54 protein-coding genes, 1 tRNA gene and 1 pseudogene (1 of these 56 only partly in view) are annotated in these 56433 nt (G+C 62.4%); 26 read left to right on the forward strand and 30 right to left on the reverse strand.

From position 1 onward, the window contains the following. Positions 1-607: 607 nt before the first annotated feature. The gene (locus LB568_RS19995) at positions 608-1162 is read right to left on the reverse strand and encodes a transglutaminase-like cysteine peptidase (protein ID WP_224731161.1); all 555 of its coding nucleotides are present in this window, start codon (positions 1160-1162) and stop codon (positions 608-610) included. A 148-nt stretch (positions 1163-1310) separates the two neighbouring features. Here LB568_RS19995 and LB568_RS20000 point away from each other — a divergent pair, with 148 nt between their 5' ends. From LB568_RS20000 to LB568_RS20020, 4 genes are all read left to right on the forward strand, one after another. After that, positions 1311-1886, forward strand: coding sequence for a hypothetical protein (locus LB568_RS20000; RefSeq protein WP_224731086.1), 576 nt, complete (start codon positions 1311-1313; stop codon positions 1884-1886). 245 nt (positions 1887-2131) lie between these two features. Further along, entirely contained in the window at positions 2132-2464 is a 333-nt protein-coding gene (locus LB568_RS33700) for an ArsR/SmtB family transcription factor (RefSeq protein WP_412033921.1), read from the forward strand. Between the two features lie 338 nt (positions 2465-2802). Next, positions 2803-4584, forward strand: a complete 1782-nt coding sequence (locus tag LB568_RS20015) for an adenylate/guanylate cyclase domain-containing protein (protein ID WP_224731087.1) — start codon at positions 2803-2805, stop codon at positions 4582-4584. Between the two features lie 117 nt (positions 4585-4701). Continuing rightward, positions 4702-8937, forward strand: coding sequence for a cytochrome P450 (locus LB568_RS20020; protein WP_224731088.1), 4236 nt, complete (start codon positions 4702-4704; stop codon positions 8935-8937). Positions 8938-8965: 28 nt separating this feature from the next. Here the strand turns inward: LB568_RS20020 and LB568_RS20025 are convergent, their stop codons facing one another. From LB568_RS20025 to LB568_RS20070, 10 genes and pseudogenes are all read right to left on the reverse strand, one after another. After that, positions 8966-9652 carry a Crp/Fnr family transcriptional regulator gene (locus LB568_RS20025; protein WP_013893329.1) on the reverse strand — a complete coding sequence of 229 codons (687 nt, stop codon included), beginning with the start codon at positions 9650-9652 and terminating at the stop codon, positions 8966-8968. Positions 9653-9951: 299 nt separating this feature from the next. Continuing rightward, on the reverse strand, positions 9952-10368 hold the full coding sequence (locus LB568_RS20030) for a hypothetical protein (RefSeq protein WP_181176849.1): 417 nt from the start codon (positions 10366-10368) through the stop codon (positions 9952-9954). A gap of 111 nt (positions 10369-10479) precedes the next feature. Then, entirely contained in the window at positions 10480-11019 is a 540-nt protein-coding gene (locus LB568_RS20035) for an NADH-quinone oxidoreductase subunit B family protein (RefSeq protein WP_140576644.1), read from the reverse strand. A gap of 12 nt (positions 11020-11031) precedes the next feature. Next, positions 11032-12549, reverse strand: coding sequence for an NADH-quinone oxidoreductase subunit C (locus tag LB568_RS20040; protein WP_140576642.1), 1518 nt, complete (start codon positions 12547-12549; stop codon positions 11032-11034). 19 nt (positions 12550-12568) lie between these two features. Further along, positions 12569-14020: a hydrogenase 4 subunit F gene (locus LB568_RS20045; protein WP_140576640.1), complete on the reverse strand. Its 1452-nt coding sequence runs from the start codon at positions 14018-14020 to the stop codon at positions 12569-12571. Next, entirely contained in the window at positions 14017-14679 is a 663-nt protein-coding gene (locus LB568_RS20050) for a hydrogenase-4 component E (protein ID WP_140576639.1), read from the reverse strand. The genes LB568_RS20045 and LB568_RS20050 overlap by 4 nt, the downstream gene beginning before the upstream one ends. Beyond that, positions 14679-15635 carry a respiratory chain complex I subunit 1 family protein gene (locus LB568_RS20055; RefSeq protein ID WP_140576637.1) on the reverse strand — a complete coding sequence of 319 codons (957 nt, stop codon included), beginning with the start codon at positions 15633-15635 and terminating at the stop codon, positions 14679-14681. The genes LB568_RS20050 and LB568_RS20055 overlap by 1 nt, the downstream gene beginning before the upstream one ends. Next, positions 15626-17647, reverse strand: a complete 2022-nt coding sequence (gene hyfB, locus LB568_RS20060) for a hydrogenase 4 subunit B (RefSeq protein ID WP_412033920.1) — start codon at positions 17645-17647, stop codon at positions 15626-15628. The genes LB568_RS20055 and hyfB overlap by 10 nt, the downstream gene beginning before the upstream one ends. After that, positions 17644-17958 (reverse strand): helix-turn-helix domain-containing protein, encoded by a 315-nt coding sequence (locus LB568_RS20065; RefSeq protein WP_013893336.1) that lies wholly within the window; start codon positions 17956-17958, stop codon positions 17644-17646. Before LB568_RS20065 ends, hyfB begins: the two co-directional genes overlap by 4 nt. A 224-nt stretch (positions 17959-18182) precedes the next feature. Then, a pseudogene (locus tag LB568_RS20070) lies at positions 18183-18929 on the reverse strand (YoaK family protein); the annotation flags it as partial. Between the two features lie 126 nt (positions 18930-19055). On the opposite strand from LB568_RS20070, the gene LB568_RS20075 reads away from it, so the two are divergent. Then, positions 19056-19268, forward strand: a complete 213-nt coding sequence (locus tag LB568_RS20075; RefSeq protein WP_224731089.1) for a hypothetical protein — start codon at positions 19056-19058, stop codon at positions 19266-19268. Continuing rightward, complete coding sequence (locus LB568_RS20080) at positions 19265-19477, forward strand: alkylphosphonate utilization protein (protein ID WP_013893339.1); 213 nt, start codon at positions 19265-19267, stop codon at positions 19475-19477. The genes LB568_RS20075 and LB568_RS20080 overlap by 4 nt, the downstream gene beginning before the upstream one ends. Positions 19478-19561: 84 nt before the next feature. On the opposite strand, the gene LB568_RS20085 is transcribed toward LB568_RS20080, so the two are convergent. Continuing rightward, positions 19562-20236 carry a GntR family transcriptional regulator gene (locus tag LB568_RS20085; protein WP_032922970.1) on the reverse strand — a complete coding sequence of 225 codons (675 nt, stop codon included), beginning with the start codon at positions 20234-20236 and terminating at the stop codon, positions 19562-19564. Between the two features lie 288 nt (positions 20237-20524). Between LB568_RS20085 and LB568_RS20090 the strand changes: the two genes are divergently transcribed. From LB568_RS20090 to atzF, 8 genes are read left to right on the forward strand one after another with little or no spacing between them, the layout of a single operon-like run. Then, complete coding sequence (locus LB568_RS20090) at positions 20525-21652, forward strand: BMP family ABC transporter substrate-binding protein (RefSeq protein WP_013893341.1); 1128 nt, start codon at positions 20525-20527, stop codon at positions 21650-21652. A gap of 19 nt (positions 21653-21671) precedes the next feature. After that, the gene (locus tag LB568_RS20095) at positions 21672-22790 is read left to right on the forward strand and encodes an ABC transporter permease (RefSeq protein WP_224731090.1); all 1119 of its coding nucleotides are present in this window, start codon (positions 21672-21674) and stop codon (positions 22788-22790) included. Further along, on the forward strand, positions 22790-23716 hold the full coding sequence (locus tag LB568_RS20100) for an ABC transporter permease (RefSeq protein WP_013893343.1): 927 nt from the start codon (positions 22790-22792) through the stop codon (positions 23714-23716). The genes LB568_RS20095 and LB568_RS20100 overlap by 1 nt, the downstream gene beginning before the upstream one ends. Before the next feature lie 16 nt (positions 23717-23732). Next, entirely contained in the window at positions 23733-24428 is a 696-nt protein-coding gene (locus tag LB568_RS20105) for a cysteine hydrolase family protein (protein ID WP_023765231.1), read from the forward strand. Between the two features lie 10 nt (positions 24429-24438). After that, positions 24439-25965, forward strand: coding sequence for an ABC transporter ATP-binding protein (locus LB568_RS20110; RefSeq protein WP_224731091.1), 1527 nt, complete (start codon positions 24439-24441; stop codon positions 25963-25965). Further along, the gene (locus LB568_RS20115) at positions 25965-26633 is read left to right on the forward strand and encodes a cysteine hydrolase family protein (protein WP_224731092.1); all 669 of its coding nucleotides are present in this window, start codon (positions 25965-25967) and stop codon (positions 26631-26633) included. The genes LB568_RS20110 and LB568_RS20115 overlap by 1 nt, the downstream gene beginning before the upstream one ends. Beyond that, positions 26626-26976: a cupin domain-containing protein gene (locus LB568_RS20120; protein WP_013893347.1), complete on the forward strand. Its 351-nt coding sequence runs from the start codon at positions 26626-26628 to the stop codon at positions 26974-26976. Before LB568_RS20115 ends, LB568_RS20120 begins: the two co-directional genes overlap by 8 nt. After that, on the forward strand, positions 26973-28796 hold the full coding sequence (atzF, locus tag LB568_RS20125) for an allophanate hydrolase (RefSeq protein ID WP_224731093.1): 1824 nt from the start codon (positions 26973-26975) through the stop codon (positions 28794-28796). The genes LB568_RS20120 and atzF overlap by 4 nt, the downstream gene beginning before the upstream one ends. A 167-nt stretch (positions 28797-28963) precedes the next feature. Here atzF and LB568_RS20130 read toward each other — a convergent pair. After that, a tRNA-Met gene (locus LB568_RS20130) sits at positions 28964-29040 on the reverse strand. 240 nt (positions 29041-29280) lie between these two features. On the opposite strand from LB568_RS20130, the gene LB568_RS20135 reads away from it, so the two are divergent. Continuing rightward, entirely contained in the window at positions 29281-30240 is a 960-nt protein-coding gene (locus tag LB568_RS20135) for a Gfo/Idh/MocA family protein (protein WP_224731094.1), read from the forward strand. A 16-nt stretch (positions 30241-30256) separates the two neighbouring features. Here LB568_RS20135 and mnmA read toward each other — a convergent pair whose 3' ends face one another. Beyond that, positions 30257-31447, reverse strand: coding sequence for a tRNA 2-thiouridine(34) synthase MnmA (mnmA, locus tag LB568_RS20140; protein ID WP_224731095.1), 1191 nt, complete (start codon positions 31445-31447; stop codon positions 30257-30259). A gap of 298 nt (positions 31448-31745) precedes the next feature. Between mnmA and LB568_RS20145 the strand changes: the two genes are divergently transcribed. Continuing rightward, complete coding sequence (locus tag LB568_RS20145; protein ID WP_006203587.1) at positions 31746-32021, forward strand: DUF1153 domain-containing protein; 276 nt, start codon at positions 31746-31748, stop codon at positions 32019-32021. Between the two features lie 69 nt (positions 32022-32090). Here the strand turns inward: LB568_RS20145 and LB568_RS20150 are convergent, their stop codons facing one another. Then, the gene (locus LB568_RS20150; protein WP_013893379.1) at positions 32091-33017 is read right to left on the reverse strand and encodes an NADP-dependent oxidoreductase; all 927 of its coding nucleotides are present in this window, start codon (positions 33015-33017) and stop codon (positions 32091-32093) included. Between the two features lie 89 nt (positions 33018-33106). Here LB568_RS20150 and LB568_RS20155 point away from each other — a divergent pair, with 89 nt between their 5' ends. Then, positions 33107-33505: a winged helix-turn-helix transcriptional regulator gene (locus tag LB568_RS20155; protein WP_013893380.1), complete on the forward strand. Its 399-nt coding sequence runs from the start codon at positions 33107-33109 to the stop codon at positions 33503-33505. A gap of 73 nt (positions 33506-33578) precedes the next feature. On the opposite strand, the gene LB568_RS20160 is transcribed toward LB568_RS20155, so the two are convergent. Then, positions 33579-33956 carry a flagellar export protein FliJ gene (locus LB568_RS20160; protein WP_224731096.1) on the reverse strand — a complete coding sequence of 126 codons (378 nt, stop codon included), beginning with the start codon at positions 33954-33956 and terminating at the stop codon, positions 33579-33581. A 451-nt stretch (positions 33957-34407) separates the two neighbouring features. Here LB568_RS20160 and ctrA point away from each other — a divergent pair, with 451 nt between their 5' ends. Continuing rightward, positions 34408-35103, forward strand: a complete 696-nt coding sequence (gene ctrA, locus LB568_RS20165; RefSeq protein ID WP_006203583.1) for a response regulator transcription factor CtrA — start codon at positions 34408-34410, stop codon at positions 35101-35103. 172 nt (positions 35104-35275) lie between these two features. Here the strand turns inward: ctrA and LB568_RS20170 are convergent, their stop codons facing one another. Together LB568_RS20170 and chpT are read right to left on the reverse strand one after the other, a co-directional pair. Next, positions 35276-35644, reverse strand: a complete 369-nt coding sequence (locus LB568_RS20170) for a response regulator (protein ID WP_013893382.1) — start codon at positions 35642-35644, stop codon at positions 35276-35278. A 246-nt stretch (positions 35645-35890) separates the two neighbouring features. Next, positions 35891-36520 (reverse strand): histidine phosphotransferase ChpT, encoded by a 630-nt coding sequence (gene chpT, locus LB568_RS20175; protein ID WP_013893383.1) that lies wholly within the window; start codon positions 36518-36520, stop codon positions 35891-35893. Between the two features lie 439 nt (positions 36521-36959). Here chpT and LB568_RS20180 point away from each other — a divergent pair, with 439 nt between their 5' ends. Together LB568_RS20180 and LB568_RS20185 are read left to right on the forward strand one after the other, a co-directional pair. Beyond that, positions 36960-37496 carry a DUF1134 domain-containing protein gene (locus LB568_RS20180; RefSeq protein WP_083833235.1) on the forward strand — a complete coding sequence of 179 codons (537 nt, stop codon included), beginning with the start codon at positions 36960-36962 and terminating at the stop codon, positions 37494-37496. Positions 37497-37655: 159 nt separating this feature from the next. Beyond that, entirely contained in the window at positions 37656-38822 is a 1167-nt protein-coding gene (locus tag LB568_RS20185; RefSeq protein WP_224731097.1) for a hypothetical protein, read from the forward strand. Between the two features lie 52 nt (positions 38823-38874). On the opposite strand, the gene LB568_RS20190 is transcribed toward LB568_RS20185, so the two are convergent. The 5 genes from LB568_RS20190 to LB568_RS20210 all read right to left on the reverse strand — a co-directional run bounded on the left by LB568_RS20190 (position 38875) and on the right by LB568_RS20210 (position 42538). Further along, positions 38875-39672, reverse strand: a complete 798-nt coding sequence (locus LB568_RS20190) for a TrmH family RNA methyltransferase (RefSeq protein ID WP_224731098.1) — start codon at positions 39670-39672, stop codon at positions 38875-38877. 103 nt (positions 39673-39775) lie between these two features. Next, positions 39776-40120 (reverse strand): ArsR/SmtB family transcription factor, encoded by a 345-nt coding sequence (locus LB568_RS20195; RefSeq protein WP_013893387.1) that lies wholly within the window; start codon positions 40118-40120, stop codon positions 39776-39778. Between the two features lie 155 nt (positions 40121-40275). Further along, positions 40276-41055: a HugZ family protein gene (locus LB568_RS20200; RefSeq protein WP_224731099.1), complete on the reverse strand. Its 780-nt coding sequence runs from the start codon at positions 41053-41055 to the stop codon at positions 40276-40278. Positions 41056-41181: 126 nt separating this feature from the next. Continuing rightward, positions 41182-41943 (reverse strand): 3-hydroxyacyl-CoA dehydrogenase, encoded by a 762-nt coding sequence (locus LB568_RS20205; RefSeq protein ID WP_013893389.1) that lies wholly within the window; start codon positions 41941-41943, stop codon positions 41182-41184. A gap of 58 nt (positions 41944-42001) precedes the next feature. Next, positions 42002-42538 carry a GNAT family N-acetyltransferase gene (locus tag LB568_RS20210; RefSeq protein WP_041164080.1) on the reverse strand — a complete coding sequence of 179 codons (537 nt, stop codon included), beginning with the start codon at positions 42536-42538 and terminating at the stop codon, positions 42002-42004. A gap of 267 nt (positions 42539-42805) precedes the next feature. Here LB568_RS20210 and LB568_RS20215 point away from each other — a divergent pair, with 267 nt between their 5' ends. Then, the gene (locus LB568_RS20215; protein WP_224731100.1) at positions 42806-43795 is read left to right on the forward strand and encodes a glutathione S-transferase family protein; all 990 of its coding nucleotides are present in this window, start codon (positions 42806-42808) and stop codon (positions 43793-43795) included. 15 nt (positions 43796-43810) lie between these two features. Here LB568_RS20215 and LB568_RS20220 read toward each other — a convergent pair whose 3' ends face one another. Next, positions 43811-44293: an ABZJ_00895 family protein gene (locus tag LB568_RS20220; RefSeq protein ID WP_224731101.1), complete on the reverse strand. Its 483-nt coding sequence runs from the start codon at positions 44291-44293 to the stop codon at positions 43811-43813. 75 nt (positions 44294-44368) lie between these two features. Next, complete coding sequence (locus tag LB568_RS20225) at positions 44369-44863, reverse strand: NUDIX domain-containing protein (protein ID WP_224731102.1); 495 nt, start codon at positions 44861-44863, stop codon at positions 44369-44371. 53 nt (positions 44864-44916) lie between these two features. Between LB568_RS20225 and LB568_RS20230 the strand changes: the two genes are divergently transcribed. Then, positions 44917-45846, forward strand: coding sequence for a metallophosphoesterase family protein (locus LB568_RS20230; protein ID WP_224731103.1), 930 nt, complete (start codon positions 44917-44919; stop codon positions 45844-45846). Here LB568_RS20230 and LB568_RS20235 read toward each other — a convergent pair. The 4 genes from LB568_RS20235 to leuA all read right to left on the reverse strand — a co-directional run bounded on the left by LB568_RS20235 (position 45830) and on the right by leuA (position 51273). Then, positions 45830-46444 carry a hypothetical protein gene (locus tag LB568_RS20235; RefSeq protein WP_013893396.1) on the reverse strand — a complete coding sequence of 205 codons (615 nt, stop codon included), beginning with the start codon at positions 46442-46444 and terminating at the stop codon, positions 45830-45832. The two genes, LB568_RS20230 and LB568_RS20235, sit on opposite strands and share 17 nt — an antisense overlap. A gap of 118 nt (positions 46445-46562) precedes the next feature. Beyond that, the gene (locus LB568_RS20240) at positions 46563-47366 is read right to left on the reverse strand and encodes an alpha/beta fold hydrolase (protein ID WP_140574778.1); all 804 of its coding nucleotides are present in this window, start codon (positions 47364-47366) and stop codon (positions 46563-46565) included. Between the two features lie 198 nt (positions 47367-47564). Next, positions 47565-49334, reverse strand: coding sequence for a tetratricopeptide repeat protein (locus LB568_RS20245; protein ID WP_224731104.1), 1770 nt, complete (start codon positions 49332-49334; stop codon positions 47565-47567). A 262-nt stretch (positions 49335-49596) separates the two neighbouring features. After that, complete coding sequence (gene leuA / locus LB568_RS20250; protein ID WP_041164083.1) at positions 49597-51273, reverse strand: 2-isopropylmalate synthase; 1677 nt, start codon at positions 51271-51273, stop codon at positions 49597-49599. A 525-nt stretch (positions 51274-51798) separates the two neighbouring features. Between leuA and LB568_RS20255 the strand changes: the two genes are divergently transcribed. The 3 genes from LB568_RS20255 to LB568_RS20265 are packed head-to-tail and all read left to right on the forward strand — an operon-like array spanning position 51799 to position 54089. Beyond that, on the forward strand, positions 51799-52965 hold the full coding sequence (locus tag LB568_RS20255; protein WP_224731105.1) for an ATP-grasp domain-containing protein: 1167 nt from the start codon (positions 51799-51801) through the stop codon (positions 52963-52965). A gap of 3 nt (positions 52966-52968) precedes the next feature. Further along, complete coding sequence (locus LB568_RS20260; protein WP_224731106.1) at positions 52969-53745, forward strand: esterase family protein; 777 nt, start codon at positions 52969-52971, stop codon at positions 53743-53745. A 29-nt stretch (positions 53746-53774) separates the two neighbouring features. Further along, positions 53775-54089 carry a nuclear transport factor 2 family protein gene (locus LB568_RS20265; RefSeq protein ID WP_224731107.1) on the forward strand — a complete coding sequence of 105 codons (315 nt, stop codon included), beginning with the start codon at positions 53775-53777 and terminating at the stop codon, positions 54087-54089. A 10-nt stretch (positions 54090-54099) separates the two neighbouring features. Here the strand turns inward: LB568_RS20265 and LB568_RS20270 are convergent, their stop codons facing one another. Continuing rightward, positions 54100-55629 carry an MFS transporter gene (locus LB568_RS20270; RefSeq protein ID WP_224731108.1) on the reverse strand — a complete coding sequence of 510 codons (1530 nt, stop codon included), beginning with the start codon at positions 55627-55629 and terminating at the stop codon, positions 54100-54102. Between the two features lie 146 nt (positions 55630-55775). Here LB568_RS20270 and LB568_RS20275 point away from each other — a divergent pair, with 146 nt between their 5' ends. Beyond that, positions 55776-56433: the 5' portion of a LysR family transcriptional regulator gene (locus LB568_RS20275; RefSeq protein ID WP_224731109.1), read on the forward strand. Its footprint extends 230 nt past the window's final position; only the first 658 of its 888 coding nucleotides appear in the window; it begins with the start codon at positions 55776-55778; its stop codon lies off the right edge, out of view.

A 56433-nucleotide genomic window follows, 5' to 3' on the forward strand; every position in this document is an offset into this window, starting at 1 on the left:
CCGAACTGGACAGATGCGGCGACCAGTACGCCGAGCAGTTTCTTGAAATGAGGTTTGGTCATTTCTGCCTCCGTTGATGACAGCTCAAACTCCACCAAATTTATAGAAAAAAGGTGCATTCATCCGAAAGGACAGACATGCCGCATCAGCTAGTCCAAAAGGCGGGCCTTGGTACGAAGACCGCGGCAAAAGGCCGGCGCGCCGGTGCGGGCTTTTGTCGGGAAGAACTTCGCCACCACAATCGTTTTGCAAGGTGGATGGGCAACGGGGCTAGAAAAAATGTCTCACAATGACGCGAACCTGTGTGCTCGGGCGCAAGCACGAGGCATCACGATCTATCAGCGTTCAAAGACTGTATGGATCGCGGCGGGAAGCCATCGGGGGCAAGATTTTGAAGTGAAGGGACGTTCTCCAGCAATTGCGCTCGCATTCTGGGTAGAAGCCGCCCGATACAGAGGCTCGGGCATATAGGCCAGTCTGTGCCTTGGAGGCGCATTGCGCTGGAAAGGGGTGTCCGGTCGACACGCTTCAAGCCATTTTTGCGCAGGCCGCTATCCCAAACAGCCGCGCATTCTCGCCGGTATGCCTCGGGGGTTTGCACCGGAGCTCAAGAACCGATCCGCACCCACTTCCCGTTGGCCGATTGCGACTGTCTGGCAAAATAACGGTACGAAGTGTGTGACCAATCGCGGATGACACTGCCACGGTTATCCAGGATCAAGTCGCCCTTGTCGGTTCGAACCGTGAGCACCGTGTGACCCTCGCCGCCAAGCGAAGCGACCGTCAGAAGCAAAGCGGAAGCCGGCCATCCACGCTTCAAAAGCTCGCTTTTTTTCAGGATCGCAATATCCTCGCAATCACCCTGTTTGGTCGGTAGACGCCAATCGTCGGCACTGCCTGCCGTGACGAGATCGCTGCGCTCCTCGATCCGGCGATTGACGGAGGTGTTCACCGCTTCGAGTTCGGCTCTGCGTGCTGGTGTCAGCGTCACCAGCTTGACCCGCCCGCTGGTGCTGCAGAGTCGTGGCTGGTTGGCGCAGAACACACGAGCGGCCGGCGGAGGGAACGCATACCCCTTTGTGACCATCATCGCATGGGAGCCGGCTGTCGCGCTGCAACCAGTTGCCACCATGGCTACGGCAACAAGCGTAGCAAAACGCATCACGTACCATCTCCTTTTGGCTGTCAAGCTGCCAACAAGCCTCGCAGAAAATGGTAAATCAATCCTTAAAAAGGTATTCTCGGCAAACATACATAACAATATGTTACCGGATTGTAGAAATTAATTGATAGCGTCTTGGTTTGGGACCATGCGCACCTTTGCGTTGGAGGAAGAAATGCTGCGATCCATGACTTTGATGAGAAAGGTTTATTCGACCTTGCTCGTCTCATCTGCTGTTCTGGCTGCGAGTATGACGAGTTCTACGGCAGCACAGGATAGTATACGGCCGCGGATGACGGCAGCCCAATGCCAACCTCTTACCGACGCGAACTATGCGATGTGTTGTATCGCGATCAATCGCGGAAGCATCCTTTCGTCAGATCAACTCGATCAATGCCCACCCATCACCACCTCGCTCATAGCAACCACGCTTTCACGCATCGGCGACAGCAACGGGCCTGGCAATGGAGGTGGTTCCAGTGGCGGGGGTACGGGCGGCAAGGGCGGAGACGACGGCGGCAAGGGCGGCGATGACGGCGGCAAGGGCGGCGACAACGGCGGCAAGGGCGGAGACAACGGTGGCAAGAGCGGCGACAACGGCGGCAAGAGCGGCGACGACGGTGGCAAAAGCGGCGACAACGGCGGCAAGAGTGGTGACGACGGCGGCAAGAGTGGCGACAACGGCGGCAAGGGTGGCGATTCCGGGCGCGGCTCCGGCCATTAGCAGAGGCTTCGGCAACTCGGTGTCGGATGTTGCTGGAGCGCATGTGATATCCGGCTTCGCGCCTGACTGATCCGCTCCAAATTCAGGAAGGCGCGTCGCGCTCCAGCGAGTCCAAGCGACGCGCCTTGACACCGAGCGTTGCCGCTTGGCCGGACAATGGGTCAAGGCTAATGCAACACAATCGCAAAGAATTTTCTGTCAGGCGACTGCAGCCTATCAACACCCTGCAGGCAAACTCTCCGAACCTGGACAGCTTGTCTGACCATGCGGCGCCAGCGGCCGAACTTCTGGCGGTTTTGGGCAATGAGAGAAGACTTGTGATTCTGGGCCATCTGACGGAAGGCGAGATTTCGGTTGGCGAATTGGCTGTGCTGGTCGGACTTAGCAAAAGCGCTCTTTCTCAACATCTGAGCAAGCTGCGCAAACACCAACTGGTTTCCACCAGGCGTCACCGACAGACCGTCTACTATTCCTGTAGTTTTGGGATCAGTCGGAAAATCACCCAGATAATCGATTTAGCCGTGAACCTGGCTGCAGTTTCGCGGGCCGAGAAGCCTCGCAGGCCCCCCGCCACATAAATCCAGACGTCCGGATCCATGACATCCTGCAGATCCTGGCAGCTCGCGCAGGCAGCAGGTTCCGCTTCGTCTCCAGTCATCAAACGCCGCGTGGCCTTCCCGGCATGGCGTCTGGCGCGTCATTGCCGGCTGTCAAGCGTGGAAACGATGCTTAAGCCCACGATCTATTAGTTGATCGTGGTAGAGCTTTTGCAGCGGCACTGTTAGAGTTCCTGACAGGACGGGGCGATATCGGCGCGGGCGCACTGCCAGGACGATTCTCACAGCAACGCGACGAAGGTTCAGGAGCGGGTGGTCGCCTGTGCTGCAGCAGGACCAGAAGGAATCGGGACTCAAACATGGCTGAACGGAATTACACCCGTCAGCTGGCGACGATCGTCTCCATCGATGCCGTTGGATTTTCACGGTTGATGGGTCTTGACGATGAATCGGCTGTCGCTGCCTTCGAGGAACGACGCGACATCATCGCCGAGAGCTGCAGCACCTTCGGCGGCCGCACCTTCGGCGATGCTGGCGACAGCGTCATGGCCGAATTCGGCAATCCGATCGAAGCGCTGCGCGCGGCGTTCGATTTTCAGGATCGAATTGTCACGCTCAATTCATCGCTGGACGAACCCATGCGCATGCCGTTTCGCGCCGGCATCAACACGGGCGATGTCATCGTCCGTGAAGGCCGGCTTTACGGCGACGACGTCAACATCGCAGCCAGAATCCAGGAATTCGCGCCCCACGATGGTCTCGCCGTGTCGGAAACCACCTGGCACCACGTGAAGGACAAGACAGCGGCTGAATTCACCGACCTCGGCGAACTCATGCTGAAGAATATCGCGCTGCCGGTGCGCGTTTTGATTGCGAGGCGCGGCGGCAACCTTTCACCGCCACCAGCGCTGATGGCGACAATCCCATCCGTCAATGGTCGGCAGAACGTGTCGCTCAAAGGTCCACCCGCGATCGCCGTGCTGCCGTTCCAAAGCGATGGAGGCGAGCGCGACGTCGGCTATATGGCCGACGGCATAGCCGAAGACATCATTTACGGGCTTTCCAACAGAAGATGGCTCTCGGTGATTGCCAAGAACTCGAGCTTCCAGTTTCGCGACGACACCTTGGGAACGCGCGTTATCGGCAATGCCCTTGGTGCACGCTACATCGTCAGCGGCACGCTGATGCGTAACGATGAGCGGATTCGGCTGACAACCTCGCTTGCCGACGTGTCAAACGGCCGATTGGTATGGTCGCAACGCTTCGATCGCGCGCTGGCCGACATCTTCAATCTGCGCGACGAGATCGGCGCGGAGATCGTCTCGATCCTCGACAAGGAGGTCGACAGGGCCGAACAGGCGCGGACCTTCCAGGTGCCGTGGGAAAGTCTGGAAACGTGGCAATTGGTGCGGCGTGGACGCTGGCATATGAATAGGCGCACACGCGGCGACACGGAAATCGCGCTGGAGTTTTTCGAAAAGGCTTACCGGGAAGATCCGAATTCGAGTGCGGTGCTGAACGAACTGGCTTGGTGGTATTTCTGGCGAGCCTGGCTGCGGTTCGGCGACAGTGACGATCTGGACAAGGTCAAGCAATATTCACGCAAAGCCTTGCTCATGGACAGCCTGGATGCCCGCCCGCACGCTCATCTCGGCGTCATGGACATCATGAGAGGGCGGCCCGCATCGGCGGTCGATCATCTCGAGGAAGCGCTTCACATCAATCCAAGCTTCGCTTTTGCGCACTCGGCTATGGGCAGCGCGCGCCTGCTGCTGGGCGATGCGGCCGGTGCAATACCGTTCTTCGTCGAGACGGAGCGGTTGAGCCCGTTTGACCTCTACCGGTTCCACAATCTGGGGGAATTGGCGGCAGCTTACAGTTTCCTAGAGGATTGGCCATCGGCGATCTCCACCGCGGACCGCTCGCTCGATCTGTCACCCGGCTATTTCTATTCCCGGTTTCTGAAGATCGGCGCCCTGGCGAGGAGCGGGCGCAAGCAAGAGGCCATGCGGGAGCTGGCTATACTTATGACGCGACATCCGGATTTTTCGGAGCAAAGGGTGCGCTGGATACCGTTCGTGGACAAAGCGGCAAACGAATTTCTCATCGCCAATTTCAAATCCGCAGCGAGCGATGATTAATTGAGGTGCCGAATGCCGACAACTGTGAAAGTATTCACATACGCGAGAAGGCTGCAAACCTAGCCATGGGTTAGCCGGCATCGCAATGACGTGGACAGCCGGGGGGCTTGAACGCGCATGATCCGTTTTAAGTATTTCGACGCCGTCCGGGCCGGACAAGAAAACCAGCGCCCACTAGCCGAAATGCCGCCATTCGATCTGGAGCGACTCCGCTCCAAGGGCATCGTGTCGCGCATCATCAGCGTTCTCTTCAATGATCCGCGCTGGATGCTGGCGCTGCTACGCAGGTTCTGGCCCAATCTCGCCATCGGCAACTTCCTGCTCGTAACCAGGAATGCGGACGTCCGTGAGATATTGGAGCGCGGCGACGAATTCGAGACGCCTTACGGGCCGGAAATGGCCGAACTGGCACGCGGATCGAACTTCATTCTCGGCATGCAGGACGGCGCCGATTACCGGCGCATGAAATCGTCGGTGCTGGGCGCTTTCCCACCGGGAGAAGTCGAGGCCCTGGTCAGGCCGATCGCCGCGAGGCATTCACAAGAAATAATGATGCGCGCAAGCCCCGGCTTCGACGCAATAGCGGATCTGATAAAGATCGTTCCGGTGCGCATCTGCCGCGATTACTTCGGTCTCGAGATCGATGATGAATCCGAGTTTGCCGATTGGGCCATTGCGTTGAGTGCGCTGTTTTTTTCGGACCCGACGGCAAGCCCCACCACGCGCCAGCTCGCGGTGGTGGCCGGCGACCGGCTGGTCAGGGTGATCGACCGCTCCATCGATGCGATCCGCGAGAGGAAGGGGGCCAAGGATCGGCTGCCCCTGGCAAGGCTGGTCGATCTGCTGGATCAGGATCGCCTTTCGCTTCCCGACATTCATTCGATCATGCTTGGCATGATCGCCGGCTTTGTCCCGACCAATGTGCTCGCCGGCGGCAACTGCCTCGACGTGATCCTGTCCCGCGCCGATGCGCGGCAGGCTATCGATGCAGCCTTGGCCAAGAACGACACAGGCAGCCTGGACAGAGCCATTTTGGAAGCCATGCGCTTCAAGCCTATCTGGATTGGTCCCTGGCGTTACACCGCGCGCGATGCAACCATCGCCATGGGCACGCGCCGGGAGCGTCTGGTGAAGGCCGGAACGGTGGTCATGCCGGCAACGCTGTCGGCGATGTTCGATCCCGAGGCCGTGCAAAGCCCCAATCACTTTGACACGTCGCGCCCGCATCGCGATTACCTAGTCTTCGGTTACGGCATTCATCAATGCATCGGCGCCGAAATCGCCAGGATCCAGATTGGCGAAAGCCTTCGCGCCCTGTTTCAGAAGAACAATGTCCGCCGCGTGAGCGGCAAAGCTGGCAGGATGACGCATGTCGGCGCCTATCCAGACAGCCTGAAGGTCGATTTCGAGCGACCCGCTCTTTGCCGCACGGTCACCCATTCGATGGCGACGGTGGTGTGCCCGATCACCCGGCCTGCCTCGCTGGACGCCATCCGCGAAGAGGTCGCAGGGTTCGGCAACCCTGCCAGCGACGAGGTCCGTGCCGCGCTCAATGCCACCGGCATCATCCATTTCGCCAGCCTGGCTGTTGTTCCAACCGGCGAGGCGGGCAATTCCCCCGCCGATGGGAAAGGAGCGCTTGTCCTGGAGGTATCTGGCGACGGCAGCGCCGAAGATGTCATCAATGCTGTTGCGCATGCCATGGGGGACAGGCTGCGGCCAATCCTGAAGGACGTCTGCGACCTGCCTGACGGCCTCGCCTTGGACGCATTCCTGCGCAAGCACAATGTCGAGATTTCACCATCTTTCGGCAGCAACGCCGGACTGGTTTTTTCCGGTACACCGGGCCATTCGGTGCAGCGCATCCTGGCAGAAGCCGAACTTGCCGATGCAGTTCGCCAGCTGGTCGAACAGCCGTGCGCCACCAAGGGCGGAGCGGCGGCCGCGCTTGACGAAGCCCGCCGGCATGTTCGGTCCCTGGAAAAATTCGACTGGGCATTCGAGCCTGCCGAAAGCTTGCTCGAACGGCCCCCCGGAAAATGGTGGCAAGCCATAACAACCACGCTGCTGGCGCCGGCCGTGCTGGCCGCTGTCGCCCTGCTGGTGCTCGCCTTCTGGTGGATGACCTATGTGCTGGTGTTCGGCGATCCGCCCGGTCTCACATTAGGCACCATTGCCATAGCCGGCACTGCGCTTCTATTGGCCGTGCTCGGAATCCTGGCACTGGCAGCGGTGATCCTCGGCCTGTGCTTTCTCGCCCTACGGCGCCTCGAAGACATCGATGTCCCGCACAGCACGCCGGTCGACCTCGGCGATCTCGACAAGATTCTGGGCCGCGAAGACCAGCCCGGGCAAGCCCAGAACCATCTGACGGCGATCTCGACGATGAAGGTCGGCATATTGCGGAGGCTGGCGCTCAGATTGTCGTTCTACCTGATCTCGATCTCGGCGCAGAAGGTCTTCAGGCCGGGGTTCCTTGCCACCATCAACACCATCCATTTTGCCCGATGGGTGCTGTTGCCCGGCACCAACAGGCTGATGTTCTTCTCCAATTATGGCGGCAGCTGGGAAAGCTATCTCGAGGATTTCATCGCCAAGGCCGCCGCCGGCCTGACGGGCGTATGGAGCAACACCGAGGGTTATCCTCGCACACGCTGGCTTTTCCTCGATGGCGCCCGCGACGGCGATCGTTTCAAGCGCTGGGCGCGCCGCCAGCAGGTACCCACCCTGTTCTGGTATTCGGCCTATCCTGCTCTCAACACGTTGCGCATTCGCGCCAATTCCAGGATCAGGCACGGCATCGCCACCGCGACGGGCAGTGAGGCGCGCGACTGGCTGAGCCTGTTCGGCTCCCTGCCGCGCCCGCAGGCCAGGAAGGCGGACGCCGGACCAGCGGCGCCCGACCCGCTGCCGGTCGAACAATTGGAGACCGGTGAGATCCAGTCCTTGTTCTTCGGTCCGTTCGGATCGTTGGGGCATGCCCATATGCTGGCGATCGCCATACCGGAAAACCTTTCCAGGGGCAGGCGCAGGGCCTGGCTGGAATTCATTGTCGAGCAGACCAGCTTCGGCGACGGCGTGCCGGCGGGGCGGGCGATGACCGTTGCGTTCGGTCCCGATGGCCTTCGTCGTCTCGGGCTGGACGGCAGCGTCGATGACAATCCGCTCGACACATTCCCCGTCGCCTTTCGCCATGGCATGGGCAATCCCGAGCGCAGCCGCATCCTCGACGATCTCGGCGAAAGCGTGCCTCAGAAGTGGCAATGGGGTTCGCCGCAAAAGCCGGTTGACGCGGTGGTCGTCTGCTATGCGGAAAGTCCGGAGCGATTGAAGGTCGAGGTCGGCACCGCAAAGGCAAAGCTGACGGCAGCGGGGATGGACCTCGTCTCGGAGCTGCCGCTCGCGACCAAGCGCGACGGCAAGCGCGCCGTCGAGCACTTTGGCTTCGTCGACGGCGTCTCACAGCCGATCGTCAGGGGAACCGCCCGCGCCAACGTTGGCGCGGCACCCATGCACCTTGTCGCGCCCGGCGAGTTTCTGTTCGGCTATCGCGACGAGCACGGTTTCTATCCGTCATCGCCCTCTGTCGAGGCGTCGCTCGACCGGACCGGTATCCTCTCGGCGGTGCGCCGCAACCGGCAGATACCAGGCCTGCCGCCGCCGCGCCGCGACTTCGGCCGCAACGGCACCTTCCTCGTCATGCGCCAGTTCGAGCAGCACGTCGACACTTTCAACGCGTACTGCAAGGCGGCGGCGGTACAAGCGGCCAGCGAGACCGACGACCCGGCCATTACCCCGCGTTGGGTTGCCGCAAAGATGCTTGGCCGCTGGCCCGATGGCAGCTCGCTGGTGCGCAATCCCGACGGCCGGCCGGGGCGCGGTGCCGATAATGACTTTGCTTTCGGCACCGAGGATCCCCAAGGGCACCGCTGCCCGCTGGGTGCTCACGTCCGGCGGTCGAATCCCCGCGATTCGCTGGGTGAGGACCGTGAAACGCAAATCAGGATCGGCAAGCGCCATCGGATCATCCGGGTCGGTCGCAGCTACGAAAAACAGGGCAAGAAGGGGGGCAAGGTCGAAAAAGGACTGCTCTTCATGTGCCTCAACGCGGATATCGAGCGGCAGTACGAATTCATCCAGCAGACCTGGGTATCATCGACCTCATTCCAGGGGCTTGTGGCCGAAAAGGATCCGACGATCGGCTCGCGCGACGGCAACGGCAGGTTCACCATACCATCCTGGGAAAAGGTCACAGTGCTGAAAGGTATCCCGCAATTCGTGACCACCCGTGGAGGCGGCTATTTCTTCATGCCGAGCAGGTCGGCATTGCGGTTTCTGATTTCGCGGCTCTGATCTCCCGGCACTTCAATTGTGGGCGCCGTCAGTAGTCGTCTTGCGACTCGGCAATACGACGAAGCGCGCCAGCGTCCGATATGCGCAGGCCGCCGCGCCTGATGGCGATGACCCGCCGGTTGCGCCAATCGTTGAGTGTCTTGTTGATCGACTCTCTGGTGACGCCAAGGAATTCACCCAGTTCGGATTGTGAGATCGATATCCAGCCCGCGCCGTCGGCCATGACACCTTCCAGAAAGACCAGCCGTTTTGCCAGCCTCGCCTCAATACCGAAAAAAGCCTGGTCACCGAGCTCGCCGCTGACCCAGCGCAGCCTTGCACACAACAGTTCGATCATGGCACGCGCCAGGGATGGGTTTTTCTCAATTCGATCAAACAGATGTGTCCGGCTGAGCGAAACCAGCTCGCATGCTGTGAGGCATATCGCCGTGGCCGTGCGCGGGCGCCCATCGAGCGCGCCGATCTCTCCGACCAAGCTGCGCGACAGCTCGATATTGGCGACCAGCTTCTGGCCATCCGGCGAATAGATCGAGATCTCCACCGTGCCGCTCATCACACCGAAGATTCGGTCGGCAGCGTCTTCCTGGAGGAACAGATGCTGGCCGGCGGCATAGCGTTCGAGCTTGCAGCCGCTGAAAAGGAGGTCGAACTGGCTCGGGTCGATGCGCGCCAGGTGCGGCAGATCCTGTCTGGCGTTCGCACTGGCGGCTGGCATGAAGGCTTCCCGGTGTTGTCTTGACCGGACTGATTGTATGACAACCGGGTGATCGATCAAAGCAAATGTCATTTGGTGCTTGCCCCTTCTACCAGCAGAAAGGGGACCGGAAAGCCCGATCCCCTCTCGCCCCAGCGCCCTTCCCGAATCGCGGCCGAACAGCTCAACCAGTGGCTGTACGAGAAACCCAGCCCGCGAATGATCTCTTTCTCGACTCTTTGACTGACACGAAGGATGCGGCAGTCACGATCTCCAAAGCGCATGTTTTGCCGCTCGACAGATTGATCTCCCGACCAGCACTATTTGTAGAGGGCCGTCTGCACGCACGGCTGGAGGTACACCGATAAACGTGCAGACGGCAGTGCGCCCGGCATATCCGTGCCGACCGCCTTGTTCAAACCGCCGAGATCGTCGCGTGCGATCCGCATGACGATCTCGGCACGACCGTGGGCCAATGCCTTGCATTGGGCAAAGCTCCAATTTGGTGTCGACGGCAGCGTCGAAGATGGTCGTGACAAGGACGTAGGTATCCGTCGTTGCCATCGGCGGAGGTAAAAGCCGCGGCGAGAAACGAGCCGCATGCAAATGAGATCCGCATCTGTTCGCCCCAGGTTGGAAACAAATTCTAAATTGGCGGAAGGCCGATCGAAGGTGGCCAGTTCCGCTGGGTCACACTTCTGTCTGGAAATCTCCTGGCGGTCTGTGAAGGTGGTCACAGAAGCTCGAAAACGCTCGATCGAAACCGTTGCCGTGTTTCGAGATCCATCGTGGATCGGCGGGATCGAAGTTGAAATCGCCGGGCGGCCAACGGCACTGCTGGCGCGGTGTCAGCTTCGGACGGCACCAGTCTTCGAATTCACCCCCTCAAGCAAAGTGAGCAGGCCTTTCAAAATTTCAATTGGCGGTGGCGGACAACCTGGAATGTGCAGATCGACAGGCAAGGCCTCCGACACTCCGCGCATCACGGCATAGCTGCCGGCAAAACAGCCGCCATTGCCTGCGCAATCTCCAAGTGCGACCACCCATTTTGGGTTGGGTGTTGCGTCGTAGGTCCGCTTCAATGCCTCTCGCATGTTTTTTGTGACCGGTCCGGTAACGAGCAGTACATCGGCATGGCGCGGCGAGGCGACGAACCGGATTCCAAAACGCTCGATGTCATAGAAGGCGTTGTTCAGCGCGTGCATCTCGAGTTCGCAGCCGTTGCAGGAACCGGCATCGACCGCCCGGATCGACAGGCTTCGCCCCAATCGTTTGCGAGCGGCCCCATCGAGCGCGCGTGCGAGTTCGTCGACCGCCGTGCCGCTTGCCAACGGCGGACGCTCGGTCAGAGGGCGGCGTATCAGGCTTTCAAAAAGAAGCTTGCGCATGACAGCGTGCCTTCAGAGATCATGGCCCGAATAAGAGCAGTTGAACGATTTGTTGCACAGCGGAAAGTCGGCAACGATGTTTCCTTCGATGGCGGCTTCAAGCAGCGGCCATTGAAACCAAGAGGGATCGCGCAGGTGACAACGCTCGATCAGGCCGCTTTTGCCGATGCGCAGCCAGGCCAGAATGTCGCCCCTAAAACCTTCGACCAGCGCCATGCCTTCATGCGGCCCGCATGTCCGTGAGACGTCGACGCGGATCGGTCCATCCGGCAGTTGTCGCAGGATCTGCTCGATCAGGGACAAGCTCTGTTCGACCTCGCGGATGCGAATCCAGACACGGGCGTTCACGTCGCCTTCCTGGAGGAGAGGGACATCGAAGTTGAGCGTGTCATAGGGAGGGTAGGCGAGACTTCGCCGCGCATCGAAATCCCGACCGGAGGCCCGGCCGACATACCCTCCGGCCCGATATTGTCGAGCAAGTTCCACCTTCAGCCGGCCGGTTGCGACTGTCCGATCCTGCAGCGACGCGGTGTTGTCGTAGAGATCGACCAGTGCGGGAAACCGCTGCCGGATTTCTGCGATCAGGGACCAAAGCGCTGTTGTCCCGTCATCGCTCAGGTTGGCTGCCACGCCTCCCGGCACGATGCGGTCGCGCATCAGACGATGGCCGAAGGCAGCATCGCTTGCCCGCAATATGCGCTCACGAAGCACCCCACAGTGGGCATGCATGAGCGCGAAGGCGGCATCATTGCAGATAGCGCCGATGTCGCCCAGATGGTTGGCCAGACGCTCGAGCTCCGCCATGAGCGCTCGCAGCCAGATCGCGCGTGGGGGAACCTCAACGCCCAGCGCCGCTTCGACCGCGCGCGCGAAAGCGAGGGAGTATGCCACGGTACTGTCGCCAGAGGTTCTGCCCGCCAGTTTGGCTGCGTGATCGATATCGGACCCCGCCATCAAGCCTTCTATGCCCTTGTGTGCGTATCCGAAGCGCTCCTCCAGCCGGACGACGGTTTCGCCACTCGCTGTAAATCGAAAATGCCCCGGCTCGATGATGCCGGCATGCACAGGCCCGACCGGTATCTGATGCAGGCTCTCTCCCTCGGCCGACAGGAAAGGGTAGGGGGAGGCTGTCGCAGCCGGCGTCCGGGCGCGGGTACTCAACGGATGGCTGACACCCCAATAGCCATGATCGAGCCACCGTCTCGTATCAGGCGCGCCTTGCGGCAGGAGCCCGAACAGGTCAGCGGCCGCGCGTTCGAGCCGCAACGCGGGCGGATGCAGCCGGCCGACGGATGGGTAGCGGCCATTCGGGCACTCCAGGCTGACAACGCCGATATCCCCGGCATTTTCGTCATGAAGTGCCATGTGGACGGCGCCTGGCTCACCCCATAGGCCGAGCAGGCTCCAGTGGCCCTCGGCCAATTGCTCGATGGCAAAGCCCCATTCTTTCGGAGTCACCACGGCGCGCGACCATGGGAAATGATTTTCGACACGTTGGCCAGCAAGGATGAGATCGATCAGCGCGGGCATGCTCTTTCTCTCCTCTGCTTCACCCCAGGATGCTTGCGACATGCTGGAACCAGGTGACCAGCGGTGGCGGCAGGTAGATGCCGGCGGCAAACACCAACGTCAAATGGGAATACATCGGAATGTAGGACGCCTCGGCGGGTGCTGTGCTGCCGCGCGGTTCGCCGAAAGCGACGCCGGTTAGTCGAAGCAGCAGGGCTCCGAAAGCGAGCAGGATCCCGAACACCAACGGCATCGCCAACAGGGGGTGTCTTGCAAATGTCGAACTCACGACCAGGAATTCGCTCATGAAGATGCCGAGCGGAGGGAGGCCGGCAATGGCAACGACGCCGATGACGAGCGCCCAGCCAAGCGCCGGATGTGTCTCCGTCAGCCCCCGGATCTCGGCGATGTTCTGTGTCCCCTTGACTTGGGCAATGTGGCCGACCGTGAAAAAGATCGCCGACTTGGTCAGGCTATGCATAACCATATGCAGCAGTCCGGCAAAATTGGCGAGCGGGCCACCCATGCCGAAGGCGAACACGATGATGCCCATGTGCTCGATCGAGGAGTACGCGAACAGGCGTTTTATGTCGCGGCGGCGATAGAGCATGAAGGCCGCGAAAACAAGCGACGTCAGCCCCATCGTGATCATCAGCGGCCCAGGCGCGATCGCTTCAGGGCTTGCCGCCAGCAACAGCTTGAAGCGCAGCACGGCATAGAGGGCGACGTTTAACAGCAAGCCCGACAGCACCGCGGAGATAGGCGTAGGACCCTCGGCATGCGCGTCTGGCAGCCAGGCATGCAAGGGCGCAAGGCCGACCTTCGTCCCGTAGCCGAGCAGCAGGAAGACGAAGGCGACATTGAGCAGAGCCGGATCGAAGCGCGCGGCGTGAGCGATGAGCACCGTCCAGACCATCGCATTCGTGCCCTCGCCAACAACCGGCTGTGCGGCCATGTAGACGAGGATGGTGCCAAACAGCGCGAGCGCGATGCCGACGCTGCCCAGAATGAAATATTTCCAGGCGGCCTCCAGCGCTTCGTGCGTGCGGTAGATGCCGACCATGAGCACGGTGGTCAGCGTGGCAAGCTCCACCGCTACCCACATCAAGCCGATGTTGTTCGACACGAACGCCAGGTTCATGCCGAACATCATGATCTGGTACATCGCGTGGTAGAATCGCAGATTGGCCGCGGTCAGTCGCCCGGTATCCAACTCATGCGCAATATAGGAGGCGCTGAAGACGCTAGTCGTGAAACCGACGAATGTGTTGAGCACGATGAAAACGACATTGAGATCGTCGACGAGCAGGTATTGACCTGGCTGCAGCCGATCCGTGACCAACAGCGACATTGCAGCGAGCAAGGTCAGCAAGCTCGCGGCGACATTGAGGCCTGCCGATATCCGGTAGTTCGGCAGCACCGCCAGAAGCGCGGCCGAGATGACCGGTATCAGCAAAATGGCGGCGACCGCATCGAGGGAAAACGCGGTCAACGGTGTTCTCCCCTGTAATCGTCGAGGGCACCGACATCCACCGAGTCGAACCTCTCGCGGATGCGGAACAGAAAGACCCCGATGACGATGAAGGCGATAAGGATCGAGAAGGCGACGCTGATCTCGACGACCAGCGGCATGCCCTTTGCCCCCGTGGCGGCAAGGACCAGGCCGTTCTCGAGCGACATGAATCCGACAACCTGGCTGACGGCATTCCGGCGGGTGACCATCACCAGCAGTCCCAGCAAAATGATGGACAGCGCGAAGGCCAGATCCTCACGGGCGAGGGGGTCGGCTTCGGGTGTTACCCGCAGCATCAGGACCATGGACAGGGCCACCAGACCTATTCCGGCAAGCATGGTCGGACCGATCCCGACGGCCGTCTCGATATCGCGATGGATGCCGAGCCGCTGAATGATGCGATGAAGCCCGACGGGAATGACGATCGCCTTGAAGATAAGCGCGATTGCCGCCGTGACGTAGAGATGATGGGCGTCCTGGATGTAGGCCTGCCAAGCCACGGACATTGCGAGCACGATTGCATGAAGCGCAAAAACGTTGATCAGCGCAAAGAGACGGTCCTGGTAGAGCATCATGAAACTGACCAGCACCAGGCCGCCGGCGAGCAGGTGAGCGATATCGAAGGTGAGACCGTTCATCACAGGCTCCGGGAGACAAACCGGAGGAGCGTGGCGAGCAAGGCAAGCATCAGCGCCGCGCCCAGGAAATCCGGGACACGGAAGACGCGCATCTTGGCGATGGCCGTCTCGAACACGGCGAGCAGCACGCCGCAGACGGCAAGTTTGCCGATATAGGCGACGACACCCGCGGCAAGGGATTGCAGTCCTGCCCCGGCGCTCGCCGCTCCCCAAGGCAGGAAGACGCAGGAAATCAACGACACATAGAGCAGGAGCTTGAGGAACGCGGCAAACTCGATCATCGCCAGATGGCGACCGGAATATTCCAAGACCATCGCTTCGTGGACCATGGTGAGTTCCAGATGGGTCGCTGGATTGTCCACCGGAATGCGCGCGTTTTCGGCGACCGCCACCATCACGAGAGCAATGAGCGACATGCCGAGCGATACCCGCAGCCCAACCTGCGGCGAGGCCATGAAGGCGGCGACCGTGGACAACTGCGTCGCTCCGGCAACGAGCGCCAGGCTGAATACGATCAGCAGCATGGCGGGCTCGGCCAGCGAAGCGATCATGACCTCGCGGCTCGAACCTATGCCGCCAAAGCTCGTGCCGACGTCCATCCCCGCCAGCGCCAGGAAGAACCGAGCGCTTCCAAGCAGCGCGACGATGGCTATCAGATCGGCGGTCCAACTGAAGGTGAGGCCGGTAGCGAATGTCGGGATAAGCGCGGCGGCGACCCAAGTGGCGGCAAAGATCAAATAGGGTGTCACGCGAAACAGCCAGGATGCGCTGTCCGCCAGAACGACTTCCTTGCGCATCAGCCGCAGCAGATCGCGGTAGGGTTGGACCAGGGAAGGACCCTGGCGGCGCAAGAGTCGTGCCTTCACCTTGCGCACGAAGCCAGTCAGGAGCGGCGCCAGCAGAAGCACCAGCGCCATCTGCGCACCTTGAACGGCCAACTCAAGGATCATGGCCATAGTGCAAGCACCAGGAGCAGGACAATGAGAAAGAGGAAAACGAGGGTCAGATAGCGCCGGATCGTCAGGAACTGCAGATGGTTGAGGCGGTCGGTCGCAAAATCGACGGCCCTGGCGATCGGCTGATAGAGCGTCTCCCAGATCACATCATGCATTTCGACATGCAAACGCGCCGGCCCAGTTTCGCCAGGCGCAACCATTTCGACCGTTTCCCTTGCACGGAATACGAACGTGCCGAACACGCGACGGATAGGCTGCGCGAAGCTGACGGCCGTGTACTGCGAGCTGGGGATGACGTCCGGGAAGCCACAACCCCAGGCTGGACCTCGACGCAGTGCATGCGACGCGAAACGGTGGATTACATATACCGCCGCGGATGCGGAAAAGACGATGAACAGGAACACCAGCAGGCCGTTGTAGGAACTGCGGCTCGCTGCAATCGGCACGATCGACAGCCAAGGTTGCGCCATCTGCACAGGCATCCGGCTGCCGATCAGCGGTAGTGTCACCGAGGATAGGCCGTCTATGACAAGACCCGGCAGAATGCCGGCAAACAGACAAAGTGCGGCGAGAATGAACATTGCCGCCAGCGAGTAGCGGTCGACCTCGTGCGCCAGTTCCACCGCGGCCGAGCGTGGCCGGCCGAGGAATGTGATCCCGAATGCCTTTACGAAGCAGGCTGAGGCCAGTGCCGCTGACAGCGCCAGCAGACCGCCAACGGCGGGCACCATGACCTTCAAGCCCCATTGCGGCAGATCGGGGCTTTGCAATATCGCCTGAAAGGCCAGCCATTCCGAGACGAACCCGTTGAAGGGTGGAAGGGCCGAGATCGCCACGCAGCCGACCAGAAAGACAAAACTTGTGAGGGGCATGCGAGAGATGAGGCCGCCCAGCTTCTCCATGTCCCGCTCGCCAGTTGCCGTCAGCACCGCGCCCGCACCGAAAAACAGCAGGCTCTTAAAAAAGGAATGGTTGAGGGCGTGGAACAGCGCGGCGGTGAGCGCCAGCGCGGCAGCCGATGGCATGGCGTTCGCTTTGAAGGCCAGCGCGAGGCCAAGGCTCACGAAGATGACGCCGACGTTTTCGATGGTGCTATAGGCAAGAAGCCGCTTCAGGTCCTTTTCCATCAGCGCGTAGAGGATGCCGAGAACCGCCGTCAGGCCGCCGAAGAAAAGGACGACGACGCCCGACCACCAGGGTGGCTCACCGAGAAGATCGAAAATAACGCGAATGAAGCCATAGACGGCGACTTTGGTCATGACGCCGCTCATGAGAGCCGAGACGTGGCTTGGCGCGGCCGGGTGAGCGAGCGGCAGCCAAACGTGGAGCGGAACAAGTCCAGCCTTGGAGCCGGCGCCCAACAGCATGAGAGCCAGGACGAAAGCAGTGACCAGCGGGGTGGATGAGGCGGCACGCATCGCCTCGAACGTGTAGTTTCCGTCCGGGCCAGCCAACAGGCCGAACGCAAGCAGCAGCGCGAGCGTGCCGAAGCTCGCCATCACGAGATAGATGTAGCCCGCCCGCGCATTGTCCTGGTCGCGATGATGCGCCATGACGAGCGCCCAGGAAGCGAGCGACATGAATTCCCAGGAAAGCAGGAAAGTGAAGGCATCGTCCGCGAGCACGACAAGATTCATTCCGGCGAGGAAGGCCGGGAAGAACGGCAGCACCCGATGGGGCGCAGACTCATGCCTGCCGTAGCCGAGGCCGTAAAGACTGGCCATGGCACCGCCGAAGTTGACGATGACGAGGAAGAAAGTCGAGAGCGCATCCAGACGGAAATGCGCGCCGATCCATGGCAATCCAAGCGGCAAAACGGCGGTCGACGGGGTGACGGGATCATCGGCGATGCGGCTCGCGAGAACCAGGAGCACGGCCGCCGATATGCCCAGCGTCAAGCTGTAGATCAGGCGTGTTGCCGGTCCCGCCCTGCGGCTTTCCGAAACCGCAAGCACCGCGGTCCCCAGGAGCGCGGCAACGCTCCACAGAAGGACCGCGGCCCCCGGAATCACGCCACGCTCCTCACAGGGAATTTGGCATCCGCATCTGCCCGGCCAAGAACCTTGGCAGGATCAAAGTCTGCCTTCAGCCGCACGCCGCGCCCGCCGATCTGGCTTGAGGCGCCATCGGCGATCAATTCGACGCCGGCGAGGTCAAGTGCTCCGATCAACTTCATGAGGGAATCGACGTTGCCCCGGATAATCGACTCGCTGGCCTCCATGCGTTGAATTGTCGGCACGGAAAGACCAGACAATTCGGCCAGCCTGCGCTGGTCGATACCAAGGAGCGCCCTCGCGGCACGCAACTGTGGAGCAGTTATCACCGTCGCACCCCCTTTGTCAGCTTTGAGGTATTATCTCTGGGCGTTGGAGCATATATTAAAATGGGGAGCATTCAAATAATGATGCGTGACGCATCTGCGAGGCGAGCTGCAATGGTGGAGGTATCGCTCCCCTCACGAGGGGCGGCACAAAGCTTGGCGACGAGGCATCCCTTGGCCTAGTCTTGTCGTGGTCCTGAGGCAGCACTGCCGAGCTACTGCAGGAGCCGTCTCACGCGAACGGAGACATCCTCCAGGACTGGCATGGTGGCCAGAACGAGGAGAATGGCTGCGAGAAACAGCGTTGCGGCAAAGCCGACGTGCTTGAAACCCACTGCGCCGATGACGCCGCCTATAAAGAACAATGCTACAAGCGACGCGAGCAGTCTCAGCTTCCTTCGATCCGCCTTGACGAACAGTCCGTCGGAGTCATTTCCCGAGATGTTCCAATAAAGCAGCTTGCCGATTTCGATGCCCATGTCGGTCACCAGGCCGGTGACATGCGTCGTCCGGATTCTGGCTTCCGACAGCTTGGTGATGATGGCGTTCTGCAACCCCATGATGAAGCAGAGCAGCATCACGGTCATCGGCACGAACAGCGCTTCGTGACGTGCAAGATGGCTGCCGAGCAGACCGAAACAGATCAGCAGGATCGCTTCCAGGACAAGCGGGAACGCGTATTCGCTCTGCAGGCCCTGCCGCCTTCCCCAGTTGACCAAGACGGCCGAACAGGCGGCCCCGGCAACAAACGACAAGAAAGCTCCCAATCCCGAAAGCACCAGTTCGACATTGCCGAGTGCCAGATGATCAGCCATCGAGGAAACGATGCCTGACATGTGGGACGTATACTGCTGAACTGCCAGAAAGCCACCGGCATTGGCGGCTCCTGCAATGAACGTCAGAAAGCGAGCGAGGTGCCGGTCGGTTCTTTCGCTTCGCTCCTTTCCAGTCAACCGGCGCAGATACACGATCATGACCGAACCTTGCCTCCCATGCGGAATCGAGGCGTCAGTGTCTGAGTATGAGAAATGATAATCTGGATGGTATCATTGATGTTCAAAACATCAATACAAACCGAAAAATATTGACCCGCCCTTGGCATGGCAAACTGGCGCGATTATCATGCCGGCATGATTCAACGCTACAAACTTTACCGGGAGCCGGCCGGCACCTGGACCGTCGACGATGCCCTTACCGGGCGGCCTGCCGAGATGGGCAGCCGTACCATTGTTGGAATGAACCAGCACGATGCCGAGGAACTCGCCGATCTCCTCAACGGGCTGAATGCACAACGGCAGGAAGCGAAATCATGAAAGTCAAAGACAGCAATGGCACCCCTTTGAGTGACGGAGATTCCGTCACGCTCATCAAGGATCTCAAAGTCAAGGGCACGTCCGTCACTCTGAAACGCGGAACATTGATCAAGAACATCCACCTCACGGGCAACGAAGATGAGGTTGAATGTCGAGCCGAAAAGGTCAAAAATCTGGTTCTGCGAACGGAATTTCTAAAGAAGGCGTAGGAGAGCGACAGCTTCGATGGGATGTTGCCTGGAGTGCAATCCAGAGCACCGAAACCGCAATCAGGCACCCTTCTCGGAAAAACATCACTGGTGTTGTGGCGCGGCTCTTGTTTGGTCGCCAACGGCAAACACGGCGCTCGCTTCGCTGACGATGGACACGTGATCCCTGGCAGCCTGGCCTGCGGCATTGCCATCGCCGCGCATGATCGCGGTGACGATGGCGTCGTGCTCCTGCCAGGACTTGGCGAGGCGCCCCGGCAGCATGAACTGGGCACGGCGGAACGGCGCCAGCCGGCTCCGCGTCATCACCGTCATTTCGCAGATATGGGCGTTGTGGGCGCCGCGATAGAGCCGGCTGTGGAACTCGGTGTTGAAATACTCGTAGTCCTCCTCGGCGCCTAGCCGTACCATCCGCGCCGAAGCCTGGTGCTCGACCTCGAGCGCCCGGCGCTCGCTGCTGGTCATGCGCTCGGCCGAGAAGCGCGCGCAGATCGCTTCCAGTTCGGCCATGCTCTCGAACATCGAGGCCAGATGCTCCTGCGTCACCACGGCGACGATGGCGCCGCGGTTGGGGCGCCTTTCGACCAGGCCCATGGCGCTGAGCTGCCCGAGCGCCTCCCGAACCGGAGTGCGTGACACGTCGAAGCGGGCGGCGAGCGAGGTTTCATCGAGCTTTTCGCCCGGGCGCAGGAAGCCGGTGACGATCCGGTCGCCGATCGCCCTCACCATCTGATCCACGGTCGTGCCCGACCTGATCAAGCTGCGCTTCCCCGACAAATCTCCTCCGTACCGTCTTCTCGTGGCGTCGGTCGAAGCGGCGTCTTCGACTCAATATACCTCTCTATGCCTTTATTTTAATCTGCCTGTCAAATTGGCTGTTTTCAAGGCAAAAAGTGCATACAATTGCCTGCTACATGAGCAGTAGCTTTTGGAGCTGCAGTTGATTTTGTTCAATAAATTTCGCCAACAAACTGGCACAGCGATTGCATGCACTTTCTTGATGGCATGTTAACCGGCCCGGAAGGGTCCTACAGGGGAGCATTCAATATGACCGCGAGATTCACGCTTAACCGCCGCGAACTGCTCAAGACCTCCGCCGCCGGAGCCGCGCTCGGCCTGGCCTCGGCATCCTTTCCGATCAGCAGGGCCTTTGCCGCCGCCGCCACCGTCGGCTTCATCTATGTGGGGCCGAAGGACGACTACGGCTACAACCAGGCGCATGCCGAGGGTGCGGCGGCGCTGAAGGGCATCGAAGGCATCACCGTCGTCGAGGAGGAGAACGTCCCCGAGACGGTCGACGTCCAGAAGACGATGGAATCGATGATCAATCTCGACGGCGCCTCGCTGATTTTCCCGACCTCCTTCGGCTATTTCGACCCCCACATGCTGGCCATGTGCACGAAATTCCCTGACGTGCAGTTCCGCCACTGCGGCGGCATGTGGAACAAGGACAAGCATCCGATGAACGCCGGTTCCTATTTCGGCTATATCGGCATGGGCCAGTATCTCAACGGCGTCGTCGCCGGCCACACCTCAAAGTCGAAGAAGCTTGGCTTCGTCGCCGCCAAGCCGATCCCGCAGGTGCTTCTCAACATCAACTCCTTCCTGCTCGGCGCGCGCTCGGTCGACCCGACGATCACCTGCCAGGTGATCTTCACCGGCGAGTGGTCGCTGGCGGTCAAGGAGGCTGAAGCCACCAACGCCCTGGTCGACCAGGGCATTGACGTCATCACCTGCCATGTCGACAGCCCCAAGGTCGTGGTCGAGACGGCCGCCGGCCGCGGCGCCTTCGTCTGCGGCTACCACGCCAACCAGAGCCCGCTGGCGCCCGAGAAATACCTCACCGGCGCCGAATGGAACTGGGCCAAGGTCTACAAGATGTTCGTCGACGACCTCATCGCCGGTAAGCCGCTGCCCAATTTCACCCGAGGCGGACTGGCCGACGGGTTCGTCAAGATGAGCCCGCTCGGTCCCGCCGTCTCCGAGCCGGCGCGCAAGCAGTTCGACGCCACGCTGGCCGAAATGATGAAGGGCGGCTTCTCCGTCATCAAGGGCCCGCTGAAGAGCAACAAGGGCGTCGTCGTGGCAACCGAAGGCCAGGCCTTCGCCGAGACCGCCATCGAGCTCGAAAGTATGGACTATCTCGTCGATGGCGTCGTCGGCTCGACCGCCTGAACCGCACGGAGACGGCAACATGACAGACACGGTGGCAGGCGCGCCGGCGACGTTCGGGGCCAGGGGTTATCCGGCGGCGCTCGAATGGATCGCCAGGCGGGCGGAAGCCTTCGTCATTCCGCTCGCGGCACTGGTCGTCGGCATGGTGCTGTTCAGCCTGTTCATCCTGGCTGTCGGCAAGTCGCCGGTCCAACTCTATGAAACGATGTGGCGCGGCGGCTTCGGCTCGTGGTTCTCTGTCCAGAACTCCCTGTCGCGCGCCGCACCGCTATTGCTGGCGGCGCTCTGCGTGGCGCTGCCGGCCCGGCTCGGGCTGGTCGTCATCGGCGGCGAGGGCGCCATCGTGCTCGGCGGCGTCGCCCCCGCGGCAGCTGGCACCATGCTCAGCGGCGCTCCCTCCCTCATTGTCATTCTCGTCATGGGCGTGGCGGGCATGGCCGCCGGCGGCATCTGGATAGGTGCCGTCGGCGCGCTCCGCCATTACCGCGCCGTCAACGAGACCATTTCCAGCCTGCTGATGGCCTATATCGCGATTGCCCTGATGAACCAGCTGGTTGAAGGGCCGCTGCGCGATCCAGCCTCGCTCAACAAGCCCTCGACCCAGCCGCTGGCGGACATCTACCGCATCGGCAACATGCCCGGCATGGAGGTGCATTGGGGCCTTGCCGTCGGCGTCGTCGCCTGCGTGCTGTCCTGGGTGCTGATCGAAAAGACCCGCTGGGGCTTTGCCGCACGCATCGCCGGCGGCAATGTGCGGGCGGCCCAGGTGCAGGGGCTTGCCGTCGGCTCGCTGATCGTCGGCTTCACCGGGCTGGCCGGCGCCTTCGCAGGTCTCGCCGGCATGCTGGAGGTCGCGGCTGTGCAGGGCAGCGCCAACGCCTCGCTCGCCGCCGGCTATGGCTATACCGGCATTCTCGTCGCCTTCCTTGCCCGCCATAATCCGCTGGCCATCATACCGGTCGCTTTCCTGCTCGGCGGCATCGATGCGTCCGGCGGACTGATCCAGCGCCGCATGGAGCTTCCCGACGCCACCGTTCTGGTGCTCCAGGGCATGCTGTTCATCGTCATCCTGTTCAGCGAGACCCTCTACGGCCGCTTCAAGGCCTTCAACCCCGATCTCTGGCAAAGGAGCAGCTGATGGACGACTCCGGGATCGGCCTCTGGGGCGTTCCGCTCGCCATACTCGGCGGCGCCATCCGCGTTTCTACCCCCTTCATCTTCGTCTCGCTCGGCGAAGCCATCACCGAACGCTCCGGCCGCATCAACCTTGGTCTCGAAGGCACGCTGGTGTTCGGCGCCATGAGCGCCTACGCGGTAGCGGTGAAGACAGGCTCGCCCTGGCTCGGCCTCGTCGCCGCCGCCTTCGCCGGCCTCTGCTTCGGCCTGTTCCACGGCTGGATCTGCAAATTCCCGAAGGTCAACGACATCGCCATCGGCATCGCCCTGATGCTGTTCGGTTCGGGTCTGGCCTTCTTCTTCGGCAAGCCCTTCATCCAGCCTTCGGCGCCCGACCTGCCGGCCATTCCCTTGGGCGCCTGGTCCGACATTCCGCAGGTGCAGGCGGCGCTTGACGTCAACGTGCTGTTCCTGACCGGCGCCGCACTGGCGGTGTTCCTGTGGTGGGCCTTCCGCAACACCCGCGCCGGCCTGATCCTGCGCGTCGTCGGCGACAGTTCCGACGCCGCGCGCGCCATGGGCCTCAATCCGAATACGGTGCGGCTCGCCGCCACCGGCGTCGGCGGCGCGCTGGCAGGGATCGGCGGCGCCTATCTGTCGCTCTACTATCCCGGCAGCTGGACCGAAGGCATCTCCTCGGGGCAAGGGCTGATGGCGGTGGCGCTGGTCATCTTCGCGCGCTGGAACCCGCTCGGCTGCTTTGCCGCAGCGCTTCTGTTCGGTGGCGCCGGCGCGCTCGGGCCGGCGCTGCAGTCGGTCGGCGTCACGCAAGGCTACTATCTCTTCTACGCCGCCCCGTACATCCTCACCCTCGTCATCATGATCGCCACCTCGTCGCCGAGCCGGTCGCTCGCCGGCGCGCCGGGCGAACTGTCGATCACCAAATGAGACCGGAGGTTTTGCCATGAACGCCAGAACCGGGCAGCGCTACATCGAGGCCGATCCCTATCCATGGCCCTACAATGGCGATCTCAGGCCCGACAACACGGCGCTGATCATCATCGACATGCAGACCGATTTCTGCGGGCCGGGCGGCTATGTCGACCATATGGGCTACGACCTGTCGCTGGTCCGCGCCCCGATCGAGCCGATCAAGTCGGTGCTGTCGGCGATGCGCGAGAAGGGCTACACCATCATCCACACTCGCGAGGGCCACCGGCCCGACCTCGCCGACCTGCCGGCCAACAAGCGCTGGCGCTCGCGCCGCATCAATGCCGGCATCGGCGATCCCGGTCCCTGCGGGCGCATCCTGGTGCGCGGCGAGCCGGGCTGGGACATCATCCCCGACCTCTATCCGGCCGAGGGCGAACCAATCATCGACAAGCCGGGCAAGGGCTCGTTCTGCGCCACCGACCTGGAGCTCATCCTCAACCAGCGCGGGATCGACAACATCGTACTCACCGGCATCACCACCGATGTCTGCGTCCACACCACCATGCGCGAGGCCAACGACCGCGGCTTCGAATGCGTCATGCTGGAGGATTGCTGCGGCGCCACCGACTACGGCAATCATCTGGCGGCCATCAAGATGATCAAGATGCAGGGCGGCGTCTTCGGCGCGGTGTCGAGCGCAGCCTCGCTCGTCGCCCAGCTACCGTGAGGAAATTGCCATGAGCGGAACCAGGAAGGCGGTCGGGGTCGAGACCATCGGAATGACCATGCGCTTCGGCGCCTTCACCGCACTCGACAATGTTTCGGTCAAGGTTCCCGCCGGCTCCTTCCACGCGCTGCTCGGCGAGAACGGCGCCGGCAAGTCGACGCTGGTCAAATGCATGATGGGTTTCTACCATCCGACATCAGGCGACATACTAGTCGATGGTCGCGAGGTAGCGATCGCCAGCCCCAGGGATGCCTCCGCGCTCGGCCTCGGCATGGTCTATCAACATTTTACGCTGGTGCCGTCGCTGACCGGCGCCGAGAACCTGGTCATTTCGCGCGAAAAGGTGCCGGGGGTCATCGACTGGCGCAAGGAGCGCGCCGGCCTTGCCCGGTTCATGGAGCGGATGCCGTTCAAACTGCCGCTCGACGTGAAGGTGGCCGAGCTTGCCGCCGGCGAGAAGCAGAAGCTGGAGATCGTCAAGCAGCTCTATCTTGGCCGCTCCTTCCTGGTGCTGGACGAGCCGACTTCCGTACTCACGCCCGCCGAGGCGCAGGAAGTGCTGGGTCTGGTGCGCGCCATGACCAAAGCGGGCGACCTCACCGTGCTGATGATCTCGCACAAGTTCCATGAGGTGACGGCCTTCGCCGACGACGTCAGCGTGCTGCGCAAGGGCAGGCTGACCGGCACCGGCCGCGTCGCCGACCTCGACCACAGGCAGATGGCGGCGATGATGATCGGCGACCAGCCGATCGCCGCTCTCGACAGCCGTGCTGAGACGAAGCCGAACGCCGAGATCGTGCTGAAAGTCAGGGCATTGAAGGCGCCGGACCGCACCGGGCTGAAGTCGATCCGCATCGAGGATCTCGGCGTGCGCTCGGGCGAGATCGTCGGCATCGCCGGCATTTCCGGCAACGGCCAGAAGGAATTCCTCGAAGTGCTGGCCGGGCAGCGCCCGCGCGATGCCGGCGAAGTCATGGTGCGCGGCACCGCCTATGCGGCGACGCGCGCCGAGGCGCGCGCGCTCAATGTCCGCCTCATCCCGGAGGAGCCGCTGAAGAACGCCTGCGCGCCGAAGATGACCGTGGCCGAGAACATCTCCTTCCGCACCTTCGATATCGACGGCGACGGCAAGCCGGTGAGCTGGATCAGTGCCGGTGCCATCAGGACATTCAGCGCCCGCCTGGTCGAGCAGTTCAAGGTCAAGACCGCATCGCTGTCCTCGCCGATCGCCTCGCTGTCGGGCGGCAATGTGCAGCGCGCCGTGCTCGCCCGTGAGCTCACCGGCGAGGTCGATCTGCTAATCGTCTCCAACCCGTGCTTCGGTCTCGACTTCTCGGCCGTGGCTGAGATCCGCGCCCGCATCATGAAGGCGCGCAATGCCGGTGCCGCCGTGCTTTTGATGTCGGAGGATCTCGACGAACTGCTCGAACTCTCCGATCGCATCCTCGTCATGTCCGACGGCGCGCTGGTCTACGAAACATCAATCGCGCAGGCGAGCGTGCAGACGATCGGCGAGCACATGGCGGGACATCATTGATGGCTGAAATCGCAGCGCGGCCATTTCCATTTGCCTTCAAGCCGCGCACCATGGCGCTGGTCGTCATCGACATGCAGCGCGATTTTGCCGAGCCCGGTGGCTTCGGCGCCAGCCTCGGCAACGACGTCAGCCGGGTCGTGGCGATCGTTCCGACGGTGAAGCGGCTGATCGAGGGCTTTCGCGCCGCCGGCCTGCCGGTGATCCACACCATGGAGTGCCACAGGCCCGACCTTTCAGACCTGCCGCCGGCCAAGCGCAACCGCGGCAATCCGACGATCCGCATCGGCGATGCCGGCCCGATGGGCCGCGTGCTGATCGCCGGCGAGCCGGGTACGGCGATCCTCGACGCGCTTGCGCCGCTGCCCGGCGAGATCGTGATCGAGAAGCCCGGCAAGGGCGCGTTCTATGCGACCAGCTTCGGTGACGACCTCAAGCGGCTCGGCGCCCAGCACCTCGTCTTTGCCGGTGTGACGACCGAAGTCTGCGTGCAGACGACGATGCGCGAAGCCAACGACCGCGGCTATGAGTGTCTGCTCGCCGAGGACGCGACGGAAAGCTACTTTCCCGAATTCAAGGCGGCGGCACTGGCCATGATCCGGGCGCAGGGCGCCATCGTCGGCTGGACGGCAACGACCGACCAGGTGCTCGAGGGAATTGCCAATGCCTAATCTTGCCTTTGCCGGCCTGCTCGACGGCGGCTGGCGCGATCTCGCGTTCGAACATTTCCGCGACGGCATCAGCGTGCACTGGCTGCTGAAGGGCGGGCCGGTCGAGCCGTCGGTCGCGATCCTGAAATACCGGTCCGGCGCCAGCGTGCCGCGACACCGGCATGTCGGGCTGGAAACCATCGTCGTGCTGGAAGGCACCCAGAGCGACGAGAACGGCGACTACCCCGCCGGCAGCGTCATCCTGAACCCGGTCGGCACCGAGCATTCGGTGTGGACGAAGGACGGTTGCGTGGTGCTGATCCAGTGGGACCTGCCGGTGATCATTCTGGGGGAGACGAAATGAGCGATATCCACTTCGACATAGCGAGCCTGCACGCAGCCTATCGGGGAGGCCTCGCCGTCGGCGATGTGATCGCGACGATCTTCACCCGCAGCGAAGCGGCCGATGACCCCGGCATCTTCATCCATCTCGCCGCCAAGGCGGATCTCCTCGCCCAGGCTGCGGCACTCGGTCCGTTCGACCCGGCGACAAAGCCGCTCTGGGGCATTCCCTTCGCCGTCAAGGATAACATCGACGTCGCCGGCATGCCCACGACGGCCGCCTGCGCCGAATACACCTATTGGCCCGAGAAAGACGCCACCGTCGTGGCGCGGCTGAAAGCGGCCGGTGCGCTGGTCGTCGGCAAGACCAATCTCGACCAGTTCGCCACCGGCCTCGTCGGCGTGCGCACGCCCTGGCCGATCCCGCGCAACGCCATCGACGAGGCGCTTGTGCCAGGCGGCTCCTCCTCGGGGTCGGCGGTGGCGACGGCGCGCGGCATCGTCGCCTTCGCGCTTGGCACCGACACCGCCGGCTCCGGCCGCATTCCGGCCGGCCTCAACAACATCGTCGGGCTGAAGCCGACCGTCGGCGCGCTGTCGGCCGCCGGCGTCGTGCCGGCCTGCCGCACGCTCGACTGCGTCTCGGTGTTCGCGCTGACCGTCGATGATGCGTATAGGGTGTTCTCCGTTGCCGCCGCGCGCGACGCTGCCGATCCTTATTCGCGTGACATCGCCGTCCAGCCGCTCGCCAGGCGCCAGCCGGTGCTGACCGTCGGCGTGCCTGTAAAAGCGGACCTCGAATTCTTCGGCGATACGGCCATGCAGGCTGGATTCGAAGCTTCGCTTGCCATGCTGTCGCGGCTTGGCTGCCGGCTGGTAGAAATCCCCTTCGGCGATTTCTACGCCACCGCCAACCTGCTCTATGAGGGCGCCTGGGTGGCCGAGCGCTATGCGGCGATCCGCGATTTCATAGAGGCCAACGAAGCCGCCTTGCATCCGGTGACGCGCAAGATCATCGGCGGCGCCAGGAACCTGTCGGCGGCAGACGCCTTCCGCGGTCTCTACGCGTTGCAGGCCTACAAGGCGAAGCTCGCCCCGGTCATCGCCTCGGTCGACCTGTTCTGCGTGCCGACCGCCCCAACTCACTATACCACTGCTACCGTGCTCGCCGATCCCGTCGAGACCAACAGCCGCCTCGGCACCTATACCAATTTCGTCAACCTGCTCGATATGTGCGGCATCGCCGTGCCGACCGGCAAGCTCGGCGACGGCCTGCCGATGAGCGTCACCTTGCTGGCGCCGGCCGGCTGCGATGCGCTGACGGCGATGCTCGCCCGCGACCTGCATGCGGCGAGCGCCCTTCCGCTCGGCGCCACAGACTGGCCACAGCCCGGCCTGCAGCCAGCCGCCCAGCCGCCTGGCGACGGCCTGATCGACCTAGTGGTGGTCGGCGCGCATCTGTCGGGCATGCCGCTCAACGGCCAGCTCAACCAGCTTGGCGCGCAGTTCGGGCGCGCGACCAGGACCGCCGCCGCCTACAAGCTCTATGCTCTGGCCGGCCAGTTGGTGCCGAAGCCCGGGCTGATCCGCGTTGCCGATGGCGGCATGCGGATCGACGTCGAGGTCTGGCGACTTGATGCGGCTGCATTCGGCCGCTTCGTCGCCGCCATCCCGCCGCCGCTCGGCATCGGCACGATCGAGCTCGATGATGGAACGTTGGCGAAGGGATTCCTCGCCGAAACAGCAGGCCTGTCGGCGGCCACCGACATCTCGGCCTATGGCGGCTGGCGCCGCTTTATCGCACGCGGCAAAGACATGGCCGATCAAAGTGAAAAGCGGTAGGACTGGCCGCTGGCGTCCCGATCTGACCGTCGTGCAGACTTGCTTTGCCGGACTTGCCTATTGGCACGCCGGTGGAGGTGTCCTCTCGACCACCAGTCCCACAACGCTTCCCTATCTCATGAAGCCCTGTGGTCAGATTGCGCGGGCGTTGAGGGTTTAAGGAGTTTTGGTAGCGGGAGAGGGACTTGAACCCCCGACCCCAGGATTATGATTCCCGTGCTCTAACCAACTGAGCTACCCCGCCAGGGCGGCGAAAGGCCCGAAAACCGCCTTAAATCGAAAGGCATTTCGAGGCGTTCGCCAAGGTCGCGCGGATATAAGGTTGGGAGGGCGAGCCTGTCAAGCTTCGAAGCATTCCATATCGCCGCATATTCTCATTGCCGAAAAAAGCTTTGCCGCGTCGACATTTGGTTGCAGCCGCCGGGGTTGAGTTCGAAGGGGCACGTCGCTATGTCTCGGCCACGAGTTTTTAGAGTTGAAACAGATGAAGCCGCGCATTGCAGTCCTCGGTTGCGGATACTGGGGCAGCAACCACATCCGCACCCTCAAGGCGCTCGGCGCGCTGCACGCGGTCTCGGACGCCAACCGTGCCCGTGCCGAAGGTTTTGCCAGCGAACAGGATTGCCTGGCGATCGAGCCCGACCAGCTGTTCGTCCGCGATGACATCGACGCCATCGTCATGGCCTTGCCGCCGCAGTTCCATGCCGATCTTTCCGTGCGCGCCGTCGAGAGCGGCAAGGACGTGCTGGTGGAAAAGCCGATCGCGCTGACGGTCGCGGATGCCGAGCGCTCGGTGCAGGCGGCCAAGGACAATGGCCGCGTCTTCATGGTCGGACATGTGCTGCGTTTCCACCCCGCCTTCGAGACGCTGAAGGGGCTGATCGACAAAGGCGAACTCGGCGAGGTCCGCTATATCCACTCGCATCGGCTCGGCCTCGGCAAGTTCCACACCGAGAACGATGCGTTGTGGGACCTGGCGCCGCACGATCTGTCGATGATCCTGGCCATCACCGGCACCGAGCCGATCGAGGTGCGCGGCGAGGGGGCGGCCCTGCTCGACAATCTCAGCGACTTCGCGCATCTGCACATGCGCTTTCCCAACGGCCTGCGCAGCCACCTCTTCGCGTCACGGCTCAATCCCTATCGCGAGCGGCGGCTGACGGTGGTCGGCACCAAGGCGATGGCGGTGTTCGACGATGTCGAGCCCTGGGAGCGCAAGCTTGCCGTCTACCGTCACGCGGTGTGGCAGGACAGCGGCCAATGGGCGTTCACCACCAACGAGCCGTCCTATGTCGCGGTCGCGCAAGGCATGCCGCTGACGCGCGAGCTGGAGCATTTCATCCAGTGCATCGAGACGCGGGCCGAGCCACGCACCAGCGGCGAGGAAGCGATCAGGGTGCTGCGCATCCTGACTGCGGGCACGGTCACCCACACCAAGTCTTGAAAAGAAGCGTTTTGACCTACTCGGCCGGAATCTGCGCCGGCCTTGCGGCAAGCCGGCTGAGCATCGCCTCGGCCTCGGCGCCGCGCTCGGAGCGCTCGATGAAGCCGCCGCCGAAGACGCGGGCCTCGTTGCCGTCGTCGGAATAAAGCACGCAGGCCTGTCCGGGCGCGATGCCGGACTCGCCATCGGCCAGTTCGACCGAAGTCACGCCGGCCTCGTGACGCAGCACCGCCGGGCGCGGCGGCCTGGTCGAGCGGACCTTGGCGAACAGCTCGATGCCGCCTGCGGGAATATCGGTGAGCTGACCGTCGCCAAGCCAGTTCATATTGCGCAGGTAGATCTTGTGCGTCTCCAGCGCCTCGCGGGGACCGACCACGACGCGGGCCCGTTCGGCGTCGAGATGGACGACATAGAGCGGCTCGCCGGACGCGATGCCGATGCCGCGGCGCTGGCCGATGGTGTAGCGCAGGATGCCTTCATGGCGGCCGAGCACGCGGCCGTCGATGTGCACGATGTCGCCCGGATTGGCGGCTGAAGGCTTCAGCTTGGCGATGATGTCGGAATACTTTCCCTGCGGCACGAAGCAGATGTCCTGGCTGTCCTGCTTGGCGGCGACCGTCAGCCCCATCTCCTCGGCAATGGCGCGAACCTGCGGCTTCGACAGGCCGCCGAGCGGAAATCTGAGATAGTCGATCTGCGCCTGGGTGGTGGCGAACAGGAAATAGCTCTGGTCGCGGTCGGCATCGACCGGCCGGTAGAGCGCGCGATGGGCGCCGTTGGCGCCGGAGCGGATGTAGTGACCGGTGGCCAGCGCATCGGCGCCCAGCTCCTTGGCGGTGGCCAGAAGATCGGCGAACTTCACTGTCTGGTTGCAGGAGACGCAAGGGATGGGCGTTTCGCCGGCGACGTAGCTCTCGGCGAACGGGTCGATGACCGCCTTGCGGAACCGTTCCTCATAATCGAGCACGTAGTGGGGAATGCCGAGCGTCTCGGAGACGCGGCGGGCATCGTCGATGTCCTGTCCGGCGCAGCATGAACCGGCCCGGTGCGTCGCCGCGCCATGATCATAGAGCTGCAAGGTGACGCCGACGACGTCATAGCCCTCGCGCTTCAGCAGGCCGGCGACCACGGACGAATCCACGCCGCCCGACATGGCGACGACGATGCGGGTGTTTTCGGGACGTCCGGGAAGATCGAGACTGTTCATGGTGCTTTCATTCTGCGCGGCACCTGAATGCCAATGTCGAGAATATAGGTCAAGCTTTCCGGCGACGCCAGCTTGCAAGCCAATTCACGGGCCAATTCACGGCTTGTGGCCGATCCGCGACCGGACGGATTTTCCCGGCCAATTCAAGGCTTCCAGCCAGATATTTCAAATGCCGGCGAAAAGACTAACGCGGCGTTCACGATCCTTACCTAGTCATTAGGGTCTGCTTAGGCAATTTTTAAAGCTGTGGCGGTAACGTGGCGGGGATTGGGTCTTTGAGTTTTTTGTAGAGAGTACGATGACCGATCTGGTTAGACCTAGAGTCAAGTATGTTATCGGGCCTGACGGCAGCCCCCTTACGATTGCCGATCTGCCGCCGACGAACACGCGTCGCTGGGTCATTCGGCGTAAGGCGGAAGTGGTCGCGGCGGTGCGTGGCGGACTTTTGAGCCTCGAAGAGGCCTGCCAACGCTACAAGCTGACCACAGAGGAATTCCTGTCCTGGCAGGCGTCGATCGACGAATACGGTCTCGCCGGACTGCGCACCACGCGCATCCAGCAATACCGGCATTAGAGCAGTTCGAAAACAATCAAAGGGCGCGGCACTCCGCGCCCTTTTTGTTTTTCGAGCAATTTCCGGCGGTCACACCGTCAGCGCCACCTTGCCGATCGGCTTGGTGGCGAGAAAGGCGTGGGCAGCGCCGGCCTCTTCGAGCGGGAAGCTCTTCGCCACATGGACGGCGAGCTTGTTCGCATCGATCAAGCGGCCAAGTTCCACCAGGCCTTCGCGATCGGGCACGACGGACATGCGCTCGACCCGGATGTCGCGCGCGCCGGCATCGGCTCGCGTGGCGTCGTTGACATTAAGCAATGACACCAGCACGCCGCCATGCTTGATGACCTTCAGCGAGCGATCGGCATGATCGCCGCCCACGGGCTCCAACACCAGATCGATGTCGCTGATCTGGCTTGTGAAATCGCGCTTGGTGTAGTCGATGACCTCGTCGGCGCCGAGCTTGCGGACGAAATCGAGCTTGTTTGGGCTGGCGGTGGCGATGACGTAAGCGCCGCGCGCCTTGGCGATCTGCACCGCCAGATGGCCGACACCGCCGGCACCCGCATGCACCAGCACGCGCTGGCCCGATTTCAGTCCACCATGGCGGACAAGGCCTTGCCAGGCGGTAAGGCCGGCCAATGGCAATGCGCCGGCCTGGATGTGGTCGGCTCTCTTAGGCTTGAGTGCGATTTCATCCGCGGGGACAGTCACCAGTTCCGCGTAGGCCGCCGCCTGCTTGGGGAAGCGCGGCATGCCGAACACCTCGTCGCCGATCTTGAGGGCGGTGACGCCGGCGCCCAACGCTTCGACCGTCCCCGAAATGTCCCAGCCGAGGATGAAGGGCGGCTCGCCAAGCAAGGGATAATAGCCGGCGCGTACGGCGCCATCGACGGGATTGATGCCGGCGGCCTTGACTCGAACCAGCACCTCGCCGGCTTCGGGCGAGGGATCGGGCTGGTTGGCAATGACGAGGACGTCGGGTCCGCCGACGGTGTTCTGGATAACGGCACGCATGGGGTGTCTCCTGCTTGGTTGGCGCCACTATCATTTGGATAGTAATGATCTCTTGTCTAGTATATACCTTTTTGATATATAGATACCCTATGGATAGTGAAGATAGTTGCTCCTTCGGCTATGACGCGTTCCGACGGACATGTCCGTCGCACACCGTGCTCGAGATGCTGGCCAGCAAATGGGTCTATCTGGTGGTTTGCGCGCTGCGCAAAGGTCGGCAGCGCAATGGCGAGCTTGCCCGCAAGCTCGAAGGCATCACGCCCAAGATGCTGACGCAGACATTGCGCGTGCTGGAGCGCGACGGCCTGGTGCGGCGGGAGGTCTATCCGGTTATTCCGCCACGCGTCGAATATGAGCTGACCGAGCTTGGCCAGAACCTGGCGGGATTGCTCACCCAGATCAGGTCATGGGCCGAGCAGCATGCACCGGACATCAAGGATGCCCGCGCAAGGGCGATTGCCGCAAATGAAGGGGATTGGGCCGCCTAGAGCCGGTTCACCCTCTCGAGGCCGTCGCCCGGTAGGTTGCGCGCGCCGGGCGGACGCGCTCGGGACGCGGATGTCAGCCGATCATGGCGCTGCGGCCGCCGGTTTCGGTCTCGCGGATCTTCGTGTCGCGCGATTCCAGCATTTCAGCCTTGGAAAGCTCCGCTTCAGCTTCGCCGAGTAATGATTCGGCAGCGCTTCGCTGCTGGGCGAGGTCGCTTTGCGAATTTCTAAGGTTGTCGCGGCGCAAACGCGCCGCCTTGGCGAAGGTCGGATAGGCAAAATGGTTGATGTCGGTGATGCCGGCTTTCTTTTCCTCGGCGGTGATCTGAAGTTCCAGTTCGACCGCCATGCGTTCGAACTCGGCGATCATCATGTCGAGCTGCAGAAGCTGACGCCGCTTCTCAGTCACCTGAAACTGTTTCAGCCGAACGAGGTTTTCACGTGACTTCATGATTCGGTACTCCCGGAAACGCACACTCGCACATATCGTCCAAACCGCCTGGAAAGGCCCAAGCTCTGCCCGTGTCCACCGGCATTCCCCGAACTATGGGAAACAAAACCCTAAAGTTTTTTGCCGACGGTAACCATTCGTTTACGGGCATTGTTAATCATACGGGTCAGGGCTTAAGGCCGGGTAAAAATTCCGGCCGCCGAAGCGAAGCCGCCTCGATGAGTCCCTGGAGTCACTTAGTCCAGGTTATTAATGTGTTGCATTAGGAATTTTGGTCTGTGATTCGTCATTAGATTCAAGAGGGTGTAGAAAGGGGTTAAAAAATCTGATACCGTCATGGACGGGAAATTAGGTTTTGTTAACCATTCAATGGCAGCCTCTGCACAAGGCAACCACTGCTCCGGGGCAGGACGGGTCGTGAAATGGTCCGGCGGCAGAAAAGGGGAATGAAATGCGTGTTCTGCTGATAGAAGATGACAGTGCAACCGCACAAAGCATCGAACTGATGCTGAAATCGGAAAGTTTTAACGTCTATACGACGGACCTCGGCGAAGAGGGTGTCGATCTCGGCAAACTCTACGACTACGACATCATCCTTCTCGATCTCAACCTGCCCGACATGTCCGGCTACGAGGTCTTGAGAACGCTTCGCCTCTCCAAGGTAAAGACGCCCATCCTCATCCTCTCCGGCATGGCCGGCATCGAGGACAAGGTACGCGGCCTCGGCTTCGGCGCCGACGACTACATGACCAAGCCTTTCCACAAGGACGAGCTGGTGGCGCGCATCCATGCCATCGTGCGGCGTTCCAAGGGCCACGCCCAGTCGGTCATCACCACTGGCGACCTGGTGGTCAATCTCGACGCCAAGACCGTTGAGGTCGGCGGCCAGCGCGTGCACCTCACCGGCAAGGAATATCAGATGCTGGAGCTGCTCTCGCTGCGCAAGGGCACCACGCTCACCAAGGAAATGTTCCTCAACCACCTCTATGGCGGCATGGACGAGCCGGAGCTGAAGATCATCGACGTCTTCATCTGCAAGCTGCGCAAGAAGCTCGACGCCGCGTCCGGTGGCCAGAATTACATCGAGACGGTCTGGGGCCGCGGCTATGTGCTGCGCGAACCGGAAGACATCCGCGTCAGCGCCTGAGCGGCAAACGCCTTCAGAACCTCACCATCGACAAAAACCCGGCCCAGGCCGGGTTTTTTGCGTGATGGGCGGATACTTCATGTGGGCGGATGCTTGCGGAGCGGATACCAGCGGAGCGAATGCTTGCGGAAAAGCGTTCCGGATTTTTCCCGGAACGGTTCCAGGCCCCGAATCAGGCGGCGATCTTCAAGGCGCGAAAGCGCTCGAGCAGCTGCGGGCGGTTGAAGGGCTTCAGGAGATAGCCCTGGGCGCCGGCGCGCTTGGCCCGCATGATCGACGCGATATCGAGCTCGACCAGCGAGATCAGAATCTGCGGCCTGATCGGGCTTTCCATGGCGCGTACGCGGCGGATGAGGTCAACCGCCTGCACGTCCGGCAGGGCGCCGTCGACGACGATGATGTCAGGCATGTCGGCGGCACACATCTCCAGTGCGTCAAGTCCGCTCGCTGCTTCGATGATCATCATGTCGGAACCGCCCAGGATGCGTTTTGCAACCTTCCTGATGACGCTCGAATCGTCGACGAACATACAGCGTTTCATTTCCGAGTCCTCTTTGCCTTTTGGCAATCCGGTAGCGTCGGGGCATCGAGGAGCACCATAAGCCAATCTGGTAAAGAAGCCGAAAAGGCATTGGGTAAAATTTTTGCAAAGATGCCATTTGACTGACTTTCCTTGCAGATGCTTCGATGTGGTCGTTTGGGAGAAAGCTCAACGCTTCCAACTCAGCGATCGCGCTAATATTACGCTGTTAAAAATACTTGTTCTCCGTGCAGATCGACCCGGTACTCAGGCCGCTGAAAGCACGATTTCTTCCGCCGTGGCGTGGATCGATATCGTCATGGCGGCCTCACGGGCCAGAAGCAGCGTGTAATAAGGCTGGACCGAATGCGCATCGATTGGCTCTTCCGGCTTGTGGCCGGAATGCAGTTCGAGAAATTTCGGCGGTACGCGCAGCATCGGCCCGCTTGCCGAGAGTGAAAAGCGCGGCTCGGTTTCGAGATTCTCCAGCGTTACGACCAGCTTGCCGCCGCGCGGGATGGCGGCGTTGGCAACGAGGAGCAGGTTGAGCAGCAGCTTGACCTTGTTCTTGGGCAGCAGCGCTCGGATTCCGTTCCAGACCAGTTCCGGCTTTTCGTTCTTGAGGAAAGCGATGGCGACGGCTTCGGCGTCTCCGGTGTCGATCATCATGCCCGCCGAGCCGGCCGCGCCAAAGGCGATGCGGGCGAACTGCAACCGGGCCGAGGCGTTCCTGGCGCTCTGGCGGATGAGCCGCATGGCGTCTTCGTCGGCGCCGCCCTCGTCGAGCAGCTCGAGCCCGTTGTTGATCGCGCCGACCGGCGAGATGATGTCATGACAGACGCGGCTGCACAAAAGTGCAGCCAGATCAGGTGCGGAAAGGGTGAACAGATCGGCCATCGGCGAAAATCCCTGCAAATTTCACAACTCACGGCCGAGCGATCGATCGCCGCCTGCCAACACGAATCACGCTCGCTCCCCGAGCTTTTGAATACACAGCGCCCGTGCGTGCAGCAACAAATCCAAAATTGTGGTCATGGCAAATGGCGCGTTCACGCAGGCCGCCGCCCATGTGAGCGACCCCAAACAGCCTTCGAACCGCCATGTTCATGTGCGAGCTTAATGGTTGAAAAAGGATTACGGCATAGTTTGCCCCTAACAGTTACCCTTAACGGCCGCCTAAAGAGCCGTACGGGGTGCGAGGCGTCGGCGAAGGTGCTCCCTGACGGAGATTGGAAGCATGTTTTCCCGATTCTATGACCGGACCTTTTTCCGTGTCACCTCTGGCCGGAACCTGTTCCGTGTCATACCAGACCGGACATTTGTCCGTGTCATATCAATGGCGATCGCGCTCATGGGTGCTCTCGTCTTCTCGACTTCAGCCCTGCGGGCCCAGGAATATACCGCTCAGGAGATTGTCGATTCCGGTCACAAGTTCTTCGGCGCGACATCGGGCGGGCTGGCCACTGTCATCGAGAAGATCTTCGCTTCCTACGGCCTGCCGAACGGTTACCTGCTTGGCGAGGAGGGTTCGGGCGCGCTCATCGGCGGCCTGACCTATGGCGAAGGCACGCTCTACACCAAAAATGCCGGCGACCACAAAGTGTTCTGGCAGGGCCCGTCGCTGGGTTGGGATTTCGGCGGCGAGGGATCCCGGGTGATGATGCTGGTCTACAACCTCGACGATGTCGGCAACCTCTACAACCGCTACGGCGGCGTGGCGGGGTCGGCCTATGTCGTGGCGGGTGTCGGCTTCAATGTGCTGAAGAACAACAATGTGCTCTTGGTGCCGATCCGAACCGGTGTCGGCGCCCGGCTCGGCGTCAATCTCGGCTATCTGAAACTGACCGAGCGGGCGACGTGGAATCCCTTTTGATCGCAGCCCGTCGTGACCGCAAAGCCGGCTTTTCGACGGGGTTTGTAGGGCCGTGATTCCCAATGCGCTGCGGCAAGCCCTTGCCGCGGCGCCGGAATTCCGCCATGCCAAGATGGTACGGTCCAGTTCAGGCGGTTGCCGCCGATAGCGGGTAGTCCTTTGGTTCAGTCGGTCCTGTTCTTTGCCCTTGGCTTTCTGTGTGCCGGCTTTCTGGCGCTGATGATCGCTCCGGCGGTCTGGAGGCGTGCCGTCGCCCTGACCCGCAGGCGCATCGAAGCTTCGATCCCGTTGACCCGGGCCGAGATCCAGGCCGACAAGGACCGGATCCGGGCCGAGTACGCCATGTCGGCGCGTCGCCTCGAGATGAACGTCAAGGCGCTGCGCGAGAAGGCGGCCGAACAACTCGTCGAGATCAATCGCGGCCGCGAGGCGTTGAAGGGGCTGGCGGTCGAGCGCACGGACAAGAACCACGCGCTCGCCGAACTTGGCGCCAAGAACGAAGCGCTGCGGCAGCGCGAAGAGGAACTGCATCAGCTTTCGGAGCGGCTCAAGGAAACCGAACGAAAGCTGGAAAAGCGGGCGCTCGAGCTCGAAAAGCTGGAGCACATGTACGACGACGCCAGTTTTTCTTCCAGCAGCCGGCAGATCGAGTTGGTGGCGCGCGAGTCCGAATTGCAGAAGCTTGCCAGTGACATCTCGCTGCTGCGCGGCCAGCGCAAGGAGGCGGACCGCCGCCAGCAGGAGATCGCGGCCGAAAGCAAGGCAGCGCGCGAGGCCCTGAAGGCCGAGAAGAAAAGGACGGCTGAACTCGACAAGAAGGTCGAGCGGCTGCTCGCCACGCTCGCCGATCGCGAGGACAAGCTCGAGCGCCGCGAAAAGGATCTGGCGCGGCTGCGCGAAAAAGCGAAAACCGAGGATGGCGGACCGGCTCTGCGGCTGGTCGGCAAGCCTGATCAGGCCGACAAGCTTGGGACTGACAGGCGTGACGAGGCTGAAAGGCGCGATGAGCTGGATAGGGCGATCGCCAAGCTCGACGGTGATCGCGAACGGCTGGAGGTCAGGCTGACGGCGCTGGCGCGCGAGAACAAGCGGCTGAAGGCGGATCTCGGCGCCATGGCATCATCGGGCACCACGAATGGCGGTGCCGCGCTGCGCGAGCAGATGAACGAGCTGGCGGCGGAAGTCGTCCACCTGACGGCCAAGCTCGAGGGGCCCGATTCGCCGATCGCCAAGGCGTTGGCGGTACCGCAGGACAGCCGGCCCAGCGGCGGCGACCGCAGCCTCGCCGACCGTGTGCGAGCCTTGCAGAATGCGGATGCGACCTGAGGCAGCGGCTGTCGTTCTCCCAAAAACCGAGGTCACTTTCGGGCGACATGCCTTAGCGGTGCGAGAAATGATGCAGGGCAATCGCTGAGGCGGCTGCCACGTTCAGGCTGTCGAAGCCTTCCGCCATGGTTATCCGTACGGTCTGCAGGCGCGCGAGCAGGCTTTCGGGCAGGCCTTCGCCCTCGGTGCCGAGATAGAGCGCCAGGCGCCCGGCCGACTTTGCATCGCGTATGTCGGTCCGTCCGCGTGGAGACAGCGCGAACTGCTCAAAGCCTCGTTCGGCCAGCATCGCCGTGAAGCCGGCGGTGTCGGTGAAGGACGCGAAAGGGATCTTCAGCGCGGCGCCGACCGAAACACGGATCGCCTTGCGGTACAGCGGATCGCAGCATGTCGCGTCGATCAGCACCGCATCGGCGCCGAAGGCGGCGGCGTTGCGGAAGATCGAACCCATATTGTCGTGGTTGGAAATGCCGACGAGCACCACGACCAGGGCCAGGGCGGGCAAGGCATCCAGCAATGGGCCGGCCGGCTGCGGCGTCTCCTTGCGGCCGATGGCCAGGATGCCGCGATGGAGGTGAAAGCCGGCGATCGCGTCCATCACCGCGCTGGTGACGACATAGACCGGCAGATCCGCGGGTGCCTTGTCCAGCGTGTCCTTCAGGCCGCCCAGCCGGTTTTCCAGGACCAGGACGGATTCGGCGCTGAAGCGTCTCGACGACAAAAGCAGGTCGAGCACCACCTTGCCTTCGGCGACGAAGCGGCCTTGCCGGCCCGCAAGGTCGCGTTCGCGGATATCGAGATAGGCGGCGACGCGCGGATCCTGCGGGTCGTCGATGCGAATTGGGTTCATGTCCCCTGCTCAAAGATCGAGAGCGCGGTTCGTGCGTCGAAAAGGACGCACAAGCCACGCTCCGGAAATCGTCAGCGAGGTAAACGGCCGCAGAAGCGTCCGGTCAAGTCCCGGCGCGGCGCAATCTCTGTGCCATCTGGGACAGGTCCTCCTTGCCGCTGCCGAAAATACCATCCAGCATGACAAGCAGTTCGCGCACCGCATCGGATTTGCAGGAGTAGTAGATCATCTGACGGTCGCGGCGGGTGTCCACCAAATCAAGCGCCCGCAGCTTGGCCAGATGCTGCGAGAGGGCGGATTGGCTGAGCATCACCTTTTCGGCGATAGCGCCGACCGACATTTCACCGTCGATCAGATAGCTCATGATCAACAGCCGTTTTTCGTTGCCCATAAGCATCAAAAATTCAGCCGCCGGTTCAGCGTTGGCGATTAGCTTTGTCGAGACCATGAATGCCCCATGCTGTTTGCTCATCGAGGTGCCATGGGGGCAATGGCGCCTGAATCCATAAATTCACTTGCGAAAGGACACTGACGAGTCAGTGCCACCCCTTGAGCGTAGAACATTTCTTCCAAATCTCAAGCATTGCTTTTGATCAAATGCAATTAAGTTCTGTCACTTGTCTGCATCATTTCGCGGCCGCCCCTGGCCATTTCGACCAGAACGGGCCGAAGTTCGCGCGCCGCCACCAGGGGTTGCGGGAAGAAAACCCGGCAAACACTGTCCCCCGACATCAAATCCATGCCATCGGCATCCAATCCGGCGATGGTCCAGCCCTCGCCGGATGCCCTGGCAAACTGATGTGCATAAACGGCGACCGCGTCGAGATGTTCCGCGTTCATGTGCTCGATGGCGGATTGTTCGCTGGCCGCAAGCTCTTCGACGATGGGTCCGCTGCTGGTGAGATCGGACCGATCGAGCAGATAGGCCTTGCCGAAGCCGCCATTGAGGCTGGCGCGTTGCGGTTCGAGGCGAAAGATCGAAAAGTCGCCGAGCCCGGCATAGAGGCTGGCCTTGGGGTTGCGGTTGAGATAACGGCGCTCGGCGCGCGCGTGGATGTCCGAGCCACGCTCCAGCCGCGATGCCCCGCAGATCAGCGTCAGGCGAGGATGCGCCAGCGGGTCGCCCTTGCCTGGCTCGCCGAGCAGCAGGGAACAGCGCGGATCGGCAAGCAAGGCAGGCGTGTGCGCGGAAAGCATCGACACCAGGATCAGCGGCGCGCCGTCGATGTCCGTGGCCACGCCGACCCGGCTCGCCAGCGGCGACCCGGTCCGCGGCTCCAGCACCGCTAGTGCGCCGGAGCGGGCGCTGCGCAGAAGCGTCTTCGCCAGCCGGATCGCCTCGGCATCGGTCTCGCGGATCACATCCTTCTTTCTCTCGCCCAAGGGTCCGGCTCTTCTAAGTTGATCTTCATATTCCACTTATCGGACGAAGATGCCGGGTTTGGCAAGGGCTAGCTCTTTATGCATTTCGTTATCTCAAAAATCGCTTCTCAACTTGGACGGCATGCATCACTTCGGTGCCATGCGGATGGCGCCGTCGAGGCGGATGGTCTCGCCGTTCAGCATCTGGTTCTCGATGATGTGCAGGGCAAGGGCGGCATATTCGGATGGTTCGCCGAGGCGAGAAGGGAAGGGCACGGCGGCGCCCAGCGAATCCTGCACCTCCTGCGGCATGCCGGCCATCATCGGTGTCTTGAAGATGCCGGGCGCGATGGTGCAGACGCGGATCCCGGAACGGGCAAGGTCGCGCGCCACCGGCAGCGTCATGCCGACCACACCACCCTTGGAGGCCGAATAGGCCGCCTGGCCGATCTGGCCGTCATAGGCGGCGACCGAGGCCGTGTTGACGATGACGCCGCGTTCGCCGCCCTGCAGCGGCTCGAGCTTCGCGGCGCGATCGGCGACGAGGCGGATCATATTGAAGGTGCCGATCAGATTGACCTCGATCACCTTGCGGTACTGGTCGAGCGGATGCGGACCATCCTTGCCGATCGTCTTCACGCCGATGGCAATGCCGGCGCAGTTGACCAGGATGCGCGGCTCGCCCAGCTTGGCCGCGACCTCGGCGAGGGCGGCAGCGCCGCTGTCGGCGCTGCTGACGTCGCATTGGACGGCAATGCCGCTGATCTCGGCCGCGACCTTGGCGGCGCGGTCGATGCCGACATCGAATATGGCGACGCGGGCACCCTTGGCGGCAAGCGCCCGCGCCGTCGCCTCGCCAAGGCCGGAGCCGCCGCCGGTCACGATTGCGATCTGGCCGTTCGGGATCATGGCGTCATTTCCTTCCAGTGAAAGCAGGAAAGGATCAGTGCCAGATCGAACGGGAAGGTCAAGCCATGGCGGCGATGTGCTCGGCGACCCTGGCCTGACTGGCGTGACCGACCTCGCCCAAGAGCTTGGCGACGGAACCCGGCACGATCTCGTGCGACAGCAAGCGGTCGAGATCGACAGGGCGCGGCATCGAAATCTGGCCGCGCGGGATCCGCTTGAAGCCGAGCGGCCCGTAATAGGGCTCGTCGCCGACCAGTATGACGGCCGGCGCACCGGCCTTGGCGGCAGCTTCAAGCGCAATCGCCACCAGCCGGCGGCCAATGCCGAGATTCTTGAAGGCGGGCCGTACCGCGAGCGGCCCGAGCATCAGCGCGCGGCCGGGGCCGGCGGCAATGCGGGTCATGCGCACCGAAGCGACGACGATGTCGCCGTCGACGGCGACAAAGGACAGAGCGCGTTCGTGCCCTCCAGCCTCGCGGATCTTGTAGGCGGCCAGGACAAAGCGGCCGGGGCCGAAGGCCTCGTCGTTGATGGCTTCGATCTCAGCATCATGCGCCGGGATTTCCGGCAGGTATTTCACGTCGGCAAGGCTCATGGTCTTTGCGTTCCGGTAGAGAGGAAAGGTTGCTGCAAACGGCAGCATTCGCCAGTCAGCGCTTCATCAAGCGCGGGCGCCCTTTCGTCGTCGGTCAAACCGGATCAAAGCAAAATCGAACATGCGAAGTGTCCGCTAGCATCAATTTTCGGCCGCTGCAATCGACCCCGTTCGCTGGCCCCAACGATTGACAGTCTGTTCAGCCCTGATGATTTCAGCCTTGCCGCGTCGCGCTCTACATCAGGTGGAAAGGCGAAAGGACATCCCATGGGATTGCTGGTCGACGGCAAGTGGCAGGACCGCTGGTACGACACCAAGGGCAGCGGCGGCAAGTTCGTGCGGGCGCAGTCGCTGTGGCGCGACTGGATCACGCGTGACGGCAAACCGGCCGAAGGCCGCCATCGAGGCTTCAAGGCAGAGCCCGGCCGCTACCACCTCTATGTCTCGCTTGCATGTCCGTGGGCGCACCGGACGTTGATCTTTCGCGCGCTGAAGAGGCTCGAAGGCATCATCTCCGTCTCGGTCGTGCACCATTTCATGGGCGCGAACGGCTGGACGTTTCTCGCCGAGGACGGCGCCACCGGCGACACGCTCTACGGCCTCGACTTCCTGCACCAGATCTACACCAGGGCCGATCCGGCCTATTCCGGCCGGGTCACGGTGCCGGTGCTGTGGGACAAAAAGGAGCAGACCATCGTCTCCAACGAATCCCCCGAGATCATCCGGATGCTCAATTCAGCCTTCGACGAATGGGGCGATGCCGGTCTCGATTTCTATCCACAGCCCTTGCGCGGCGAGATCGATGCGATCAACGCTCTGGTCTATCCCGCCATCAACAACGGCGTCTATCGTGCCGGCTTCGCCACCACGCAAGCCGCCTATCAGGAGGCCTTCGACGCATTGTTCTCAGCGCTCGACACGCTCGAGGATCGGCTTTCCAAGCAGCGTTATCTCGTTGGCGATCGCATCACCGAAGCCGACTGGCGGCTGTTCACCACGCTTGTGCGCTTCGACCCGGTCTATGTCGGTCATTTCAAGTGCAATCTGCGCCGTATCGCCGACTATCCCAACCTGTCGAACTATCTGCGCGACCTCTATCAGGTGCCCGGCGTCGCCGGCACGGTGAACCTGCATCACATCAAGGCGCATTACTACGGTAGCCACGAAACGATCAACCCGACGCGGATCGTGCCCGTGGGGCCGGAGCTGGACTATGCCGCGCCGCATGACCGGGGACGGTTCAGGAGGGCGGCCTGATAGCCGGCAGGCTGATCAGCGGAAAGGTTTGGTGTCGAGTTGCGTTTGTCTTTTGCGATTGGCTTTCAACATGCGATTTCCGAACCAACTCGAGTAACCGAGGGCGTTGAGGCAGAAGGCAAACAGCGTCGCCAGTGCCATGATCGCAACCCAGCCACCAAATGGGATTCCTCTCAATTTTGCCGCCGTGGCGTCGTCCGCGAGTGAAAGCAGAAGGAACAACATCGAGAATAAAATGATAGCTATCGTGGAAAACACCACCGTTTTCCAATACTCCCCTCTATGGAAGGTTCTCCCATGTTTTCGTATGAATAGGGAATATGCCGTCAAAGTAGAGGCGAAATTCACCCCGAAATAGGTATTCTTTCCGGTAAGCGCGATGAATGACGGAAAAATTATTGCCAGAGCGATCAGAGCCAGGCTGACTAAAAACGTTACAAGCATGTAAATGCCGACATAAGGCCATATACTGACCGTATCTGTTTTCTCGTAAGCCATTTTTCGCCCCTCGATAAGATTTTAATGAAATTAAAATCATTGAAATCGAGGTTGAGGATAACTGTATTTCGTAAATCACCAGTAACTAGAAGTCGGCTCTCCCTGGAAAACCTCGGCGATCCGCCGCAGTGTCGCCGGCGTCGTTGCTTCCGGCAAACGGTCCAGCGGGAAGAAACCGGCTTCGGCGATTTCGTGGTCAGGCAGCTTCGGCGCCGTCTGGGCGAACTGCTCGATGAGATAGAAGCCGACATGATCGCGGCGGCTGGAGCGGCGGTTGAAATGCATCGATTTCAGCGCCGGCGGGGCGGTAAGCGCGATGTTGCCTTCCTCCGCCAATTCGCGCGCCAGCGCTTCGTCCATGGTCTCGCCGACCTCGACGCCGCCGCCGGGAAGCTGCCAGCCCGGCACATAGGTGTGGCGGATGAGGAAAACGGAATTCGTGGCGGTATCGTGGATCAGGCCGCGCACGCCGAGCGTCATCGGCCGCCGCAGCACGAAATAGAGATGGAACAGCCGGGCCCTGAGGCCAGCCCAGCCGGTCTGGCGGAAGGGATCTTGCGGGCTCGTCATCGGTAGCGAAACCGTGGGTGGAAAGGAGGGCGCTGGTCGCCTATGAAGGATGCATGTTCAGGCTCGCGCATATTTCCGATGTCCATCTGGGGCCGCTCCCGGATGTATCCTATCGCGATCTCGCCTCCAAGCGCGTGCTCGGCTACGTCAACTGGCAGCGCAACCGCCGCCGCCACATGCATGACGCCGTCATCGACACCATCGTCGCCGACGTCAAGGCGCAAAGTCCCGACCATCTCGCCGTCACCGGCGACCTGGTCAATCTGGCGCTCGACGGCGAGATCGAGATGGCCAGGCACTGGCTGGAGACGTTGGGACCGCCGCAAGACGTTTCCGTCGTTCCGGGAAACCACGATGCCTATGTGCCCGGCGCCTTCGACAAGGTCTGTCGCTCATGGGCGGCGTGGATGAGCGGTGACGGCATCAACACGCCTGTCGACCGCAATGCCTTTCCCTTTCTGCGCGTGCGCGGCAATGTCGCGCTGATCGGCGTCTCGACGGCGCGCGCCACGGCGCCCTTCATGGCCAATGGCTTCTTCATGGAGGGGCAGGCGGAGCGGCTCGGCGAGATCCTGCGCGACACCGGCGGGCAAGGCCTGTTCCGCGCCATCATGATCCATCATCCGCCGGTGCGTGGCGCCGTCCCGCAGCACAAGCGGCTGTTCGGCATCGCCCGCTTCCACAAGATCATTCGCCGGCATGGCGCCGAGCTTGTCCTGCACGGTCATTCGCATCTGCCGTCGCTGTTCCAGATCGGGGTCCGCGGCGCCAAGGTCCCGGTTGTCGGCGTCGCCGCCGCCGGCCAGGCGCCGGGCGGCAAGCACCCGGCGGCACAGTACAATCTGTTCGATATCGACGGCGAAAAGGACAATTGGCGGATCCGCCTGACCCGGCGCGGCCTGACCGGGCCGGCGATACCGCCTGTCGACCTGCAGACGCTGGAACTGGGCGCCCAGGCCCTAGCCGCTACGGCCGCAAGCTGAGCCCCATTGCCACGAGACGGTCCCAGAACAGGGCGATCGACACCGCCAGGCCGACCAACGCGCCGGCGGCGATCAGGCCAAGGCCGGACAAGAAGGCAGACCAGCCCTTGCTGCGTTGTGGCGACCGCAGCGGCGGCTCCGCCTCGCTCACCTCGGCGCGCTTCATGCCGGCGATTGCCGGTTCGACCCCGCCTTCCATCATCCTCTGGCGCTCGACGATACGCTCGGCGACATAGCGTGTCACGGCGTTGGCAACCGGCTTCATCTCGGTCGATTCGGCGAGCACCACACGGCCGATGCGAGTGTCCTTGAGGAAGCGGTAGGTGCGGCGATCACGGCCCATCGCGACATGGCTGACGGCGTCGATCCACAGACGCGGCTGCAGCCCCGAGGAAACGACGAAATCGAAATTGTCCATGTCGGCTGGAACGTCGGCAAAGACGGGCGCGAGTTCGGCGGCCAGGAGATCGAGGCGCATGCGATGCGCCTCGCGCATGTCGACGACGACATCGTCGCGGTCGGCAAAGGCGTTCTTCACATCACGGATGGCATCGGACAGTTTGCTTGACGGATCGATCTTTTCGCCTGCGTCCTTCATCGGCGTGGCCTCGCGGGTTTGGTTAACATGCAGTTAACACAGCCGCCGGCAAAATGCACTGGCGAGATGGGGGGAGGTCAGGGGGCGAAGCGCCGGGGATATGGCGCTCAGCGGCAACTCAATCGGCGGTGGTGGCGAGTTTCGGGCGAACGGGTCTCGCGCGACGGTTCATGTTGCGCTGGATGATCCTGGCGATCAGATCGGGCGCTTCCTCGATCAGCATATGGCCGGCCTCCAGAACGTGATGCACATGAAAGCGCGCCGGCAGGCCATCCGCATGGGTGAAGGGCAGCACCGCGTCTTCAGTTCCCCACACCACCATCACAGGCATGGCCAGCGTGTCGAGCAGGTCGCGCGGGATGACGCCTTGCCGGTCGTCCCTGGTCATGGCAGCTGCGATCTCGACAAGTTTTTCCAGTTGCCCGGGCCGCCTGCGCATTTCGGAAAGCGTATCGGCGGCGTGATCAACAGGCAGCGCGCGTGGACCCGACATGGCGGCAAGGCAGGCAAGGATCTCGGACGACTCGCTCGCGGCGGCAAAGCGGCGCAACAGTGCCCCGTTGATCTCGGGGCCGAAGCCACCGGGCGCCAACAGCGTCAGCGAAGCGACTTTTTCCGGGTCGGCCAGCGCCATCAGCACCGCGACAGCGCCGCCCATCGAGTGGCCGACCAGATGGACCCGCTTGAGCGCCCGCGCGGAGAGATCGGCGAGAATGGCCTTTGCCGCCACCTTGGCCGGACCGGCACCCGGGAAATCAAGCGACAAGCCGTGTCCCGGCAGGTCATAGGCCAGCGTGCGCGCCGAAGCCGACAGGGGAGAGATCACCTCGCCCCAGACGTCATGGCAACCACCGAAGCCATGCAGCAGGACGATGGTCTTCGAACCAGCACCTTGTTCGGCGGCATGAAGCGATGAAATCATGGATGCTGAAATTTTTTTGTTGTTGCAGGGTGCGCGACGCCAATTGTGGCTGAATTGCTCCTTGGCTGGCGCGATGACCAGTAAAATCTTCGCGATTTGTACGGTTGAAGACAGAACTCGGCGGTCAACCGGGCATTTGACGACCGGAGCGTACGAAACCGACCATAACTTCGCGCCGCGCCGCGGCTGTTGATGGCGTTAACTGGCGCTCTCAAGCCCGGAGGCGCGCAAGGCGCCGATCAGTCGCTCGGTCAAATCGGCCGGATATTTCCGATCGACGAAAGTCGCACGCGGATTGGCGGCGAATTTCGGAAATTTGGCGCTCAGCTCATCGAGCAGCTTGCGCGCCTGACCGTCCTGGCCGGCAATTTGGGCGCCGATCAGTCGCGCGGCGAGATAGTGTGATTTTGTTGCGGTCGTTCTCAAGGCGTTGCTGGCAATGGTTGCCTTGTTCATGTCGCCGAGCATGAATTCGCCGGCGAAGAGTCCGAAATCCCACCATGTCGGATGCCCGCTGGAGGCATCCACGGCATGGGCCAGAAGCGGTGTTCCCTCGGTGTAGCGGCCGGCGAAAATCAGCCCGTAACCATAGGCGGCGGCCATGGAGACGTCGTAGGGGTTGAGGTCATAGGCCTTGCGCATCCAGCGCAGCGCCTCGTCGGGATTGCCAAGGCGCGAATAGATGTAGCCATAGGCGCGATGCGCGTTAGGGCTGGTCGGCCCCATCTGTATGGCGCGGTGGGCGAATGTCAGCGCCTTCTCGATCGTCGCATCCGGCGGATAGGCGTAGTGGTCGTTCACCGCCTCGAGGTGCAACGAAGCGAGTTCCGAATAAACCAGCGACGATTTTGCGCCGTCGTCGGCCAAGGCCTCAAGGCAGCGGTACGCGGCCCCGTGGGTTCTGACGTTTTGGTCGAGATAGTATTTGCCGTTGAGCAGCAGGCATTGCGTCAGGCCGGTCTGCATGCCGCTCTGCTCGATATAGTTGTAGATCGCGCCGGAAGCGGGAAGAGCCGAACTCAGGATGCCGGCGATGCGGTCCTCGACGGCGTTCGGCGCGCTGTCGGCGGCGTTCAGGTTGCGCGACAAAAGCACCCGGCCGGTCGCCATGCTCTGCAGCTCGATGGTGATGTCGCCCGCGTCCGGTCCAGGCAGGATATCGAAGATGAAGCTCGTGGCATTGGTGACCGGATCGGTCTCGTCGGGGGCCTCGCGGCCGATGAAGTCGACCGTATCGAAACCGCTCAGGCCGGCGCGCAAGGACGCGGCGACACGGCTGGCATCTTGGCCATTAGCCTTGACGGCGAGGTAGACGAGCGGCAGGGCCTCACTTGCCGGGGACCGGGCGATGCTGCCGGTCAAGCCGGCGGGCTCTAACGTAGCCGGTATGTCGCCGCCTGCCAGCAGGACGCCGCTGCCCTGACGCAGGATCAGAACACCGAGCATGGCGATGACCACGGCGATCGCCATCCAGAAGAACCTAAGATGGCGTGCCACCGAGGGCTCCGGAACGGCAGTCGATGCCAGCAGTACGGCGGACGGAATGTCGGCGGCGCTCGGCTGCTCGGATGGCGATGCCAGCGCTTCCGTCTGCCCGGCAAGGCTGGCCGTTTCCGGCAAACGGATCGCGTTGAGCTCATAGGCCGGGACATAGCCGCCGCGCGGAATGGCAATGCGGACGGGTTCGGCGACGCCTTCGTTGGCGAAATACTGCTGCAGCAAATCGCGCAGCCGGCCAGCCTGGACCCGCACCACCGCATCGGTCGACGGATCGAAATCACCGTCCTTGCCGAAGACGTCCATGGCGATGGAAAAGCCCTTGAGCCTGTCGGCTTCGCCTGCCTGTTCGCGTTCGACGAGATAGCGGATCAGTTTGCGCGCGCGTTCGGACCGTCCAAACGTTTCGCTGGCAAGCAGTCGCTCCAGTGTCTCGCGCACTGCGGGGGCGGCAGGCGTGGCATGCTGCAAGTGTCGATCCTCTCGAAGTCGGCACAGGTTGAGGCACGATCATATAGTGCCCGCATCTCCACACAAGTATACACCCATTATGCGATCGCGTACCTAACCGGATAATTTTCCAGTGGTTAATGGCCCGGCTGCAGGACGTCGTCGGCGGACGCCGAAGCGCGCCGCCGACATCAGCGGCCATTTTGGGCCAGGCCCGGTTCGGGTTCGAAAACGTCGCGCGAGAGCGCTGCTGCTCTCGCGCCGACGACCCGATCGGTGGGGATTACCGCGCCTTGCGGCCCACGATACGGTTGGCGGCGGAAGTCACGGCTTCCAGCGAGGCGGCGACGATGTTGGTGTTGATGCCGGCGCCGAACAGCTTTCCGCCTGGATATTCCATCTCGACATAGGAAATGGCGGAGGCGTTCGAGCCGCGCTGCATCGAGTGCTCGGAATAGTCGAGCACCGACATCTCGACGCCGACATGCCGCGACAGCGCATCGACGAAGCCGTCGATCGGGCCGGTGCCAGTGCCTGATATCGTCGTTTCCTTGCCGTTGTCGAGGATGACAGCCTCGACCACGCGCCGCCCCTTGACCTCGGTGTCGGGGTAGGTGTGGTGATCGAGGAATTTCAAGCGTGCGCCCGGCTGATCGACATAGGCCTCGAGGAACCGCTCATAGATGCGCTTGGCCGGCACTTCCTTGCCTTCCGCGTCGGTGATCGCCTGGATCGCCTGGCTGAACTCGATCTGCAGATTGCGTGGCAGGTTGAGGCCGTAATCGGCCTGCAGCACATAGGCGATGCCGCCCTTGCCCGACTGCGAGTTGATGCGGATGATCGCCTCGTAGCTGCGGCCGACATCGGCCGGATCGATCGGCAGGTAGGGCACTTCCCACAGCGGCGTGTTGGCCTTCTTCAAGGCCTTCATGCCCTTGTTGATGGCGTCCTGATGCGAACCGGAGAAGGCCGTGTAGACGAGTTCGCCGACATAGGGGTGGCGCTCGGGAATCTTCAACTGGTTCGAATATTCGTAGACGTCCTTCATCCGGTTGATGTCGGAGCAGTCGATGCCGGGATCGACGCCTTGCGTGTACATGTTGAGCGCCAGCGTGACGATGTCGACATTGCCGGTGCGCTCGCCATTGCCGAACAGCGTGCCTTCGACGCGGTCGGCGCCGGCCATCAGGCCGAGCTCGGTGGTGGCGATGCCGGTGCCGCGGTCATTGTGCGGATGCAGCGAGATGATCAGGTTCTCTCTGTTGTCGAGATTGCGGCACATCCATTCGATGCGATCGGCATAAACGTTGGGCGTCGACATCTCGACCGTCGACGGCAGGTTGATGATCAGCTTGTTGTCGGCTGTCGGCCTGACGATCTCGGTGACGGCATTGCAGATCTCCAATGCTACGTCGAGCTCGGTGCCGGTGAAGCTCTCCGGCGAATATTCGAAACGGAAACCGCCACCCGCCTTGGCGGCCATGTCGGTGATCATCTTGGCCGCGTCGGTGGCGATGCGCTTGATGCCGCCGACATCCTTCTCGAAGACGACGCGGCGCTGCAATTCACTGGTCGAATTGTAGAAATGCACGATCGGGTTGGTGGCGCCCTTCAGCGCTTCGAAGGTGCGGGTGATCAGCTCGGGCCGGCACTGCACCAGCACCTGCAGCGATACGTCGGCGGGAACATTGCCTTCCTCGATGCACCAGCGGGCGAAATCGAAATCGGTCTGCGAGGCCGAGGGGAAGCCGATCTCGATCTCCTTGAAGCCCATGTCGAGCAGCAGGCCGAACATGCGGGCCTTGCGTTCATGGCCCATCGGATCGATCAGCGCCTGGTTGCCGTCGCGCAGGTCGACAGAACACCAGATCGGCGCCTTGTCGATCACCTTGGACGGCCAGGTGCGGTCGGTGAGGCCGACCGTGGGGTAGGGCTGGTACTTGCGGGCTGCGTCCGGCATGCTTCGGGCCGACCCTTCCCGGGCTGCCCCAGGCGTGCCCCTTGCCGCATCCTTGCCGGCTACCGCGGCATCAGGGCGGATTTGTTCTCGTGCGTTCATCGTCGTTTCTCCCGGCGGCCCTCGGATCCGTCCTGGACGGATTGATGGCGAGTGGCGCCTTTACCAGATTTTCGTTCGCTTGATGTGATTGCCAATTTTGAGACTGGCCAAGGAGCATGCGCTTGCGCGGCGGTTCGACCGCCGGGCGCTCCTTCAGCGAACCCGGCGATCGCCGATAAGGCCGAGAAGAAGCAGGGTCGAGGCAAGCGCGCGCACGGTCTCGCCGGCAAAGCCGGTCTGACGGGAAGCGGTGGTGGCGCGCGTGTTCATGGCGGTTCTCTTACAGGAGCGGCTTGTGAGAGGCAAGCGGGGTGGGACCCGGTTGAATGCCATCCCAATGCGGATGCTCTTCCCCGCGCGCTGCAAATACGCCAGACTTGAGCGCCGGCGGGGCTGCGGTGCCCTTTCGCCGGGAGGGGACTGGCCATGAATTTCGTGTTCTTCTCGCCGCATTTTCCAGCCAACGGCGCCGATTTCTGCGACCGGCTGAAAAAGGCCGGCGCCACGGTGCTCGGCATCGGCGACGCACCCTATGAAGCGTTGGACGGCAAGCTGAAGGCTTCGCTCTCCGAATATTACCGGGTCGCCGACATGGAGGACTATGATCCGGTGTTCCGGGCGATGGGACATTTCATCCACAAATGGGGCCGCATCGACCGTTTCGAGTCGCTCAACGAGCACTGGCTGGAACTCGAAGCCAACATCCGAACCGACTTCAACATCTACGGCACCAAGCTCGATTTCGTGAAGAACCTGAAGCGCAAGAGCCGCATGCGCGCCTTCTTCCGCAAGAGCGGCGTCGAGACGATCGCGCAGCGCAAATGCTCCGACCGCGCCGGCGCCATGACCTTCATCCGCCGGGTCGGCTATCCCGTCGTGGTGAAGCCGGATTCGGGCTCCGGCGCCTCGAACACCTTCAAGATCTCCAACACGGGAGAGCTCGACCAGTTCTTCAGGGACAAGCCCGAGGGGGTGACCTTTGTCATGGAGCAGTTCATCGAGGGGCTGGTGGTGACCTATGATGGCCTGGTCAACCGCGACGGCGAGGTGGTGCTGGCCGCCAGTCACCGCTACGACCAGAGCGTCATGGAGGTGGTCAACAAGGACCGCCACATGAGCTACATCTGTTTCCCCCGGATCCGGCCCGTTGTCGAGGAGGCGGGCCGCAAGATCCTGAAGGCGTTCGACGTGCGCGAGCGCTTCTTTCACATCGAGCTGTTCGAGACCAGGGACGACCGGATCATCGCGCTGGAGGTCAACATGCGGCCGCCCGGCGCCTGGATGACCGACGCGATCAACTATACGTTCGATATCGACGTCTATGCGGCATGGGCCGACATGGTGGTCAAGGACGCCGCCGGCGGCCCCTATGAGGGCAAGTATTTCACCGCCTATGCCAGCCGCAAGCGCCGCCTCCGCTATTTGCACAGCCATGAGGACGTGCTAGCCGCGCATAGCGACAAGATCGTGCACCATCAGGCCATCGAAGAGGTTTTCAGCCGCGCCATGGGAAATTACGCCTATCAGATGCGGTCGAAGGATCAGGCGGCGCTGCGCGAAGCGGTCGCCTATATCCACGCGGAAAAGGCGTGAGGGATGGACATCTCCTATCACAAGGCCTTCGCCCGCAATCTTGGCCGCGACATGGAGTACAAGCGCTACGGCCATGCGGGCCGGCCGGTGGTGGTGTTCCCGACCTCGCAGGGGCGGTTCTACCAGTTCGAGGATTCCGGCGGGGTGGGCGCGCTGGCCGAGTTCATCGACACCGGCCGCATCCAGCTGTTCGCGGTCGACGGGATCGATTCGGAATCCTTCTTCGACAAGCATCACGATGCCGCGCACCGCATCGCCCGGCACGAGGCCTATTTCCGCTATGTGCGCGAGGAGGCGCTGCCGGAATTCCTTGAGACCGCCTCGGCAGCCAATGGCGGACGCAAGCTGAAGCCGCTGTTCTCGGGCTGTTCGATGGGCGGCTACCACTCGTCAAATTTCGTCTTCCGCTTTCCGGAACTGGCGAGCGGCGTCATCGCCCTGTCGGGCGTCTATTCGGCCCGCGACTTCTTCGGCAAGGCGCTGGAAGGCGACATCTTCTACAATTCGCCGCTCGACTATCTGCCCGGCATCGTCGATCCTAAACTGCTGGCCAGGCTCAAGTCGCTCAGGCTGATCTTCTGCTGCGGGCAGGGCGCCTGGGAAGAGCGCATGCTGGTCGAGACGCGCCAGCTGGAACAGATCCTGCGCGACAAATCGATTCCCGCATGGGTCGATTATTGGGGCGGCGATGTCAGCCATGACTGGCCATGGTGGCACAAGCAGCTGGTCTATTTCTTCGGCCGCTGGCTGGATGAGGATCTGATGCACAGGCTCGACTAAGCTACATTGATGCACCTTGGGCAGAGATGATGACGATACCCGAACCCATCCGCCGCTTCGTCGAGGCCACCAATGCAGGTGATACGGATGCCTTTCTCGACACCTTTGCCGACGATGCGTTCCTGAGCGACTGGGGACGGGACTTTCACGGCCGCGGGCAGATCGCGCGCTGGAACCAGTCGGACAATATCGGCGTGAAGTCCAATCTCCGGATTGTCCGCATCGCCGCGGCGGAAGGGACTTATCGTGTTCGCATCGCCGTCAAAGGCAAGGGCTTCAACGGCGAGGGCGACATGACCTTCATGCTGGACGGCGATCGCATCGCGAGCCTGGTCATCGCCTGAGATCCGCAGCCTACCCTTCCTGGCATGCCGGCACAGGCACGGCCTCATGTTCCGCTGCTGATCCGCGACGCAGGCCGAGGAACACGACAAGGGCGGTGACGATGGTGATTGCCGCCAGCACGATCAGCAGCCTGTCGAACGCCGCTTCGTAAGCCCCGACCAGGACGGCGGCGCTGGCCGTAGGCAGATGTTGCGCACTTGCACCGACATTGCCGGTCACCAGCAGCTGCGCCGCGGCGGCCGTATCCGTGGACGCTCCCTGAGCGGCCAACTGCGCCGCGGTGAAGCCGGACAGTGTCGCCATGACGATCGCCACTGCCACGCCCTCGCAGGCGACGCGCGTGGTGTTGAAGATGCCGACCGCCATGCCGGCGCGCTCCCTCGGCACGACGCTGACGGCAAGCCCGTCCATCAGTCCCCAGGGCAAAGCGATGCCGACGCCGATGAGCACCAGCGGCGCCACCAGCGCGATATCGACCGGTGGTGTCAGGCTCAGCCAGACGAGGCCGGCGGCGGTGACGAGCAGGCCGACGCCGCAGATCGTGGCCGGCGCGATCCAGCGCGCCAGCTGGCCGGCAAGCAAAGGCAGGATCAGCAGCGGTCCCGAGAGGCAGATCATCAATTGCCCGGCCTTCATCTCGCTCATCCCTTCGATGCCGATGAAGCGGATCGGCAGAAGCACCAGCAGGACGACAAAGCCATAGGCGGGTGCCGCGGCCAGGAACTGGACGCCGACGAAGCGAGGAAAGCGAAACAGGGTGAGATCGAGCATCGGTCGCCGCACGCGCCGCTCGACGATGACGAACGCGGCGAAGAAGAGGGCCGCCGCTGCCAGAAGCGCGATGACGAGGGGATTGGCCCAGCCGCTTTGCGGCGCCTGCAACACGCCATAGGTCAGCGAGGCCAGCGCGATGGTGAAGGTGCCGGCTCCCGCCCAGTCGAGCCCGGTCGCATCCGGATCGCGCGAGTCCCTGATGGTGCGCAGGCCGAGGACCGCCGAGGCGATCGCGAGTGCCGCGACCAGAACAAAGATCGATCGCCAGCCAAACGCGGAGATGAGCAGGCCCGAAGCGATCGGACCGAAGGCGAGACCGATGCCGAAGCTGGTGCCGAGGAAGGAAAAGGCGCGCAGCCGCAGCGGTCCCTCGAATTCCTGGGCAAGCGCCGAGGCGCCGCCGGCGAAGGCCAAAGAACTGCCGATCCCTTGCGCGGCCCTGAACATGTCGAACCAGACGGTGTCGGGCGCCAGCATCGCGCCCAGCGACGCCAGGACATAGAGGCAGAGGCCGGCGAGGAAAATCCGCTTGCGGCCATGGTTGTCGGCCAGCGCTCCGGCCGCCATCAGGCTGGCGCCGAAAGTCAGCATGAAGGCGTTCGTCACCCAGTTGAGCGCGATCGGGCTGCCGCCGAGATCGGCCGCTATACGCGAGAGCGCGACCGCCGGGCCGGTGAAGGTCAAGGGCATCGTCATCGCGGCAAGACATACCGACAAGAGCACCAGCCATCTCTCGGCCGAGCCGGTTGTGGTCTTCAGGGTCATGGATTTCCTATCCGAAAAAGCATCCGCCGGCTTGCCGCGTGGGTTGCGCACCGGTCGCAACGACAAGATAGGTCTGCCGCCTTTCCAGAAAAATGGTATTGTATTTCCTGACATACCGGACTGAAACGCTCGAATGGAAGAATGCGATGGACCGCCTCAATGGCCTCTTGGCCTTCGCCCGCACCGCCGAACTCGGCAGTTTCATCGCCGCCGGCCGTGCGCTCGGCATCTCGGCTTCCGCCGTCGGCAAGAGCGTCGCACGGCTCGAACAGGAGCTCGGCGTGCGGCTCCTGCAGCGCAGCACGCGACGTGTCGGCCTGACAGAGGAGGGCAGGCTGTTCAACGAGCGGGTGCGGCGCATTCTGGACGACATAGACGATGCCGAGGCGATGCTGTCGCGGACACGCGAGACGCCACGCGGGCGGCTGCGTGTCTCGACCCCGATCGTCACCTACCATCTGCTGCTGCCGGTGCTGTCGGAGTTCATGGCCCGCTATCCCGAGATCGAGCTCGATATCGATTTCAACGATCGCATCGTCGACGTCATCGAGGAAGGCATCGATGTCGCGATCAGAAGCGGCGAGCTGCCCGATTCACGGTTGGTGTCGAGACCCGTTGCGCCGTTTCGCATGCTCTTGTGCGCCGCGCCCTCCTACCTCGACCGGCATGGCACCCCGAGCGTGCCGGCGGATCTCATCAGGCATTTCGGCATAAACTTTCGCTTCCTCAACAGCGGCAGGCTGCTGGACTGGCCATTCACCACCGGAAGTGCTGAACCGCAGATCCGCTCGATGCTGACCTGCA

This window comes from Mesorhizobium sp. B263B2A (assembly GCF_020165775.1).
Classification (GTDB): domain Bacteria; phylum Pseudomonadota; class Alphaproteobacteria; order Rhizobiales; family Rhizobiaceae; genus Mesorhizobium; species Mesorhizobium opportunistum.

Excerpts from the sequence above, each read along its gene's own strand:
- LB568_RS19995 (WP_224731161.1), bottom strand. The coding sequence starts at position 1,162 with ATGCGTTTTGCTACGCTTGTTGCCGTAGCCATGGTGGCAACTGGTTGC.
- LB568_RS20000 (WP_224731086.1), top strand. The coding sequence starts at position 1,311 with ATGCGCACCTTTGCGTTGGAGGAAGAAATGCTGCGATCCATGACTTTG.
- LB568_RS20015 (WP_224731087.1), top strand. The coding sequence starts at position 2,803 with ATGGCTGAACGGAATTACACCCGTCAGCTGGCGACGATCGTCTCCATC.
- LB568_RS20020 (WP_224731088.1), top strand. The coding sequence starts at position 4,702 with ATGATCCGTTTTAAGTATTTCGACGCCGTCCGGGCCGGACAAGAAAAC.
- LB568_RS20025 (WP_013893329.1), bottom strand. The coding sequence starts at position 9,652 with ATGCCAGCCGCCAGTGCGAACGCCAGACAGGATCTGCCGCACCTGGCG.
- LB568_RS20035 (WP_140576644.1), bottom strand. The coding sequence starts at position 11,019 with ATGCGCAAGCTTCTTTTTGAAAGCCTGATACGCCGCCCTCTGACCGAG.
- LB568_RS20040 (WP_140576642.1), bottom strand. The coding sequence starts at position 12,549 with ATGCCCGCGCTGATCGATCTCATCCTTGCTGGCCAACGTGTCGAAAAT.
- LB568_RS20050 (WP_140576639.1), bottom strand. The coding sequence starts at position 14,679 with ATGAACGGTCTCACCTTCGATATCGCTCACCTGCTCGCCGGCGGCCTG.
- LB568_RS20055 (WP_140576637.1), bottom strand. The coding sequence starts at position 15,635 with ATGGCCATGATCCTTGAGTTGGCCGTTCAAGGTGCGCAGATGGCGCTG.
- LB568_RS20075 (WP_224731089.1), top strand. The coding sequence starts at position 19,056 with ATGGCAAACTGGCGCGATTATCATGCCGGCATGATTCAACGCTACAAA.
- LB568_RS20080 (WP_013893339.1), top strand. The coding sequence starts at position 19,265 with ATGAAAGTCAAAGACAGCAATGGCACCCCTTTGAGTGACGGAGATTCC.
- LB568_RS20090 (WP_013893341.1), top strand. The coding sequence starts at position 20,525 with ATGACCGCGAGATTCACGCTTAACCGCCGCGAACTGCTCAAGACCTCC.
- LB568_RS20095 (WP_224731090.1), top strand. The coding sequence starts at position 21,672 with ATGACAGACACGGTGGCAGGCGCGCCGGCGACGTTCGGGGCCAGGGGT.
- LB568_RS20100 (WP_013893343.1), top strand. The coding sequence starts at position 22,790 with ATGGACGACTCCGGGATCGGCCTCTGGGGCGTTCCGCTCGCCATACTC.
- LB568_RS20105 (WP_023765231.1), top strand. The coding sequence starts at position 23,733 with ATGAACGCCAGAACCGGGCAGCGCTACATCGAGGCCGATCCCTATCCA.
- LB568_RS20110 (WP_224731091.1), top strand. The coding sequence starts at position 24,439 with ATGAGCGGAACCAGGAAGGCGGTCGGGGTCGAGACCATCGGAATGACC.
- LB568_RS20115 (WP_224731092.1), top strand. The coding sequence starts at position 25,965 with ATGGCTGAAATCGCAGCGCGGCCATTTCCATTTGCCTTCAAGCCGCGC.
- LB568_RS20120 (WP_013893347.1), top strand. The coding sequence starts at position 26,626 with ATGCCTAATCTTGCCTTTGCCGGCCTGCTCGACGGCGGCTGGCGCGAT.
- atzF (WP_224731093.1), top strand. The coding sequence starts at position 26,973 with ATGAGCGATATCCACTTCGACATAGCGAGCCTGCACGCAGCCTATCGG.
- LB568_RS20135 (WP_224731094.1), top strand. The coding sequence starts at position 29,281 with ATGAAGCCGCGCATTGCAGTCCTCGGTTGCGGATACTGGGGCAGCAAC.
- mnmA (WP_224731095.1), bottom strand. The coding sequence starts at position 31,447 with ATGAACAGTCTCGATCTTCCCGGACGTCCCGAAAACACCCGCATCGTC.
- LB568_RS20145 (WP_006203587.1), top strand. The coding sequence starts at position 31,746 with ATGACCGATCTGGTTAGACCTAGAGTCAAGTATGTTATCGGGCCTGAC.
- LB568_RS20150 (WP_013893379.1), bottom strand. The coding sequence starts at position 33,017 with ATGCGTGCCGTTATCCAGAACACCGTCGGCGGACCCGACGTCCTCGTC.
- LB568_RS20155 (WP_013893380.1), top strand. The coding sequence starts at position 33,107 with ATGGATAGTGAAGATAGTTGCTCCTTCGGCTATGACGCGTTCCGACGG.
- LB568_RS20160 (WP_224731096.1), bottom strand. The coding sequence starts at position 33,956 with ATGAAGTCACGTGAAAACCTCGTTCGGCTGAAACAGTTTCAGGTGACT.
- ctrA (WP_006203583.1), top strand. The coding sequence starts at position 34,408 with ATGCGTGTTCTGCTGATAGAAGATGACAGTGCAACCGCACAAAGCATC.
- LB568_RS20170 (WP_013893382.1), bottom strand. The coding sequence starts at position 35,644 with ATGAAACGCTGTATGTTCGTCGACGATTCGAGCGTCATCAGGAAGGTT.
- chpT (WP_013893383.1), bottom strand. The coding sequence starts at position 36,520 with ATGGCCGATCTGTTCACCCTTTCCGCACCTGATCTGGCTGCACTTTTG.
- LB568_RS20180 (WP_083833235.1), top strand. The coding sequence starts at position 36,960 with ATGGCGATCGCGCTCATGGGTGCTCTCGTCTTCTCGACTTCAGCCCTG.
- LB568_RS20190 (WP_224731098.1), bottom strand. The coding sequence starts at position 39,672 with ATGAACCCAATTCGCATCGACGACCCGCAGGATCCGCGCGTCGCCGCC.
- LB568_RS20195 (WP_013893387.1), bottom strand. The coding sequence starts at position 40,120 with ATGGTCTCGACAAAGCTAATCGCCAACGCTGAACCGGCGGCTGAATTT.
- LB568_RS20205 (WP_013893389.1), bottom strand. The coding sequence starts at position 41,943 with ATGATCCCGAACGGCCAGATCGCAATCGTGACCGGCGGCGGCTCCGGC.
- LB568_RS20210 (WP_041164080.1), bottom strand. The coding sequence starts at position 42,538 with ATGAGCCTTGCCGACGTGAAATACCTGCCGGAAATCCCGGCGCATGAT.
- LB568_RS20215 (WP_224731100.1), top strand. The coding sequence starts at position 42,806 with ATGGGATTGCTGGTCGACGGCAAGTGGCAGGACCGCTGGTACGACACC.
- LB568_RS20220 (WP_224731101.1), bottom strand. The coding sequence starts at position 44,293 with ATGGCTTACGAGAAAACAGATACGGTCAGTATATGGCCTTATGTCGGC.
- LB568_RS20225 (WP_224731102.1), bottom strand. The coding sequence starts at position 44,863 with ATGACGAGCCCGCAAGATCCCTTCCGCCAGACCGGCTGGGCTGGCCTC.
- LB568_RS20230 (WP_224731103.1), top strand. The coding sequence starts at position 44,917 with ATGTTCAGGCTCGCGCATATTTCCGATGTCCATCTGGGGCCGCTCCCG.
- LB568_RS20235 (WP_013893396.1), bottom strand. The coding sequence starts at position 46,444 with ATGAAGGACGCAGGCGAAAAGATCGATCCGTCAAGCAAACTGTCCGAT.
- LB568_RS20240 (WP_140574778.1), bottom strand. The coding sequence starts at position 47,366 with ATGATTTCATCGCTTCATGCCGCCGAACAAGGTGCTGGTTCGAAGACC.
- leuA (WP_041164083.1), bottom strand. The coding sequence starts at position 51,273 with ATGCCGGACGCAGCCCGCAAGTACCAGCCCTACCCCACGGTCGGCCTC.
- LB568_RS20255 (WP_224731105.1), top strand. The coding sequence starts at position 51,799 with ATGAATTTCGTGTTCTTCTCGCCGCATTTTCCAGCCAACGGCGCCGAT.
- LB568_RS20260 (WP_224731106.1), top strand. The coding sequence starts at position 52,969 with ATGGACATCTCCTATCACAAGGCCTTCGCCCGCAATCTTGGCCGCGAC.
- LB568_RS20265 (WP_224731107.1), top strand. The coding sequence starts at position 53,775 with ATGACGATACCCGAACCCATCCGCCGCTTCGTCGAGGCCACCAATGCA.
- LB568_RS20270 (WP_224731108.1), bottom strand. The coding sequence starts at position 55,629 with ATGACCCTGAAGACCACAACCGGCTCGGCCGAGAGATGGCTGGTGCTC.